At 72.0% G+C, this 56,931-nt stretch carries 50 protein-coding genes and 1 riboswitch (2 of these 51 cut by a window edge); of the genes, 19 read left to right on the forward strand and 31 right to left on the reverse strand.

Annotated elements, in window-relative coordinates; translation table 11 throughout:
* Both ACZ4WH_RS06580 and ACZ4WH_RS06585 read left to right on the forward strand, forming a co-directional pair.
* Positions 1 to 538 carry the 3' portion of a DsbA family protein gene (locus tag ACZ4WH_RS06580; RefSeq protein ID WP_468177251.1) on the forward strand. Its footprint begins 275 nt before the window's first position, so 538 of the gene's 813 nt are visible here — the last part of the coding sequence; its start codon lies off the left edge, out of view; the stop codon is at positions 536 to 538.
* 80 nt (positions 539 to 618) lie between these two features.
* Positions 619 to 2,289, forward strand: coding sequence for an alkaline phosphatase D family protein (locus tag ACZ4WH_RS06585; RefSeq protein WP_468177253.1), 1,671 nt, complete (start codon positions 619 to 621; stop codon positions 2,287 to 2,289).
* A gap of 18 nt (positions 2,290 to 2,307) precedes the next feature.
* Here the strand turns inward: ACZ4WH_RS06585 and ACZ4WH_RS06590 are convergent, their stop codons facing one another.
* Positions 2,308 to 2,880: a dienelactone hydrolase family protein gene (locus ACZ4WH_RS06590; RefSeq protein WP_468177255.1), complete on the reverse strand. Its 573-nt coding sequence runs from the start codon at positions 2,878 to 2,880 to the stop codon at positions 2,308 to 2,310.
* A gap of 125 nt (positions 2,881 to 3,005) precedes the next feature.
* Between ACZ4WH_RS06590 and ACZ4WH_RS06595 the strand changes: the two genes are divergently transcribed.
* Positions 3,006 to 4,112 carry a mechanosensitive ion channel family protein gene (locus ACZ4WH_RS06595; RefSeq protein ID WP_468177257.1) on the forward strand — a complete coding sequence of 369 codons (1,107 nt, stop codon included), beginning with the start codon at positions 3,006 to 3,008 and terminating at the stop codon, positions 4,110 to 4,112.
* A gap of 79 nt (positions 4,113 to 4,191) precedes the next feature.
* On the opposite strand, the gene ACZ4WH_RS06600 is transcribed toward ACZ4WH_RS06595, so the two are convergent.
* The 5 genes from ACZ4WH_RS06600 to ACZ4WH_RS06620 all read right to left on the reverse strand — a co-directional run bounded on the left by ACZ4WH_RS06600 (position 4,192) and on the right by ACZ4WH_RS06620 (position 9,217).
* Complete coding sequence (locus ACZ4WH_RS06600) at positions 4,192 to 5,778, reverse strand: Na+/H+ antiporter (RefSeq protein ID WP_468177259.1); 1,587 nt, start codon at positions 5,776 to 5,778, stop codon at positions 4,192 to 4,194.
* Between the two features lie 103 nt (positions 5,779 to 5,881).
* Positions 5,882 to 6,355: a GNAT family N-acetyltransferase gene (locus ACZ4WH_RS06605; RefSeq protein WP_468177261.1), complete on the reverse strand. Its 474-nt coding sequence runs from the start codon at positions 6,353 to 6,355 to the stop codon at positions 5,882 to 5,884.
* Complete coding sequence (locus ACZ4WH_RS06610) at positions 6,346 to 7,290, reverse strand: RluA family pseudouridine synthase (protein WP_468177263.1); 945 nt, start codon at positions 7,288 to 7,290, stop codon at positions 6,346 to 6,348. The genes ACZ4WH_RS06605 and ACZ4WH_RS06610 overlap by 10 nt, the downstream gene beginning before the upstream one ends.
* A 69-nt stretch (positions 7,291 to 7,359) precedes the next feature.
* Entirely contained in the window at positions 7,360 to 8,010 is a 651-nt protein-coding gene (lspA, locus tag ACZ4WH_RS06615; protein WP_468177265.1) for a signal peptidase II, read from the reverse strand.
* Positions 8,011 to 8,077: 67 nt separating this feature from the next.
* Positions 8,078 to 9,217, reverse strand: coding sequence for a histone H1-like repetitive region-containing protein (locus tag ACZ4WH_RS06620; protein ID WP_468177267.1), 1,140 nt, complete (start codon positions 9,215 to 9,217; stop codon positions 8,078 to 8,080).
* A gap of 606 nt (positions 9,218 to 9,823) precedes the next feature.
* On the opposite strand from ACZ4WH_RS06620, the gene ileS reads away from it, so the two are divergent.
* The gene (gene ileS, locus ACZ4WH_RS06625; protein ID WP_468177269.1) at positions 9,824 to 12,967 is read left to right on the forward strand and encodes an isoleucine--tRNA ligase; all 3,144 of its coding nucleotides are present in this window, start codon (positions 9,824 to 9,826) and stop codon (positions 12,965 to 12,967) included.
* Between the two features lie 213 nt (positions 12,968 to 13,180).
* Here ileS and ACZ4WH_RS06630 read toward each other — a convergent pair whose 3' ends face one another.
* From ACZ4WH_RS06630 to rsmH, 16 genes are all read right to left on the reverse strand, one after another.
* Positions 13,181 to 14,344 carry a DivIVA domain-containing protein gene (locus tag ACZ4WH_RS06630; RefSeq protein WP_468177271.1) on the reverse strand — a complete coding sequence of 388 codons (1,164 nt, stop codon included), beginning with the start codon at positions 14,342 to 14,344 and terminating at the stop codon, positions 13,181 to 13,183.
* Between the two features lie 54 nt (positions 14,345 to 14,398).
* Entirely contained in the window at positions 14,399 to 14,689 is a 291-nt protein-coding gene (locus ACZ4WH_RS06635; protein ID WP_059248823.1) for a YggT family protein, read from the reverse strand.
* Positions 14,690 to 14,749: 60 nt separating this feature from the next.
* Positions 14,750 to 15,391: a cell division protein SepF gene (locus tag ACZ4WH_RS06640; protein ID WP_030642042.1), complete on the reverse strand. Its 642-nt coding sequence runs from the start codon at positions 15,389 to 15,391 to the stop codon at positions 14,750 to 14,752.
* 128 nt (positions 15,392 to 15,519) lie between these two features.
* Positions 15,520 to 16,239: a YggS family pyridoxal phosphate-dependent enzyme gene (locus tag ACZ4WH_RS06645; protein WP_468177274.1), complete on the reverse strand. Its 720-nt coding sequence runs from the start codon at positions 16,237 to 16,239 to the stop codon at positions 15,520 to 15,522.
* Between the two features lie 6 nt (positions 16,240 to 16,245).
* Positions 16,246 to 16,983 carry a peptidoglycan editing factor PgeF gene (pgeF, locus tag ACZ4WH_RS06650; protein ID WP_468177276.1) on the reverse strand — a complete coding sequence of 246 codons (738 nt, stop codon included), beginning with the start codon at positions 16,981 to 16,983 and terminating at the stop codon, positions 16,246 to 16,248.
* Complete coding sequence (gene ftsZ / locus ACZ4WH_RS06655) at positions 16,980 to 18,188, reverse strand: cell division protein FtsZ (protein ID WP_468177278.1); 1,209 nt, start codon at positions 18,186 to 18,188, stop codon at positions 16,980 to 16,982. The genes pgeF and ftsZ overlap by 4 nt, the downstream gene beginning before the upstream one ends.
* Positions 18,189 to 18,467: 279 nt before the next feature.
* On the reverse strand, positions 18,468 to 19,262 hold the full coding sequence (locus tag ACZ4WH_RS06660) for a cell division protein FtsQ/DivIB (RefSeq protein ID WP_468177280.1): 795 nt from the start codon (positions 19,260 to 19,262) through the stop codon (positions 18,468 to 18,470).
* 26 nt (positions 19,263 to 19,288) lie between these two features.
* Positions 19,289 to 20,377, reverse strand: a complete 1,089-nt coding sequence (murG, locus tag ACZ4WH_RS06665; RefSeq protein WP_468177282.1) for an undecaprenyldiphospho-muramoylpentapeptide beta-N-acetylglucosaminyltransferase — start codon at positions 20,375 to 20,377, stop codon at positions 19,289 to 19,291.
* Between the two features lie 6 nt (positions 20,378 to 20,383).
* The gene (gene ftsW / locus ACZ4WH_RS06670; protein ID WP_468177284.1) at positions 20,384 to 21,751 is read right to left on the reverse strand and encodes a putative lipid II flippase FtsW; all 1,368 of its coding nucleotides are present in this window, start codon (positions 21,749 to 21,751) and stop codon (positions 20,384 to 20,386) included.
* 68 nt (positions 21,752 to 21,819) lie between these two features.
* A complete protein-coding gene (gene murD / locus ACZ4WH_RS06675; protein WP_468177286.1) occupies positions 21,820 to 23,262 on the reverse strand; it encodes a UDP-N-acetylmuramoyl-L-alanine--D-glutamate ligase in 1,443 nt (480 codons plus the stop codon).
* Positions 23,244 to 24,314 carry a phospho-N-acetylmuramoyl-pentapeptide-transferase gene (gene mraY / locus ACZ4WH_RS06680; protein ID WP_189304042.1) on the reverse strand — a complete coding sequence of 357 codons (1,071 nt, stop codon included), beginning with the start codon at positions 24,312 to 24,314 and terminating at the stop codon, positions 23,244 to 23,246. The genes murD and mraY overlap by 19 nt, the downstream gene beginning before the upstream one ends.
* Positions 24,314 to 25,729 (reverse strand): UDP-N-acetylmuramoyl-tripeptide--D-alanyl-D-alanine ligase, encoded by a 1,416-nt coding sequence (locus ACZ4WH_RS06685; protein WP_468177288.1) that lies wholly within the window; start codon positions 25,727 to 25,729, stop codon positions 24,314 to 24,316. Before ACZ4WH_RS06685 ends, mraY begins: the two co-directional genes overlap by 1 nt.
* 28 nt (positions 25,730 to 25,757) lie before the next feature.
* Positions 25,758 to 27,413, reverse strand: a complete 1,656-nt coding sequence (locus tag ACZ4WH_RS06690) for a UDP-N-acetylmuramoyl-L-alanyl-D-glutamate--2,6-diaminopimelate ligase (protein WP_468177290.1) — start codon at positions 27,411 to 27,413, stop codon at positions 25,758 to 25,760.
* A gap of 31 nt (positions 27,414 to 27,444) precedes the next feature.
* The gene (locus tag ACZ4WH_RS06695; RefSeq protein ID WP_468177292.1) at positions 27,445 to 29,409 is read right to left on the reverse strand and encodes a peptidoglycan D,D-transpeptidase FtsI family protein; all 1,965 of its coding nucleotides are present in this window, start codon (positions 29,407 to 29,409) and stop codon (positions 27,445 to 27,447) included.
* Positions 29,410 to 29,722: 313 nt separating this feature from the next.
* Positions 29,723 to 30,301, reverse strand: coding sequence for a cell division protein FtsL (gene ftsL, locus ACZ4WH_RS06700; RefSeq protein ID WP_468177294.1), 579 nt, complete (start codon positions 30,299 to 30,301; stop codon positions 29,723 to 29,725).
* A gap of 67 nt (positions 30,302 to 30,368) precedes the next feature.
* The gene (gene rsmH, locus ACZ4WH_RS06705; protein ID WP_468177296.1) at positions 30,369 to 31,325 is read right to left on the reverse strand and encodes a 16S rRNA (cytosine(1402)-N(4))-methyltransferase RsmH; all 957 of its coding nucleotides are present in this window, start codon (positions 31,323 to 31,325) and stop codon (positions 30,369 to 30,371) included.
* 355 nt (positions 31,326 to 31,680) lie between these two features.
* Between rsmH and ACZ4WH_RS06710 the strand changes: the two genes are divergently transcribed.
* The 4 genes from ACZ4WH_RS06710 to ACZ4WH_RS06725 all read left to right on the forward strand — a co-directional run bounded on the left by ACZ4WH_RS06710 (position 31,681) and on the right by ACZ4WH_RS06725 (position 37,325).
* On the forward strand, positions 31,681 to 32,292 hold the full coding sequence (locus ACZ4WH_RS06710; RefSeq protein WP_468177298.1) for a beta-class carbonic anhydrase: 612 nt from the start codon (positions 31,681 to 31,683) through the stop codon (positions 32,290 to 32,292).
* Positions 32,293 to 32,539: 247 nt separating this feature from the next.
* On the forward strand, positions 32,540 to 33,586 hold the full coding sequence (locus tag ACZ4WH_RS06715) for an AAA family ATPase (protein WP_468177300.1): 1,047 nt from the start codon (positions 32,540 to 32,542) through the stop codon (positions 33,584 to 33,586).
* Entirely contained in the window at positions 33,586 to 34,947 is a 1,362-nt protein-coding gene (locus ACZ4WH_RS06720; protein WP_468177302.1) for a DUF58 domain-containing protein, read from the forward strand. Before ACZ4WH_RS06715 ends, ACZ4WH_RS06720 begins: the two co-directional genes overlap by 1 nt.
* Positions 34,944 to 37,325: a transglutaminase TgpA family protein gene (locus tag ACZ4WH_RS06725; RefSeq protein WP_468177304.1), complete on the forward strand. Its 2,382-nt coding sequence runs from the start codon at positions 34,944 to 34,946 to the stop codon at positions 37,323 to 37,325. The genes ACZ4WH_RS06720 and ACZ4WH_RS06725 overlap by 4 nt, the downstream gene beginning before the upstream one ends.
* Positions 37,326 to 37,446: 121 nt before the next feature.
* On the opposite strand, the gene ACZ4WH_RS06730 is transcribed toward ACZ4WH_RS06725, so the two are convergent.
* From ACZ4WH_RS06730 to ACZ4WH_RS06740, 3 genes are all read right to left on the reverse strand, one after another.
* Positions 37,447 to 37,827, reverse strand: a complete 381-nt coding sequence (locus ACZ4WH_RS06730; protein WP_468177306.1) for a DUF3040 domain-containing protein — start codon at positions 37,825 to 37,827, stop codon at positions 37,447 to 37,449.
* A 313-nt stretch (positions 37,828 to 38,140) separates the two neighbouring features.
* The gene (locus tag ACZ4WH_RS06735) at positions 38,141 to 38,968 is read right to left on the reverse strand and encodes a class I SAM-dependent methyltransferase (protein WP_468177308.1); all 828 of its coding nucleotides are present in this window, start codon (positions 38,966 to 38,968) and stop codon (positions 38,141 to 38,143) included.
* A gap of 121 nt (positions 38,969 to 39,089) precedes the next feature.
* Positions 39,090 to 39,734, reverse strand: a complete 645-nt coding sequence (locus ACZ4WH_RS06740) for an SAV_6107 family HEPN domain-containing protein (RefSeq protein WP_468177310.1) — start codon at positions 39,732 to 39,734, stop codon at positions 39,090 to 39,092.
* Positions 39,735 to 39,902: 168 nt separating this feature from the next.
* Between ACZ4WH_RS06740 and ACZ4WH_RS06745 the strand changes: the two genes are divergently transcribed.
* From ACZ4WH_RS06745 to ACZ4WH_RS06765, 5 genes are all read left to right on the forward strand, one after another.
* Positions 39,903 to 40,769, forward strand: a complete 867-nt coding sequence (locus ACZ4WH_RS06745) for an ATP-binding cassette domain-containing protein (protein WP_468177312.1) — start codon at positions 39,903 to 39,905, stop codon at positions 40,767 to 40,769.
* The gene (locus ACZ4WH_RS06750) at positions 40,741 to 42,825 is read left to right on the forward strand and encodes a YhgE/Pip family protein (RefSeq protein WP_468177314.1); all 2,085 of its coding nucleotides are present in this window, start codon (positions 40,741 to 40,743) and stop codon (positions 42,823 to 42,825) included. Before ACZ4WH_RS06745 ends, ACZ4WH_RS06750 begins: the two co-directional genes overlap by 29 nt.
* Before the next feature lie 47 nt (positions 42,826 to 42,872).
* Positions 42,873 to 43,502: a TetR/AcrR family transcriptional regulator gene (locus tag ACZ4WH_RS06755; protein ID WP_468177315.1), complete on the forward strand. Its 630-nt coding sequence runs from the start codon at positions 42,873 to 42,875 to the stop codon at positions 43,500 to 43,502.
* Between the two features lie 495 nt (positions 43,503 to 43,997).
* Positions 43,998 to 44,600, forward strand: coding sequence for a DUF4126 domain-containing protein (locus ACZ4WH_RS06760; protein ID WP_468177317.1), 603 nt, complete (start codon positions 43,998 to 44,000; stop codon positions 44,598 to 44,600).
* A gap of 58 nt (positions 44,601 to 44,658) precedes the next feature.
* Positions 44,659 to 46,164, forward strand: a complete 1,506-nt coding sequence (locus ACZ4WH_RS06765; protein ID WP_468177319.1) for a phytoene desaturase family protein — start codon at positions 44,659 to 44,661, stop codon at positions 46,162 to 46,164.
* 122 nt (positions 46,165 to 46,286) lie between these two features.
* Here the strand turns inward: ACZ4WH_RS06765 and ACZ4WH_RS06770 are convergent, their stop codons facing one another.
* From ACZ4WH_RS06770 to ACZ4WH_RS06795, 6 genes are all read right to left on the reverse strand, one after another.
* Positions 46,287 to 47,210: an SCO2102 family sporulation regulator gene (locus tag ACZ4WH_RS06770; protein ID WP_468177321.1), complete on the reverse strand. Its 924-nt coding sequence runs from the start codon at positions 47,208 to 47,210 to the stop codon at positions 46,287 to 46,289.
* Positions 47,211 to 47,266: 56 nt separating this feature from the next.
* Positions 47,267 to 48,190, reverse strand: a complete 924-nt coding sequence (metF, locus tag ACZ4WH_RS06775) for a methylenetetrahydrofolate reductase [NAD(P)H] (RefSeq protein WP_468177323.1) — start codon at positions 48,188 to 48,190, stop codon at positions 47,267 to 47,269.
* Between the two features lie 96 nt (positions 48,191 to 48,286).
* Positions 48,287 to 48,937 carry a thiamine phosphate synthase gene (thiE, locus tag ACZ4WH_RS06780; protein ID WP_468177325.1) on the reverse strand — a complete coding sequence of 217 codons (651 nt, stop codon included), beginning with the start codon at positions 48,935 to 48,937 and terminating at the stop codon, positions 48,287 to 48,289.
* Between the two features lie 93 nt (positions 48,938 to 49,030).
* Positions 49,031 to 49,396 carry an Rv2175c family DNA-binding protein gene (locus tag ACZ4WH_RS06785; RefSeq protein WP_058080226.1) on the reverse strand — a complete coding sequence of 122 codons (366 nt, stop codon included), beginning with the start codon at positions 49,394 to 49,396 and terminating at the stop codon, positions 49,031 to 49,033.
* A gap of 64 nt (positions 49,397 to 49,460) precedes the next feature.
* Positions 49,461 to 50,693: an NAD(P)/FAD-dependent oxidoreductase gene (locus ACZ4WH_RS06790; RefSeq protein WP_468177327.1), complete on the reverse strand. Its 1,233-nt coding sequence runs from the start codon at positions 50,691 to 50,693 to the stop codon at positions 49,461 to 49,463.
* 32 nt (positions 50,694 to 50,725) lie between these two features.
* Positions 50,726 to 51,076, reverse strand: coding sequence for an avidin-fold protein (locus tag ACZ4WH_RS06795; protein WP_468177329.1), 351 nt, complete (start codon positions 51,074 to 51,076; stop codon positions 50,726 to 50,728).
* 53 nt (positions 51,077 to 51,129) lie between these two features.
* A riboswitch (TPP riboswitch) is annotated at positions 51,130 to 51,241 on the forward strand.
* On the opposite strand from ACZ4WH_RS06795, the gene thiO reads away from it, so the two are divergent.
* The 6 genes from thiO to ACZ4WH_RS06825 form a co-directional block, all read left to right on the forward strand.
* Entirely contained in the window at positions 51,239 to 52,453 is a 1,215-nt protein-coding gene (gene thiO / locus ACZ4WH_RS06800; RefSeq protein ID WP_468177331.1) for a glycine oxidase ThiO, read from the forward strand. Its footprint overlaps the riboswitch before it by 3 nt.
* Positions 52,450 to 52,662 carry a sulfur carrier protein ThiS gene (gene thiS, locus ACZ4WH_RS06805; RefSeq protein ID WP_468177333.1) on the forward strand — a complete coding sequence of 71 codons (213 nt, stop codon included), beginning with the start codon at positions 52,450 to 52,452 and terminating at the stop codon, positions 52,660 to 52,662. Before thiO ends, thiS begins: the two co-directional genes overlap by 4 nt.
* 3 nt (positions 52,663 to 52,665) lie before the next feature.
* Positions 52,666 to 53,460 (forward strand): thiazole synthase, encoded by a 795-nt coding sequence (locus ACZ4WH_RS06810; protein ID WP_468177335.1) that lies wholly within the window; start codon positions 52,666 to 52,668, stop codon positions 53,458 to 53,460.
* 190 nt (positions 53,461 to 53,650) lie between these two features.
* Complete coding sequence (gene pknB / locus ACZ4WH_RS06815) at positions 53,651 to 55,630, forward strand: Stk1 family PASTA domain-containing Ser/Thr kinase (protein ID WP_468177337.1); 1,980 nt, start codon at positions 53,651 to 53,653, stop codon at positions 55,628 to 55,630.
* 83 nt (positions 55,631 to 55,713) lie between these two features.
* The gene (locus ACZ4WH_RS06820; RefSeq protein WP_468177339.1) at positions 55,714 to 56,592 is read left to right on the forward strand and encodes a deoxyribonuclease IV; all 879 of its coding nucleotides are present in this window, start codon (positions 55,714 to 55,716) and stop codon (positions 56,590 to 56,592) included.
* Positions 56,593 to 56,665: 73 nt separating this feature from the next.
* Positions 56,666 to 56,931: the 5' portion of a DUF4396 domain-containing protein gene (locus ACZ4WH_RS06825; protein WP_468177424.1), read on the forward strand. Its footprint extends 241 nt past the window's final position; the window shows 266 of its 507 coding nt (coding positions 1-266); its start codon is at positions 56,666 to 56,668; the stop codon falls past the right edge of the window.

The following is a 56,931-nucleotide window of genomic DNA, read 5'->3' on the forward strand; positions in this document are numbered from 1 at the left end:
CAAGAAGACGCTGGTGATGTACGAGGACCCGCGCTGCCCCGTCTGCGCCGACTTCGAGCAGGTGGTCGGCCCGACCGTCAAGAAGGACCTCGACGCCGGCAAGTTCAGGATCCAGTACGTCGGCGCCACCTTCCTCGACAAGAACCTGACGGGCGAGGGCTCCAAGAACGCGCTCAGCGCCCTGGGGGCCGCGCTCAACGTCAGCCCCGAGGCCTTCCTCGAGTACAAGACCGCGATGTACTCGAAGAAGTGGCACCCCGCGGAGACCACCGACAAGTTCAAGGACGACAGCTACCTGATCAAGATCGCCGACACGGTCCCCGCGCTGAAGGGCAACGCGGCCTTCCAGAAGGCCGTGAAGGACGGCACCTACGACAGGTGGGCGCTTGAGGAGTCGAAGATCTTCGACAAGGACGGCATCTCGGGCACCCCGACCCTGAAGATGGACGGCAAGGCACTGACGGGCTCCGACGGCAAGAACGCGCCCATGACGGTCGCCGAGTTCAACACCGCGCTGGAGGCGGCCCTCAAGGGCTGAGCCGACACTCAGTCAAAGAGCGGGCGAACTTTTGCGAGTTCGCCCGCTCTTGCGCGTACCGATCAGTAACCTGATCGTCCGTGACCAGTCGATACAGATCATCCGAGGCCTCCCAGAACCTCGGTTCGCTTTCGCCCCGCCGCCGTACGGTCGTCAAGGCCGCGGCGGCGACCGCTGTCCTGGCCGGCCCGCTGGCCGCCGCGCTGCCGGCCCGCGCCGCCACGGACACCCCCGCCTTCCTGCACGGTGTCGCCTCCGGCGACCCGCTGCCCGACGGCGTGTTGCTGTGGACCCGGGTGACCCCGACCCCGGAGGCGATACCGGGTTCGGGGCTCGGCCCGGACACCGAGGTCAGCTGGGCCGTCGCCAAGGACAAGGCGTTCACCAGCATCGTCGCCAAGGGCTCCACCACGGCGACGGCCGCCTCCGACCACACCGTGAAGGCCGACATCCGCGGTCTGGAGCCGGCCACCGACTACTGGTTCCGCTTCTCGGCCGGCGGCACCGACTCCCCGGTGGCGCGCACCCGCACCGCGCCGGCGGCGGACGCGGACGTCTCCTCCTTGCGCTTCGGCGTGGTCTCCTGCGCCAACTGGGAGGCCGGCTGGTTCTCCGCTTACCGCCACCTCGCGGCCCGGAACGACCTGGACGCCTGGCTGCATCTCGGCGACTACATCTACGAGTACAAGTCCGGCGAGTACGGGACCCGGGGCACGGTCGTACGCCCGCACGCGCCCGCGGGCGAGATCCTCACCCTCGCCGACTACCGCGTCCGGCACGCCAGGTACAAGACCGACCCCGACCTCCAGGCCCTGCACCTGAAGGCGCCGGTCATCGCGATCTGGGACGACCACGAGTTCGCCGACAACGCCTGGTCGGGCGGCGCGGTCAACCACACCGAGGGCGCCGAGGGCACCTGGTCGGCGCGTCAGGCCGCCGCAAAACAGGCCTACTTCGAGTGGATGCCGGTCCGCCCGGCCGTCGCCGGCACCACCTACCGGCGGCTGCGGTTCGGCAAGCTCGCCGACCTGTCCCTGCTGGACCTGCGCTCCTTCCGCTCCCAGCAGGCGTCCACGGCCAGCGGCTCGGTCGACGACCCGGACCGCACGCTCACCGGACGCGCCCAGCTCGACTGGCTGAAGGCCGGCCTGAAGGCCTCCGACACCAGGTGGCGGCTGGTCGGCAACTCGGTGATGATCTCGCCGTTCTCCTTCGGCTCCCTCTCCGCGGACCTGTTCAAGCCGCTCGCCAAGCTGCTCGGGCTGCCGCAGGAGGGCATCGCCGCCAACACCGACCAGTGGGACGGCTACACCGACGACCGCCGCGAACTGCTGGCCCACCTGCGCTCCAACGCCATCGGCAACACCGTCTTCCTGACCGGTGACATCCACATGGCTTGGGCCAACGACGTGCCGGTGGACGCGGGCACCTACCCGCTGTCGGCGTCGGCGGCCACCGAGTTCGTGGTGACCTCGGTGACCTCCGACAACCTGGACGACATCGTGAAGGTGCCCGAGGGCACGGTCTCCGCGATCGCCGCGCCGGTCATCAGGGCCGCCAACCGGCACGTCCACTGGGTGGACACCGACCGGCACGGCTACGGCGTGCTGGACATCACCGCCGACCGCGCGCAGATGGACTACTACGTCCTGTCCGACCGCACCGACGCGAACGCCACCTCCAGTTGGGTGCGTTCCTACCGCACCCGCAGCGGCACGCAGAAGGTCGAGCGGACCTACGACCCGGTGTGACCGCCCGGACGCGACCGCTCAGCCGAGCGATTCGAGGAAGCCGAGCGCCACCCGCCAGGTGGCCTCGGCGGCCTCCGCGTCGTAGTCCGGCAGTTCGGGGTCGGTGTAGACGTGCCCGGCCCCGGCGTACCGGTAGACCTCCACATCGGCGCCCGCCCGGCCCATCTGTAGATACCAGGCGCTCAGCCAGTCGTCCGTCTCGAACGGGTCCGGCTCGGCCACGTGCAGCTGCACCGGCAGCTCGTCCACGTGCGCGTTCGGCGCGATGTCCGACGTGCCGTGCAGGAGCAGCAGCCCGCGCGCCTTGTCGTCACCGAGGGCCAGGGTCTGGGCGATGGAGGCGCCGAGCGAGAACCCGGCGTACACCAGCCCCCGGTCCGAGTACGGCGCCGCCGCCAGCACGGCCCGCTTGAGCAACTCCTCCTTGCCGATCCGCTCCTTGAACTCCATGCCCTCCTCGACGGTGTCGAACGTACGCCCCTCGAAGAGGTCCGGCGTCCACACCTCGTGGCCCGCCGCGCGCAGCCGGTCCGCGGCCTCGCGCACCGCGGGCCTGAGCCCGTAGGTCGAGTGAAAGAGCATGATGTTCATGAGGCCATGGTGCCAGCCGGGCCCGCCCGAGCCGTACCACGGCCGCACCGGCGGCACCGCCCGTACCCACGAGCGCCCCGAAGTCACATGTTCATGTCCCACCGAAGCCGGTTAGGTTCCGAGGCATGGAGACCGTACTCCGTCCCGTGATCGTGGTCGGCGGTTCCGTGTTCCTGACCGTACTCATCGGCTGGGCCACGGACGTGCTGCTGCGCAAGGCCGACGAACGGCACAGCGAGACCCCACTGTGGGGCCTGCTGCGGCGCGGCCGCGTGCCGTACCAGATGGTGCTGTGCGCGGCCCTGCTCAGAGGCTCCTACGACCAGGCGAAACTGCTCCAGCAGCACCAGACCGGCGTCGGGCGGACGCTGACCCTGGTGCTGATCGGGGCTGCGGCCTGGCTGGTGATCCGGATCGCCGCGGCCATAGTCGAGACCACCTACACCCGCTACGCCCGCGCCCACCACGACCCCGCCCGGGTCCGGCGCGTGCGCACCCAGGTGAGCCTGATCATGCGCGTGGTCGCGGCGATCGTCGGGGTGGTCGCCGTCGCCGCGATGCTGCTGACCTTCCCGGCGATGCGCGCGGCCGGCGCGTCCCTGCTGGCATCCGCCGGCGTCCTCGGCATCGTGGCCGGTGTCGCGGCCCAGTCCACGCTGGCGAACATGTTCGCCGGGCTCCAGATCGCCTTCGGGGACATGGTCCGGCTCGGCGACACCGTCGTCGTGGACGGCGAGTGGGGCACCGTCGAGGAGATCACCCTGACCTTTCTGACGGTACGGACCTGGGACGAGCGCCGGATCACCATGCCGGTGTCGTACTTCACCTCCAAACCCTTCGAGAACTGGTCCCGTGGCACCCCGCAGATGACCGGGATCGTCTACTGGCATCTCGACCACAGCGCGCCGATCGAGGCGATGCGCGAGAAGCTGCGGGACATCCTGCGCGCCTGCCCGGCCTGGGACGGCCGCGCGTGCAACCTCCAGGTGACGGACACCACGCCGAACACCATCCAGGTGCGCGCGCTGGTGACGGCGAAGGACGCCGACGACATCTGGACGGTGCGGGTCACGGTCCGCGAGCAGATGATCAGCTGGCTGTCCGCCGAGCACCCCTACGCGCTGCCCCGGGTGAACACCGCGGAGTCGGTGCTCCCGCCGAGCCGCGTCCCGTCCCCCGACGGCGCCTCCCTGCGCAGGGCCTACGACTTCCCGCGCACCGGCCGGGGCTAGGAGCGACGGGCGGGTGGCGCCGGGAGTTGTTGTTGTCCACGGGGTCGGCGCATGAGTATGACGCGCTTCCGCGCAGCGCTCACCGCAGGCTCCGTACGTCCAGATGCCGAAGCACCCGGTCCACGATCTCCGGGTCCGCTCCCGGCTCGCTCCGCGCCGCCAGCACCTCGTGGCGCGCCGCGCTCAGCATCTCGTTCTGGATGCGCCGCACCCGCTTCAGCCGCTTGGCCCGCTGGTGCTGCGCCTCCCGCCGCTCCTCCTCCCCCACGTCCGGGCTGATCCGGATGCCGATGTCGAAGGCCCGCCGCAGCATCTGCTCGGAGAGCTCCTCGGGCAGCTCCTCCACCTGCTCGATCTCCCGCAACCGCCGCTTCGCCGCCTTCGCGGCCCGCACCGCCAGCTCCTTCTCGAACTCCTTCTCCCGCTCGGAGTCGGCCCGCACCCCTAGCTGCTTCACCAGCCACGGCAGTGTGAGCCCCTGCACCACCAGCGTGGCGACGATCACTCCGAAGGCGATGAAGACGATCTCGTCCCGATCGGGGAACGGCGACCCGGCGTCCGTCTTGAGCGGCACGGCCAGCGCCAGCGCCACCGAGGCCACCCCGCGCATGCCGGACCACCACATCACGACGGTCTCCCGCCAGCTCACCGGGATCTCCTCGTCGTAGTCCCGGCGGGCGTGCAACCGCTTGGTCAGCCAGGTCGCCGGCAGCAGCCACAGCAGCCGTACGACGACCACCACGCCCACCACGGCCGCCGCCCAGCCGAGCATCTCGCCCCACCGCCCCTGGGCCGTGCGGATGGCGTTGTGCAGTTCCAGACCGATGAGTCCGAAGGCGACGCCCGTGACGAGGGTGTCGATGATGTCCCAGAAGGTGTGCCCGGCGAGCCGGGTCATCACGTCGTCGGCGTCGGTGGCGTACTCGGCGAGGAAGAGCGCCGTGGTGAGCACGGCGAGCACGCCCGAGCCGTGCAGCTTCTCCGCGAGCACGTAGGAGGCGTACGGCACCAGCAGGGTCATGCCGATCTGAAGGGTCGGATCGCCGAGCAGGTCCATCAGCTTGTTCGCGCCCCAGCCCAGCACCAGGCCGACGGCCACCGCGACGACGGCGGACAGCACCAGGTCCACACCGGCCCGCCAGGGCGAGAAGGAGCCGCTCACGGCCGCGGCGATCGCCACGTGGTACAGCACGATGGCGGTGACGTCGTTGAAGAGGCCCTCGCCCTCCAGGATCGACACCAGGCGGCGCGGCAGCCCCAGCTGGCCGGCGACGCTGGTCGCGGCGACCGGGTCGGGCGGCGCGATCAGGGCGCCCAGCGCGACGGCGGCGGCGATCGGCAGCCCGGGCACGATGGCGTTGGCGACGAACGCCACGCACACCGTCGTCACGAAGACCAGGGCCACGGCCAGCAGGAAGATCGGGCGGATGTTGGCCGCGAACTGCCGCCAAGAGGTCCGGCGTACGGCGGCGTAGAGCAGCGGTGGCAGCAGCCCGGGCAGGATCAGGTCCGGCGGGATGTCCACGTTGGGGACGAATTCGGCCACCGCCAGGGCCCCGCCGAACAGGGTCATCAGCACCGGCGCCGGCACCCCGAACCGGTCCCCCACCGGGACGCTCACCAGGGCCCCGAGCAGCAGTACGAACAACAGAGCCAGCTGATCCACGGACGGCGCTCCGGGAGTCGACGATCACACGGCAGACCTCAAGCCTGCCATGACGCCCACGACCCGGCCCTGCTCCGACGCCTGTCCGCGCAGGCCCGGGCCGTTACAGAGCCCGGCGCATCGCCCGGTGCGGTATGCCCGCGTCCGGGAACTCCGGGCCGTACGCCTCGTAGCCGAGCCGCTCGTAGAAGCCCAGGGCGTGGGTCTGGGCGTGCAGGTCCACCGCCGTGAGGCCACGCGCGCGTGCCGCGTCCTCGATGGCGCGCACCAGGGCCGCGCCGACGCCGAGTCCACGGGCCGCCCGGGAGACGGCGAGCCGGCCCAGCGAGCCCACCGCCGGGTCCCCGCCGGTCTTCGCGGCCGCCGCCTCGCCGTACAACAGGCGCCCGGTACCCAGCGGCATCCCGTCCTCTCGGACGGCCAGGACATGCACGGCCACGGCGTCGTAGGCGTCGTACTCGATGTCCTCGGCCACGCCCTGCTCGGCCACGAAGACCTCCTTGCGGACCGCGAAGCAGGCCTCGCGGTCGGCGGGGTCCTCGGCGACCCGGACGGTGTAGGCGGGGCTCACGCCCATGTCTCCTCCCGGACCTGGTCGAGGGCCGTCTGGAGGTCCTCGGGGTAGTCGCTCTCGAACTCCACCCAGGAGCCGTCGCCGGGGTGCTCGAAGCCGAGGCGTACGGCGTGCAGCCACTGGCGGGTCAGGCGCAGCCGCTTGGCGAGGGTGGGGTCGGCGCCGTAGGTGAGGTCGCCGACGCACGGGTGGCGGTGGGCGGCCATGTGGACGCGGATCTGGTGGGTGCGGCCCGTCTCCAGCTTGACGTCCAGCAGGGAGGCGGCGCGGAAGGCCTCGATGAGGTCGTAGTGGGTCACCGAGGGCTTGCCGTCGGCGGTGACCGCCCACTTGTAGTCGTGGTTCGGGTGGCGGCCGATCGGGGCGTCGATGGTGCCGCTCGTCGGGTCCGGGTGGCCCTGGATCAGGGTGTGGTAGCGCTTGTCGACCGTGCGCTCCTTGAACTGGCGCTTGAGCGACGTGTACGCCCGCTCCGACTTGGCGACCACCATCAGGCCGGAGGTGCCGACGTCCAGGCGGTGCACGATGCCCTGGCGCTCGGCGGCGCCGGAGGTGGAGATCCGGTATCCGGCGGCGGCGAGGCCGCCGATGACGGTCGGGCCGGACCAGCCCGGCGACGGGTGCGCGGCCACGCCGACGGGCTTGACGATCACGACCACGTCATCGTCGTCGTGCACGATCTCCATGCCCTCGACCGGCTCGGCGACCACCTGCACCGGCGCGGGCGCCTGCGGCATCTCGACCTCCAGCCAGGCGCCGCCGCGCACCCGCTCGGACTTGCCGACCACCGCGCCGTCGACCTGGACCTTGCCGGCCGCGGCCAGCTCCGCCGCCTTCGTGCGGGAGAAGCCGAACATGCGGGAAATGGCGGCGTCGACGCGCTCGCCCTCCAGGCCGTCGGGCACGGGCAGGGTACGGATCTCGGGAATCGTGCTCACCCGTCGAGTATGCCGGACGGGCCGGACGCCTCCGCACGAGCCTGTGGAAAACCCGGGCGGACCCCGGGGTCAGTCCTTGTGGACCGTGCCGTCGGGGTCCAGGCCGCGGAAGGACAGCAGCACGATCAGGATGCCGCCGCACACGATCGCCGAGTCGGCGAGGTTGAACACCGCGAAGCCCTTGGGCGCGATGAAGTCCACCACCTCGCCCTCGAAGACGCCCGGCGCCCGGAAGATCCGGTCGGTGAGGTTGCCGAGCGCGCCGCCGAGCAGGAGCCCGAGCGCCACCGCCCAGGGGAAGCTGTACAGCTTGCGGGCCAGGCGGAAGATCACGACGATCACGGCCGCGGCGATCAGCGTGAAGATCACCGTGAAGGCCGCGCCGAACCCGAAGGCGGCACCCGGGTTGCGGATCGCGTGCAGCTCCAGCAGGTCCCCGACGACCTGGATCGGCGCGTGGCCCTCCAGCCGGGACACGACGAGCATCTTGCTGATCAGGTCGAGGGCGTACGCGAACGCGGCCACCGCGAACAGCACGGCGATCCGGCGCCCGCGGCCGGGCCGCCGCGCCGGGGTCCGCTCCTCGCCCGTGCCGGACGCGCCGGCCTCCCCGGGCGCCCCGACCGCGCCGGTGTCGGCGGGTGCTCCGGCCGCCGCCGTGTGCTCGCCGCCGTCGTCCGGGGTGTCCGGCGTACCGATGATCCGCTCCGCCTCTGCCACGTGAGTCCCTCAACCTAGGTGCCTGACTGGGGACGAGACTACGGCACGCCCTGAGGGCCCCTCACGCTCAGGAGCGGCGTTCCTGCTTCTGCTTGCACTCCACGCACAGCGTGGCCCTCGGGAACGCCTGCATCCGGGCCTTTCCGATGGGGTTGCCGCAGTTCTCGCACAGGCCGTAGGTGCCCGCGTCGAGCCGTTCCAGGGCGCGCTCGGTCTGGATCAGCATCTCGCGCGCGTTCGCGGCCAGCGCCAGTTCATGCTCGCGCGTGATGTTCTTGGTGCCGGTGTCGGCCTGGTCGTCGCCGGCGCCGTCCCCCGAGTCCCGCATCAGGCCGACCAGGGACGCCTCCGACGAGCTGATCTCCTCCCGCAGCCGCTCCAGCTCGGATTGCAGCTCCGCCCGGGCCTCCGCGACCTCTTCCGGGGTCCAGGGATCCTCACCGGGGCGCACCGCCAGTTCGCCGGGCTCCACCGCGGCGAGCCGCGCCTTGGGAACGGCGGTCTGTTCCGCCGTGGCCGTGCCAGGAGTCTTCTTCGCAACCACCGTCGTGGCTCCCGTCTGCTTCGCGGCCCGCGCCGCGCCCGCTTTCTTGGCCGTGCTCTTGTCGGCCGCCTCCCGCGCCGCGCCCTTCTGGGCAGCGGTCTTCTCGGTGACGGCCGTCCTGTCGACGGTCTTCCTGCCGGCCGTCTCCTTGGCGGCCGTCTCCGTGCCGGCCGTCTCCTTGGCGGCCGTCTTCCCCGTGACGGCCGGCTTCTTCGTGGCCGGCTTCTTCGTGGCCGTCTTCTTCGTGGCCGTCTTCTTCCCGGCAGCCGTCTTGTCGGGGGCGACCGCCTTCTTCGTGGCCGCCTGCCTCACTGCGGCCTTCTCCGCCGCCGTCTTCTTGGCCACCGCCTCCTTCACGGCCGTCTCCTTGGCGGCCTGTTTCTTGGCGACCGTCTTCTTGGCCGCCGTCTTGGTCACCGCCGGCTTCCCGGCAGCCGTCTTCACAGCCGCCGGCTTCCTGGCCACCGCTGCCTTCTCGGCAGCCGTCTCCTTCACGGCCGTCTCCTTCGCGGCCGTCTCCTTCGCGGCCGTCTTCCCGCCGGCCGTCTTCGTGGCAGCCGTCTTCGTGGCGGCCGTCCTGCCCGGGGCCGTCTTCTTGGTGGCAGGCCTCGCGCCGGTCTTCCCGGTCGCCGGCTGCTGTACGGCGGTCTTCTTCGCCACCATGGCCGCGGCCCCTTCACATATTGTGATCTTGCACGCGAATCGTGCTGGGACGATAAATCGACTTGAGTCCCGCGGCAACGGGGCACACCGCCCGATTCGCCCGCCCGCACCCCCCGCGCCACGGGCATGCATCCGTTGTGCCCAGCTCCCCGCCGGGTAATCCGCCGGGCCGGACCCGCACGCACCTCGGAGCCCGCTCCCCTCGCCATTCGGGTCATACGGGCCGGTCGCACGGCCTCCGCCCCCGCCGCGCGGAAAACCGGTCCGCCGCTGTCCGCGCGGCGCCGTACACTGGGCGGAGCGAGAAGCGTGGATGGGGACGAGTAGCGGCGTAGGCAGCCCAGAGCGACCCGGGGACGGTGTGAGCCCGGGGGCGAGCGCGACGTGAAGATCACCCCGGAGCCGCCGGAAGAAAGCCGCAGCCGAAGGGCGACGGCGAGTAGAACCGGCTTCGCGACCCCAATGAGGGGGCTCACCGGCGCGTACGGCGTGGCGGGGGGCCAAGGAGGGTGGTACCGCGGGAGCGCGCCGCACACGGCGTAGACAGGAACGAAGGCTCTCGTCCCTCCGACGGAAGGCAGCAAGTCCGTTGGAGGATGCTCGCAGATGACAGCGCCGACGTACCGCCAGGTGCCCGCACAGGTCGACCTGCCCGCTCTTGAGCACGCCGTGCTCGACTTCTGGCGTGACCAGAAGATCTTCGCCAAGAGCCTGGAGCAGTCCGAGGGCCGCCCGGAATGGGTGTTCTACGAGGGCCCGCCCACCGCCAACGGCATGCCCGGCGCCCACCACATCGAGGCGCGCGTCTTCAAGGACGTCTTCCCCCGCTTCCGCACCATGCGCGGCTACCACGTGGCCCGCAAGGCCGGCTGGGACTGCCACGGCCTGCCCGTCGAGCTGGCCGTCGAGAAGGAGCTGGGCTTCTCCGGCAAGCAGGACATCGAGGCGTACGGCATCGCCGAGTTCAACGCCAAGTGCCGCGAGTCCGTGACCCGGCACACCGACGCGTTCGCCGAGCTGACGACCCGCATGGGCTACTGGGTCGACCTGGACGACGCCTACCGGACCATGGACCCCGAGTACGTGGAGTCGGTCTGGTGGTCGCTGAAGCAGATCTTCACCAAGGGGCTCCTCGTCCAGGACTACCGGGTCGCCCCCTGGTGCCCGCGCTGCGGCACCGGCCTGTCCGACCACGAGCTGGCGCAGGGCTACGAGACGGTCGTCGACCCGTCGGTGTACGTCCGTTTCCCGCTCACCTCCGGTCCGCTCGCCGGCCAGGCCGCGCTCCTGGTGTGGACGACGACCCCCTGGACCCTGGTGTCCAACACGGCGGTCGCCGCGCACCCGGAGGTGACCTACGTCGTCGCCACCAACGGCGAGGAGAAGCTCGTCGTCGCCGAGCCGCTCGTCGCCAAGGCGCTCGGCGAGGGCTGGGAGACCACGGGCCAGACCTTCACCGGCGCCGAGATGGAGCGCTGGACGTACCAACGTCCGTTCGAGCTGGTGGAGTTCCCGGCCCCGGCGCACTTCGTCGTGAACGCCGAGTACGTCACCACCGATGACGGTACGGGCCTGGTCCACCAGTCCCCGGCCTTCGGTGAGGACGACCTCAAGGTCTGCCGCTCCTACGGCCTGCCGGTCGTGAACCCGGTCCGCCCGGACGGCACCTTCGAGCAGGACGTCCCGCTGGTCGGCGGCATCTTCTTCAAGAAGGCGGACGAAAAGCTCACCGATGACCTGAACCAGCGCGGCCTCCTCTTCAAGCACCTGCCGTACGAACACAGCTACCCGCACTGCTGGCGCTGCCACACCGCGCTGCTCTACTACGCGCAGCCCTCCTGGTACATCCGCACGACAGCCATCAAGGACCGACTCATCCAGGAGAACGAGAAGACCAACTGGTTCCCGGAGACGGTCAAGCACGGCCGGTACGGCGACTGGCTGGACAACAACATCGACTGGGCCCTGTCCCGCAACCGCTACTGGGGCACCCCGCTGCCGATCTGGCGCTGCGCGGAGGACCACCTCACCTGCGTCGGCTCCCTCACCGAGCTGACCGAGCTGACCGGCACCGACCAGTCCGGCCTCGACCCGCACCGCCCGTACATCGACGAGGTCACCTTCGCCTGCCCGCACGAGGGCTGCGGCGCGACGGCCACGCGCGTGCCGGAGGTCATCGACGCCTGGTACGACTCGGGCTCGATGCCGTTCGCGCAGTGGGGCTACCCGTACAAGAACAAGGAGCTGTTCGAGAGCCGGTACCCGGCGCAGTTCATCTCCGAGGCGATCGACCAGACCCGTGGCTGGTTCTACACGCTGATGGCCGTCGGCACTCTCGTCTTCGACAAGTCGTCGTACGAGAACGTCGTCTGCCTGGGCCACATCCTGGCCGAGGACGGCCGCAAGATGTCCAAGCACCTGGGCAACATCCTCCAGCCGATCCCGCTCATGGACCAGCACGGCGCGGACGCGGTGCGCTGGTTCATGGCGGCCGGCGGCTCCCCGTGGGCCGCGCGCCGGGTCGGCCACGGAACCATCCAGGAGGTCGTCCGCAAGACGCTGCTGACCTACTGGAACACGGTCGCCTTCCAGGCCCTGTACGCCCGTACGTCGAACTGGGCGCCGTCCGCGGCGGACCCGGCGCCGGCCGAGCGCCCGGTGCTGGACCGCTGGCTGCTGTCCGAGCTGCACGCGCTCACCGACCAGGTGACGCAGGCGCTGGAGGCGTACGACACCCAGCGCGCCGGCAAGCTGCTGTCCGCGTTCGTCGACGACCTGTCGAACTGGTACGTCCGCCGCTCCCGCCGTCGCTTCTGGCAGGGCGACAAGGCGGCGCTGCGCACGCTGCACGAGGTGCTGGAGACCGTCACCAAGCTGATGGCGCCGATCACCCCGTTCATCACCGAGCGGGTGTGGCAGGACCTGATCGTTCCGGTCACCCTGGGCGCGCCGGAGTCCGTGCACCTGGCCTCGTGGCCGGAGGCGGACCTGTCGGCGATCGACCCGGAGCTGTCGAGGCAGATGGTCCTGGTCCGCCGGCTGGTGGAGCTGGGCCGCGCCACGCGCGCGGAGTCCGGCGTCAAGACGCGCCAGCCGCTGTCCCGCGCGCTGATCGCGGCGAACGGCTTCGAGGCCCTGGACCCGCAGCTGCACACGCAGATCACGGAGGAGCTGAACGTCGAGGGGCTGGCGTCGCTCAGCGAGGTCGGCGGCAGCCTGGTCGACACGACCGCGAAGGCCAACTTCCGGGCGCTCGGCAAGCGGTTCGGCAAGCGGGTGCAGGACGTGGCGAAGGCGATCGCCGCCGCCGACGCCGCCTCGCTGTCCCTCGCGCTGCGCGAGGGCACGGCCTCCGTGGAGGTCGACGGTGAGACGGTCACCCTCGCCCCGGACGAGGTGATCATCACGGAGACCCCGCGCGAGGGCTGGTCGGTGGCCTCCGACTCCGGTGCCACGGTGGCACTGGACCTGGAGATCACCGAGGAGCTGCGGCAGGCGGGCCTGGCCCGTGACGCGATCCGGCTGATCCAGGAGGCCCGCAAGAACAGCGGGTTGGACGTGGCCGACCGGATCGCTCTGCGCTGGGCGTCGACCGACCCCGCGGTGGTCGCCGCGCTGGCCGAGCATGCGGAGCTGATCGCTGACGAGGTGTTGTCGACCGACTTCCAGCAGGGCGAGGGCGACGACAGCTTCGGTGAGACGTTCACCGACGAGGGGCTGTCGCTCACGTTCCGGCTGCGGAAGGTGTAAGCGCCGAGCGGTTCGCAGAAGGGCCCGGTCTCCATGTTCGGAGGCTGGGCCCTTCTTTCGTAAGTCCCGTGGGACGAGTGCCGTGCGCGGTCCCTCGCGCCCCTGGGTTCCTTCACGCAACCCGCGTAAAAAGGGCGGGCCCCCGGGACCGAAGTCCAAGGGGCCCGCCCTATCAGACGCTGCCGACGCCGTTGTCGTACTGGTGCCCGGTGCTCAGTTGTCGTCCTCGTCGATCAGGAACCCGCGCATCGGCGAGGGAGCCTGGCCCATCGGAGACGGGCCCTGCGGGCGGACCGGGGCCATGGGCTGGGTCATGGCCGGGGTCATCTGCTGCTGGCCGCCGTAGGACGGGGCGGACGGCGAGGGGTTGCCACCCATCGTCTGGTTGCCGCCGTAGGACGGGGCGCTCGCGCCGGCCGGGGCCATGGAGGGCGCCGGGGACGGCGGCAGGGACGCGGTGGCCGGGGTGCGCGGCGGGGCCAGCGAGTCGTCGGCCTGGGTCTCCAGCTGACGCAGCTGCGACTCCAGGTACGACTTCAGGCGCGTGCGGTACTCGCGCTCGAAGCCGCGCAGGTCCTCGACCTTGCGCTCCAGCGTGGCGCGGGCGGACTCCAGGGAGCCCATGGCGACGCGGTGCTTCTCCTGCGCGTCCCGCTCCAGGGCGTCGGCCTTGGCACGGGCGTCACGCTCCAGACCCTCGGCGCGGCTGCGGGCCTCGCCGACGATCTTGTTGGCCTCGGAGCGGGCCTCGGCGATCGCCTGGTCGGCGGTCTGCTGGGCCAGCGAGAGGACACGGGCGGCGCTGTCGCCACCGGGGCCCTGACCGGGGCCACCCATCGGACCGCCCATGGGGCCACCCATGGGACCGCCCATCGGGCCGCCCATCTGCTGCTGCATGGGCGGCTGGCCGCCCATCGGGCCCTGACCCATCGGACCCTGGCCCATCGGGCCGGGACCCTGCGGGCCGCCCTGACCGCCGGGGCCGGCAGGCAGCTGCGGGGCACCGCTCGGCAGCTGGGGCGGACCACCCATGGGGCCGCCCATCTGCTGCTGCGGCGGGCCCGATATGCCGGCGGGCACCGGAGCGCCGGGACCTCGCATGCCCTGCTGCGGGTGCTGCTGCGGGTGCTGCTGCTGGTGCTGCTGGTGCTGCTGCTGGTCCTGCTCCGGGGGCTTGCGCGCGTTCTGCTGGTTCTGCGCGGCGGCGCGGGTGGCCGCGGCCAGCTTGGCGCGCAGGTCCTCGTTCTCGCGGAGCAGACGGGTCAGTTCGGCTTCGACCTCGTCGAGGAAGGCATCGACCTCGTCCTCGTCATAGCCTTCTCGGAGGCGGACGGTCGTGAACTGCTTGTTCCGCACGTCCTCGGGGGTCAACGGCATCTCTTCACCTCAACGTAGTCATCGGCAGTCGGCAAGACCGGATCGTCCCCATCCTCATCTCACGAAGCTCTGCGCGATGGAGATGAGAATGTAGACGATGATCATCAGTACGAAGAAGGACAGGTCGAGCGCCACGCCCCCGAGACGCAGCGGCGGGATGAACCGCCGCAGAAGCTTCAGCGGTGGATCGGTGACAGTGTAGGTGGCCTCCAGTACGACCACCATCGCCTTGCCGGGTTGCCACGAGCGGGCGAACTGGAAGACGTAGTCCATGACCAGCCGGAAGATCAGCACGACGAGGAACACCATCAGCGCGATGTAGATCACCTGCGCGAACACGCTCATGGCCTGTGGTTCCCTCTCCCCTGTCCCGTGCTCTTCCGTGCTTCGATCCGGTCGTACGTCTCAGCTCTGGTTGAAGAACCCGCCCTCTGCGATGCGGGCCTTGTCCTCCGCCGTGACATCGACGTTAGCAGGAGACAACAGGAACACCTTCTGCGTCACCCGCTCGATGCTGCCGTGAAGACCAAACACCAAACCGGCCGCAAAGTCGACAAGTCGCTTGGCGTCTGTGTCGTCCATCTCAGTCAGATTCATGATCACCGGGGTGCCTTCACGGAAGTGTTCCCCGATGGTACGGGCCTCGTTGTAGGTCCGCGGGTGAAGCGTGGTGATCCGGTACGGCTCTCGTTCGGACACGACCTTGGGCATGATCACCGGCGCGTTCTTCTCCAGGGACTGACGTTCTTGTGTGATGGATGCCACGGGCGCGATCCGCGCCGGACGTCCGGATTCCGCGGCGAGCGAAGTCGAACGGGCCACCGGTTCGCGCGGCGCGGGCGGTTGTACGATTCGCACCTCTTCGTCCCTTTGGGACTGATGTGCACCGTGCGACTGGTGCGACGGCTCGTGCCGTCGGTGGTCCCGCTCGGGCTCCGGGTCCAACTCGGGCTCGAAGTCGTCGTCGGGGTCGAATCCGCGGCCGTCGTACCCATCGTCCTCCACGAGGCCGAGGTAGACCGCCATCTTGCGCATCGCGCCGGCCATGCTCTGAGTCCTCCGCTCTGTGGTGGATCGACTGACGACTGCCAAGTGCCCGCGATCCACGTGGTCGTTCTGCCCGCTTTGGCGCGCATTGACCATATTTTCTGCTGTGGTCCGACTTCCTGGCGACGTTACCCGAGCCTAGGGCGGACTCCGAGTACCGCGGTGCCGACGCGCACATGTGTCGCCCCGGCGGCCACGGCCTGTTCGAGGTCCGCGCTCATCCCTGCCGACACCATGGTTGCAGCCGGATGGGCTCGGCGCAGGTCAGTCGACAAATCCATGAGGCGCTCGAACGCCGCCTGTTCGCGCCCGGCGTACTCTCCGGTGAGCGGAGCGACGGTCATCAGTCCGTCGAGCCGCAGCCCGGGCGCACCGGCGACGAGGTCGGCCAACTCTTCGATTCCTTCGGGGGCCACGCCACCGCGGTCGCCCCTGCCGCTCGCGCCGGCGTCGAGCGCGACCTGGATGAGACAGCCCACCTCGCGCTCCGCCCGCACCGCCTCCTTCGACAGCGCGGTGACGAGCCGGGAACGGTCGATGGACTGCACGACACCGGCGTAACCGACCACGGAACGCACCTTGTTGGTCTGCAACTGACCGACAAAGTGCCACGTCAAGGGCAGATCAGCACAGGCCGCGGCCTTCGGGGCCGCGTCCTGGTCGCGGTTCTCGGCGACATGGCGCACACCGAGCTCCGACAGAATCCGCACATCGCTCGCCGGGTAGGTCTTGGTGACCACGATCAGGGTCACCTCCTCCCGCGCGCGCCCGGCCGCCGCGCACGCGGCGGCGATGCGCCCCTCCACCTTCGCCAGGTTCGCGGCGAGTTCGGTCTTACGGTCCGTCATGCCCCATCAGTCCAGCCAGACATAGCCCGCGAGCCGCCCGGTGGTGCGGTCGCGGCGGTACGAGAAGTGGTCGCCCGACTCGAGCGTGCACACCGGCGCCTGCGCCCGGTCGCACACCCCGAGCCGGTCGAGCTGCGCGTGCACCCCGGCGCTCACATCGAGCGCCGGCGTGCCCCAGCTCGTTTCGGCGTGCGCCGCCGGCTCCACGGCGGCCACCTCGGCGCGCATCGCCTCCGGCACCTCGTAGCACCGGCCGCACACGGCCGGTCCGGTGCGGGCGACGATCCGCCGCGCCACGGCACCGAGTTCGACCATGGCCCGTACGGCGGCGGGGACGACCCCCTTGACCATGCCGGGCCGGCCGGCGTGGGCCGCCGCGACGATCCCGGCGACGGGGTCGGCCAGCAGCACCGGCACGCAGTCGGCGGTGAGGACGGCGAGGGCGAGTCCGCGCCGGGCGGTGACGACGGCGTCGACCTCCGGCACCGGACGGGCGACTCCCGTGCCCCACGGCTCGTCCACCACGGCGACGTCGGCGCCGTGCACCTGGTTCATCCAGACGACCTGGGCGGGGTCCAGGCCGAGCGACTTGGCCGCCAGCTCCCGGTTGCCCCGTACCGCCTCGGGCGCGTCGCCGACCGCGCCGCCGAGGTTCAGCTCCTCATACGGAGCGGCGCTCACCCCGCCCCACCGGTCGGTGAAGGCGAAGTGCGCGCCGCTCACGCTCTCGCGCTGTCCTATCACTTGAGGAAGTCCGGGACGTCCAGTTCCTCGGCCGCGCTGTCCGAGTAGGTCCGGGGCGCCGGCGTCACCGGCGGGGCGACCGGGATCTCGGCCACCGGCTCGGGCGCCGGCTCCGGCTCCTCCTTCGGCTTGACGCTGCCCAGCGAGCCGAAGGACGGACGGCTCGGCTCGCTCGGCCGGGCCGGAGCCGGCTCCTCGCGGCGGGCGGGGGCCGGTCCGGAGGCCGTACCGAGGACGTTGTCCCGGCGGGCGGGCGGCTGGCCGCCGTCGAAGCCGGCCGCGATCACGGTGACCCGAACCTCGTCGCCGAGGGCGTCGTCGATGACCGCGCCGAAGATGATGTTGGCTTCGGGGTGGGCGGCCTCGCTGACCAGCTGGGCGGCCTCGTTGATCTCGAAGAGGCCGAGGTCGGAGCCGCCGGAGATGGAGAGCAGCACGCCCCGGGCGCCGTCGATGGACGCCTCCAGCAGCGGCGAGGAGATCGCCATCTCGGCCGCGGCCACCGCGCGGTCGTCGCCGCGGGCCGAGCCGATGCCCATGAGGGCCGAACCGGCCTCGGACATGACCGACTTGACGTCGGCGAAGTCCAGGTTGATCAGGCCGGGGGTGGTGATGAGGTCGGTGATGCCCTGAACACCGGAGAGCAGGACCTGGTCGGCGGACTTGAAGGCGTCCAGGACCGAGACCTGGCGGTCCGAGATGGACAGCAGTCGGTCGTTCGGGATGACGATGAGGGTGTCGACCTCTTCGCGGAGTTCGGCGATGCCGTCCTCGGCCTGGTTCGCGCGGCGCCGTCCCTCGAAGGTGAACGGGCGCGTGACCACGCCGATGGTGAGGGCGCCGAGCGAGCGCGCGATGTTGGCCACGACGGGCGCGCCGCCGGTGCCGGTGCCGCCGCCTTCACCGGCCGTCACGAAGACCATGTCGGCCCCCTTGAGGACCTCCTCGATCTCCTCGCGGTGGTCCTCGGCGGCCTTGCGGCCGACGGCCGGGTTGGCTCCGGCGCCGAGTCCGCGGGTGAGTTCGCGGCCGACGTCGAGCTTGACGTCGGCGTCGCTCATCAACAGCGCCTGTGCGTCGGTGTTGATGGCGATGAACTCGACGCCCTTGAGACCGACCTCGATCATCCGGTTGATGGCATTGACACCACCGCCGCCGACACCGATGACCTTGATGACTGCGAGGTAGTTCTGCGGTGCTGCCACGTCGAAGGCCTCTCGCCTCGAATTACGTTGTCGCCGCCGTGCGGTGCCCCGCGCCGGGACGACGGATGCCGAATGGGACGGTCCGTAGCGCCGACCCGAACCCTAACCCTGAAGTTTAGGGTTACCAGTGTGCCTGTTCCCTGGAGTCTTCTGAACAGGACACTAAGTCGACAAGTGGCGCCCGTTCAACGAACACGCCGAACCTCCCGTTTTTCTTTTCACCCTATGTGATCAGCCGTAGCAGTGCCCAACCAGGGTGCTGGCCTGCGCTGATGTGCGTCAACTCCCCGATGACGCAGGGGCGGTGGGGGCGCTGACGTCGAAGTGCCGCGCACCGGGAGATGCTTTCATGAGAGCCGTGAGGGCCCGTGCCTTCGCGCGGCCCTGTTCGCCGCTGCCCCACGCGACGGTACGGCCGTCCGTCAACTCCAGCGAGATGTCGTCGTAGGAGCGCACGTGGACGGCCCGGGCGGTTTTCGCCACGGCGGCCGGCAGGTCTCCGGCGACCCGGACCGCCTCGCGCACCAGCCGGTCGGCGCCGAAGCGCCGGAAGCTGGCGGCACCCGAACCCGTCCGGGACGCGGACAATTCCAGCATCGGAACGCCATTCGGCGCCTGCGGAACCGTGGCGAACCGGACACCGTCGTCGTCGACTTCGACGAAGTTCGCGCCCTTTCGGACCAACAGAACCGGAGTGCGCTCACTCACTTTCAGACCGATTCCGTGCGGCCAGGAACGAACCACATCTACGGTGTCAATTCGGGGCAATTTCCGGCGAAGTCGGGCTTCAATGACATCCGTGTCGAGGGAAATCATCGGCTTCCCGACGGGCACGGCCGCCGCCTCGCGCACCTGGGCGGGAGTCAGCACGCGCGTGCCCGACACCGAGACGTGCTCGACGCGCAGCCACTTGGAGCCGTACAGGGCCCAGGCGGAACCGGCCCCGAGGAGCACGAGAAGGGCGAACAGGACGACGATCGTACGAAGGCGCCGCCGGTTGAGCCCGCGGGCGGGCGGCGGGCCGGACGACTCCTGCTGGCGTTCACCGCGCTCGGCGGTAGTCGGTCCGGCCACCCTCACTGCCCTTTCGTCATATGGTCCTAACGGCGCGAGGCGATCGCCTCGTACACCATGCCGACGAGCAGGTCGTCGGCGTCCCGGCGGCCGAACTCGCTCGCCGCGCGGGACATCTCGTACAGCCGGTGCGGGTCGGCGAGCACGGGCAGCACGTTCTGCTGCACCCACTCGGGCGTCAGGTCCGCGTCGTCGACGAGCAGTCCGCCGCCCGCCTTGACCACCGGCTGGGCGTTGAGCCGCTGTTCGCCGTTGCCGATGGGCAGCGGAACGTACGCGGCCGGGAGTCCGACGGCGGAGAGTTCGGCGACGGTCATCGCGCCCGCGCGGCAGAGCATCATGTCGGCCGCGGCGTACGCGAGGTCCATCCGGTCCAGGTAACTTACCGGGATGTAGGGGGGCATTCCCGGCATCTGGTGTACCTGCGGCAGTTCGTTCTTCGGGCCGACCGCGTGCAGGATCTGGATACCGGCCTGCTGGAGCCAGGGGGCGACCTGCTGGGTCACCTCGTTCAGCCGCCGGGCGCCCTGCGAGCCGCCGGAGACGAGCAGCGTGGGCAGGTTGGGGTCGAGGCCGAAGCGGTGCCGGGCCTCGGGCCGGACGGCGGCGCGGTCCAGGGTGGCGATGGAGCGGCGCAGCGGGATGCCGATGTAGCGGGCGTCACGCAGCTTGCTGTCCGGGGTGGAGACGGCGACCCGGGCCGCGTACCGCGAGCCGATCTTGTTGGCCAGGCCCGGGCGCGCGTTGGCCTCGTGGATCACGATGGGCACGCCGAGGCGCTTGGCGGCCAGATAGCCGGGCAGGGCGACATAGCCGCCGAAGCCGACCACGCAGTCCGCCTTGGTGCGCTCCAGGATCTGCTCGGCGGCCTTGATCGTCCCGCGCAGCCGGCCCGGGACGGTGATCAGCTCGGGGGTGGGCTTGCGGGGCAGCGGCACCGCCGGGATCAGCGCCAGCTCGTAGCCGCGCTCCGGGACGAGCCGGGTCTCCAGGCCGCGCTCCGTGCCCAGGGCCGTGATCCCCACGGTCGGGTCCTGCCTGCGCAGGGCGTCCGCGAGGGCGAGCGCGGGCTCGATGTGGCCGGCGGTCCCCCCACCGGCGAGTACGACATGCACCGAAATTCACCGCTCTCCGGACGAGCGCGCCGCCGAGGCACGCCGTCGCATCGTGTTCCATCTCCGAGGCCCCCGCTCGGCACCGGGGCCTCCTGCCCGCTTTCTACCAAAGCGAGGTTGCCGCATCGCAAGCGCTGCCCGCGCAGCGGGCTCGTCGCGCGCGAAGGCGATCAGCAGCCCGATGGCGAACATGGTCGGCAGCAGGGCGGACCCTCCGTAGGAGAACAGCGGGAGGGGGACGCCGGCGATCGGCAGCAGGCCGAGCACCGCACCGATGTTGATCACCGCCTGGGCGGTGATCCAGGTGGTCACGCCTCCCGCGGCATACCTCACGAAGGGGTCCTCCGTGCGTCCGGCCACGCGGATACCCGCATAGCCTAGAGCCGCGAACAGGGCGAGCACCGACAGCGTCCCCGCCAGGCCCAGTTCCTCACCGGTGACGGCGAAGATGAAGTCGGTGTGGGCTTCCGGGAGTTGGCCCCATTTTTCCACACTCGCACCGAGTCCGGAGCCGAAGAGTCCGCCGGAGGCCAGGGCGTAGATGCCGTGCACGGCCTGCCAGCAGTCGGCGACCCCGGCCTTGGGCTCGGTGGCGCCGATGCACGCGAGCCGGGCCATCCGGTTGGGGCTCGTCTTGATGAGCGTCACACCGATCAGGCCGGCGACGGACAGGACGCCCGCGAACAGCCGGGTCGGCGCGCCCGCCAGCCAGAGCAGGCCGAAGAGGATCGCCGTGAGGATGATCGCGGTGCCCATGTCGCCCCCGAGCATGATCAGCCCGAGCAGCAGGAAGGTGACCGGGACCAGAGGCACCAGCATGTGCTTCCACTGGGTCAGCAGCTTCCTCTCCTGCTTGCGGGCGATCAGGTCCGCGCCCCACAGCACCAGGGCGAGCTTGCCGAACTCGCTGGGCTGGATCTGGAAGGAGCCGCCGAGGGAGATCCAGTTCTGGTTGCCGTTGACCGCCACTCCTATCCCGGGCACCTGCACCAGGGCCATCAGGAAGACGGCGCCGGCGAGGATCGGGTAGGCCAGCGCCCGGTGCAGCTTCACCGGCATGCGGGAGGCGACGAACAGCAGTGCGCCGCCGATGAGCGCGGCGAGGAACTGCTTGCGGAAGAAGTAGGACCCGGGCAGCGACAGCTGGAGCGCGGTGATCTGGGAGGCCGAGTAGACCATCACCAGGCCCAGCACGGTGATCAGCACACTGCCGCCGACGATCAGGTAGTAGGCGGTGAGCGGCCGGTCCCAGGCGCGCCGCGCGCGCGTGTAGAAGCGTTGTACGGGGTTCTCGCGCGGGGGCCGGGCAACGGCGGAACGCGGGCGCCGGGACGCCCGCTGCACGGGTGGCCGGCCGGTACGGCTACTGGGCATCGGCGCCTCCACTGAACGTCGACCGTCCCACGCGTCCCTCCCAAGATCCGCCCGGCAGGCGGCCGGGGTCAGGCGCCGAGTTCGCGGACCGCCGCCGCGAACGCGTCGCCGCGCTGGTTGTAGTTGGTGAACATGTCCATGGAGGCGCAGGCCGGGGCCAGCAGCACCGTGTCGCCGGGCTGAGCCAGCCGCTTCGCTTCCGTCACCGCCTGGAGCATCGCCCCAGTGTCGGTCCGGTCGAGGTCGACGACGGGTACTTCCGGGGCGTGTCGCGCGAGGGCGTCGCGGATCAGGGCACGGTCGGCGCCGATCAGAACCACGCCGCGAAGTCGCTTTGCCGACTTGGCGACCAGCTCGTCGAAGGCCGCGCCCTTCGCCAGACCGCCCGCAATCCATACGATCGGTTCATATGACGCCAAGGAGGCCTCGGCGGCATGAGTGTTGGTCGCCTTGGAGTCGTCCACGTACGCGACCCCGTCGATGTCGGCGACGTGCGCGATGCGGTGGGCGTCCGGGCGGAAGGCCCGCAGACCGTCCCGTACCGCGCTCGCGGGCACCCCGAAGGCGCGCGCGAGGGCCGCGGCGGCAAGGGCGTTGGCGATGTTGTGCGGGGCGGGCGGGTCGACGTCGGAGACCTCGGCCAGCTCCTGCGCGCTCCGCTGCCGGTTCTCCACGAAGGCGCGGTCGACCAGGATGCCGTCCACGACGCCGAGTTGGGAGGGACCGGGCGTGCCGAGCGTGAACCCGACGGCGCGGCAGCCCTCTTCGACGTCGGCCTCGCGCACGAGGTCCTCGGTGGCCTTGTCGGCGACGTTGTAGACGCAGGCGACCTTGTTGCCCTCGTAGATACGGCCCTTGTCGCGCGCGTACGCCTCCATGGAGCCGTGCCAGTCCAGGTGGTCAGGCGCGAGGTTGAGGACGACCGCCGAGTGCGCCCGCAGGGAGGGCGCCCAGTGGAGCTGGTAGCTGGACAGCTCCACGGCGAGAACGTCGTACCGCTCCTCGCCGAGGACCGCGTCCAGCAGGGAGACGCCGATGTTGCCCACGGCGGCCGTGCGCAGGCCCGCCGCCTTCAGGATGGAGGCGAGCATCTGGACGGTCGTGGTCTTGCCGTTGGTGCCCGTCACGGCCAGCCAGGGGGCCGCGTCGGGGCCGCGCAGCCGCCAGGCCAGCTCCACGTCGCCCCAGACCGGCACGCCGGCCTTCCCGGCGGCGAGGAACAGCGGCTTGTCGGGCTTCCAGCCGGGCGCGGTGACGATCAGCTCGGTGCCCTCCGGCAGGGTCTCGCCGTCGCCGAGGCGCACGGTGATGCCGAGCGCCTCCAGCTCCGCGGCCTGTTCCCGCGCGCGTGCGTCGTCGCCGTCGTTGACGACCGTGACGATCGCCCCGCGCGCGTGCAGCACTTTGGCCGCCGGGACGCCGGAGACGCCGAGCCCGGCGACGGTGACGCGCTTGCCCTGGAAGTCGGAAGGCCCAGAGGGCACCGAGGAGGTCACTTGTCCGCTGCCCATCCCGCGTAGAAGAGGCCCAGTCCGACGATCACACAGATGCCCTGGATGATCCAGAATCGGACCACCACCAGGACCTCGGACCAGCCCTTGAGTTCGAAGTGGTGCTGGAGCGGTGCCATCCGGAAGACCCGCTTGCCGGTGAGCCGGAAGGAGCCGACCTGGATGACGACCGACATGGTGATGAGGACGAACAGGCCGCCCATGATGGCCACCAGCAGCTCCGTGCGGGAGAGGATGGCCAGGCCGGTGAGGACACCGCCGAGGGCGAGCGAACCGGTGTCGCCCATGAAGATCTTCGCCGGCGAGGTGTTCCACCACAGGAAGCCGAGGCAGGCACCCATCAGCGCGGAGGCGACCACCGCGAGGTCGAGCGGGTCGCGCACCTCGTAGCAGGCGCCCGGGTTGGTCAGGGTGCCCGCGTTGGCGCAGGACTCCTGGAACTGCCAGACGCCGATGAAGGTGTAGGCGCCGAAGACGAGGACGGAGGCGCCGGTGGCGAGACCGTCCAGGCCGTCCGTCAGGTTCACGCCGTTCGACATGGCGAGGATCATGAACAGCGCCCAGACCACGAACAGCACCGGGCCGATCGACCAGCCGAAGTCGGTGATGAACGACAGCTTGGTGGAGGCCGGGGTGTTGCCGCGGGCGTCGGAGAACTGCAACGACAGCACGGCGAAGGCGATGCCGACGATCAGCTGGCCGGCCATCTTCGCCTTGGCCCGCAGGCCCAGCGAGCGCCGCTTGACGATCTTGATGTAGTCGTCGAGGAAGCCGACCAGGCCCATGCCGAACATCAGGCCGAGGACCAGCAGACCGGAGTAGGTCGGCGCGTAACCGGTGATGAGCTTGCTCAGGAAGTACGCGGCGATCGTCGCCAGGATGAAGGCGATACCGCCCATGGTCGGCGTACCGCGCTTGCTGGCGTGCTCTCGCGGGCCGTCGTCACGGATGTACTGGCCGTAGCCCTTGCGGGCCAGAAGCTTGATCAGCAGCGGGGTGCCGACCAGCGTCAGGAAGAGGCCAATGACTCCTGAGAACAGGATCTGCTTCATCATCGGGCGGCAACCTCACCCTCGGCACCGGTCTCGACGAGCGCCTGGGCGACGCTCTCCAGACCCACCGAACGGGACGCCTTCACGAGTACGACGTCCCCCGGGCGCAACTCGCTGCGCAACAGGTCGATCGCCGCCTGTGCGTCGGACACGTGCACCGACTCCTCACCCCACGAACCCTCGTTATATGCGCCCAATTGCAGCCAGGAGGCCTCAATCCCCCCGACGGCGACGAGCTTGCTGACGTTGAGCCGGACGGCGAGCCGTCCGACGGCGTCGTGCTCGGCGAGCGCCTCGTCCCCCAGCTCGGCCATCTTGCCGAGCACCGCCCACGTGCGGCGCCCCTTGCCCATGGCCGCGAGCGCCCTGAGGGCGGCCCGCATGGACTCGGGGTTGGCGTTGTAGGCGTCGTTGACGATGGTCACGCCGTCCGGGCGCTCGGTGACCTCCATGCGCCAGCGGGAGAGGGAGCCCGCCTCGGAGAGCGCGGTGGCGATCTCTTCCGCGGACATGCCCAGCTCATGGGCGACGGCGGCCGCGGCGAGCGCGTTCGACACGTGGTGCTCACCGTACAGGCGCATCGTCAGATCACTTGCACCGGAGGGTGTGTGAAGCCTGAAGGAGGGCTGTCCGCTGTCCGTGAGTCGTACGTTCTCGGCCCGTACGTCCGCTTCGGCCGACTCTCCGAAAAGGACCACCTTCGCCTTGGTACGGGAGGCCATGGCCCGCACCAGCGGGTCGTCGGCGTTGAGGATCGCCGTGCCGCCCTCGTCCGCCGCGGGAAGTGCCTCCACGAGTTCGCCCTTGGCCTGGGCGATCTGCTCGCGCCCGCCGAACTCGCCGATGTGGGCGGTGCCGACGTTGAGCACCAGGCCGATCCTCGGCGGGGTGAGGCCGGTGAGGTAGCGGATGTGCCCGATGCCTCGGGCGCCCATCTCCAGCACGAGGAACCGCGTCTCCTCGGTGGCGGACAGGGCGGTCAGCGGCAGCCCGATCTCGTTGTTGAGCGAGCCGGGCGTGAACACCGTCGGCGCCTTGCGCTGGAGCACCTGGGCGATGAGGTCCTTGGTGCTGGTCTTGCCGGCCGAGCCGGTCAGGGCGACGAGGGTCGCGCCGAGCCGGCGTACGACGTGCCGGGCGAGGGCGCCGAGGGCCGTCTGGACGTCCTCGACGACGATCGCGGGGACGCCGACCGGGCGGGACGCCAGCACGGCGACCGCGCCGGCCTCGGTCACCGCCCGGGCGTAGTCGTGGCCGTCCACGCGCTCGCCGACGAAGGCGGCGAACAGGCTGCCGGGCACCACCTCGCGGGAGTCCCGGACGACCGGTCCCGTGACCTGAACGGACGGATCCGGTATGTCGTGCGTCTGCCCGCCGACGACTGCTGCGATCTCGGCGAGGGAGAGGGCGATCACAAGTTCATCCCCTGGGTCTTCTGGATTTTCATCCCTGGGTCTTCTGGATAGCTTCGCGAAGCACCTGGCGGTCGTCGAAGGGACGGACCACGCCGGCGATGTCCTGCCCCTGCTCGTGGCCCTTGCCCGCGACCAGCACGGTGTCGCCGGCCTGGGCGCGGCCCACGGCGGCGGCGATGGCGGCGGCCCGCTCCTCGAAGAGGAGCACCTCGCCGCGCTCGTGCGCGGGCACGGAGGCCGCACCCTGGAGCATGGTCGCCAGGATCGCGAGGGGGTCCTCGGAGCGGGGGTTGTCGGAGGTCAGTACGGCCGTGTCGGCGAGCCGGGCCGCGGCGGCGCCCATCGGGGCCCGCTTGGTCTGGTCGCGGTCGCCGCCGCAGCCGAGGACGACGTGCAGCCGGCCCTTGGTGACCTTGCGCAGCGCCTTGAGCACCGACTCGACGGCGTCGGTCTTGTGGGCGTAGTCGACCACCGCGAGGTAGGGCTGCCCGGCGTCGACGCGCTCCAGGCGGCCCGGGACGCCGGGCACGGCGGCGATGCCGTCGGCGGCGGTCTGCGGGTCGAGGCCGGCCGCGGCGAGGGCGACGACGGCGGCGAGGGTGTTCGCCACGTTGAAGGGGCCCGGCAGCGGCGACTTGGCGTGCACGCGCTCGCCGTTCGGGCCGAGGACGGTGAACGTCGAGTCCATGGGGCCGACGTGGACGTCCTCGGCGCGCCAGTCGGCGTCGGGGTGGCCCTCGGCGGAGAAGGTGACGACCGGCACGGTCGCCTCCTTCGCGAGCCGGCGGCCGTACTCGTCGTCGGCGTTGACCACGCCGAGTTTGCTGCGTTTCGGCGTGAACAGCTGTGCCTTGGCCCGGAAGTAGTCCTCCATGTCGGAGTGGAACTCCATGTGTTCCGGGCTGAGGTTGGTGAAGACGGCGACGTCGAAGACGCAGCCGTCGACCCGGCCGAGGACCAGGGCGTGGCTGGAGACCTCCATGGCGACCGCCTCGACGCCCTCCTCGCGCATGACGGCGAAGAGCGCCTGGAGATCGGTGGCTTCGGGGGTGGTGCGCTCGGACTTGATGCGCTCGTCGCCGATGCGGATCTCGACGGTGCCGATGAGGCCGGTCGCGCGGGCGGTCTTCAGGCCGCCCTCCACCAGGTAGGCGGTGGTGGTCTTGCCGGAGGTGCCGGTGATGCCGATCTGGAGCAGGTCACGGCCCGGGTGGTGGTAGATCGTGGCCGCCAGCTCTCCCATCCGGCCGCGCGGGTCCTCGACCACCAGGACGGGCAGTCCGGACGCGGCGGCGCGCTCGGTGCCCGTGGGGTCGGTGAGCACGGCGACGGCGCCCAGGCTCGCGGCCTGGGTGACGAAGTCGGCGCCGTGCAGCCGGGCGCCCGGGAGGGCGGCGTACAGGTCACCGGGGCGGACGGCGCGCGAGTCGTGGGTGATCCCCGTGACCTCGGCGGCGGCTTCCGGCGCGGTGACACCCAGCTGGCCGGCGAGCTCCGCGAGGGGTGTGGCGGGGAGCGTCGTCGGCCGGGGCAGTCCCGGATATGTCACGGGTTGGCCCTTCTGGGTGGTTTGGGGCTGATCAGCGTGTGGCACGGCGGTGAGCGTACCGGGCGCACCCGCTCCGGAGCGAAGTGAGGGCCGGTGGGCGCCTTGGTTCCCGGGGTCCGGGGTGATCGTTGTCACGAGCTGGTTCCTGGTGTTTCCGTGGTGCGGATCAGGGCTTGTACTCGACGGGCAGGTTGGCGGCCTTCGCCCCGGTCGGCGGGATCTGGAGGGTCTTCAGGGCGAACTCCATCACCTGCTTGTAGATGGGGGCGCAGATCTGGCCGCCGAAGTAGCTGCCCGAGGTGGCGTTCTGGATGGCGCAGTAGACGGTGATCCGAGGGTTGTCGGCGGGGGCGAAGCCGGCGAAGGACGACGTGTAGCCGCGGTAGCGGCCGGTGACCGGATCCACGCGGTTGGCCGTGCCGGTCTTGCCCGCGACCCGGTACCCGGGGATGCGGGCCTTGATGCCGGTGCCCTGCCCGTCGTCGACGACGGACTCCAGCATCTGCGCGAGGCTCTTGGCGGTCTTCTCGCTGACGACCCGTGTCTGCCCGGGCTTCGGCGCCGGGGTGAAGCGGCCGTCGGCGCCCTTGGTGCCGCGTACCAAGGTCGGCTGGACGCGGACGCCGCCGTTGGCGATGGTCGAGTAGACGGAGGCGGCCTGCATCGCGTTGATGGAGAAGCCCTGGCCGAAAGGGACCGTGTACTGCTGCGAGGTGGACCACTTCTGCGGCGGCGCGAGGATGCCCGCGGTCTCGCCGGGGAAGCCGAGCCCGGTGGGGCTGCCGATGCCGAACTTGCGCAGGTACGAGTAGAGGATCTTGTTGGCCTCGGGCTGGGACTTGCCGAGTTCGCCGGTGGCCAGGATGGTGCCGATGTTGCTGGACTTGGCGAGCACGCCGTTGAGGGTGAGGTACCAGGTGGCGTGGTCGATGTCGTCCTGGAAGAGCCGGTCGCCGCGGTGCAGCCGGTTGGGTACGACGACGTGGGTGAGCGGGGTCGCGACGTTCCGCTCCAGCACGGCCGCCATCGACATCACCTTGGCGGTGGAGCCGGGCTCGTAGGCGTCCTGGACGGCCGCGTTGCCCATGGCGTCGCCGTCGGCCTTCGACAGGTCGTTGGGGTCGAAGCCGGGCGAGTTGGCCATGGCCAGGATCTGGCCGGTGCGGGTGTCCTGGACGATGACGTAGCCCCGGTCCGCCTTGGACTTCTTCACCTGCTCGCTGATCGCGTTCTGCGCGGCCCACTGGATGTCGCGGTCGATGGTCAGCTCGACGTCGGAGCCCGGCACGGCGGGTGTCTCGGTGGACCCGGCCGTCGGCACCTGGCGCCCGCCGGCCTGGGCGTAGCGGACCTTGCCGTCCTTCCCGGTCAGCTGCTTGTTCAGCGCCTGCTCGATGCCGCCGCCGCCCTGGCCGTCGGCGTTGACCCAGCCCAGTATCCCGGCGGCCAGGTCGCCGTTGGGGTACACGCGCTGGCTGCTGGGGTCAGCGAAGACGCCGGCCAGCACGTTGACGGTGGTGTGGTCCGTCTCCGCCTTGTTGGTGAGCGCGGTCTTCAGGTCCTTGATCTGCTTCCACACCTGCGGGGTCTGCCGGGCGGCGAGCCGGGTGTAGCGGGCGTTCTTGTTCGCGGGCCGCAGCTTCTTGACGAGCGTGGCCTGGTCCTGGCCGAGGATCGGGGCGAGCAGCGCGGCGGCCTGCTCCGGGCCGTCGGAGATCTTCAGCTCCTTGCGGCCGAACATGGTCGGGTCGGCCGTGATGTCGTACGCGTCCTCGCTGACGGCGAGGGCGACGCCGTTGCGGTCGGTGATCTCGCCGCGCTCGGCGGCCAGCGTGTGCACCACGTACCGGTTCTGCTCGGCCCGCGCCGTGTAGGAGCTGGCGTCGACGGCCTGGACCTGGAGCAGCCGCACCACGAAGGCGAGCAGCACCAGGGTCAGGGCGAGGCTGACCAGGCGCAGCCGGGGCCGGGGGCTGCCGAGCCGGAGGGGGCGCGACACCGGGGGCCGGGCCCCGCCGGGCCGGCGGACCGGCCGGGCACCGGGCCCGGGCTGCCGCCGGACGGCACCCCGCGGCCGGGGAGGCTTGGCGGGCCCGGGCACACGGCGGCGCGGCGGTTCCCTGTCGGACACTTCCGTCACCTGCCGGGGGTAGGGGTGGGCTGGGGGATGGAGAACGGCGTCATCGCACCTGCCGGGGCCGGAGTGCGGGCCGCGCGGCGCCGGACGACCGGACATCGCCGCCTCGCGCGCGGGACCGGCCGTCCCTGGCAGGCGGACCGGCCGCCGCCGTCCCGGTCACCCGAGCGCGGCGCCTTCCGGGCCGGCCGGCATCGGGGCGCGCACAGCGGCGGGCGCGGGGAGCGGTGTCCGCCCGGCACCGGCGGGCCGGAGCACGCGGGCCCGGGCACACGGCGGCGCGGCGGTTCCCTGTCGGACACTTCCGTCACCTGCCGGGGGTAGGGGTGGGCTGGGGCTGGAGGGTGGCGGGCGGCGCGGGGGGCGCGGCTGCCGGGTCGCTCTGGGGCTGGGACGGCGCGGTGGGGGTCGGGGCGGTGGGCGGGGCGGTGGAGAGGGCCGCGTCGGCCGGGGTCATCGGCTCCGAGGCGGGCGGGGTGACGGACTCGGGGGCGGCCGGGGCCGTGAGGGCCGCGGGCTGGGGGGCGGCGACGCCGGGGACGCCCTTGACGGTGCCGTCGGGGCCGAGGAAGGCCGGGTCGCCGCCGGGGACCATGCCGAGTTCGCGGGCGCGGCGCTGGAGGGCGTCGGGGGACGAGTAGGCGTCGATGTCCCGCTGGAGGGCCTGTTGCTCGTCGGTGAGGTTCTTCGTCTGCTTCTGAAGGTCGGCGAGTTTGAACGAGCCTTCGCTGAGCGCGGAGTTCAGCACCAGCAGCCCGATGAGGCCGCCGCCGAGGAGCACGACGACGAGCAGGACGAACGGGGTGCGGGCCGCCTGGGCGCGCCCGGCCGGGAAGAGCCGGGCGAGCCGGGCGGCCCTCCCCTTCAGCGCGGGTTTCCTGCTCACTGCTCCCCCGGTACGTGGCGGACACCGCTCCCCCGGTGCGCGGGGGAGTCCTTCCGACCCGTCTCGCTCACTCGACGTCCTCCCGGATGCGCTCGGCACCCCGCAGTCTGGCCGGTGCGGCCCGGCGGTTCTCGGCGATCTCTTCCTCGGTGGGAAGTTCGGCACCACGGGTGAGCAGCTTGAGCCGCGGCTGGTACCGCTCGGGCACGACGGGCAGCCCGGGCGGCGCGGTGGAGGCGGCCCCGGCCGCGAACACCTGCTTGACGAGCCGGTCTTCGAGCGAGTGGTACGACAGCACGGCGATGCGCCCGCCGACGTCCAGCGCCTTCACGGCGGCCGGGATCGCCCGCTCCAGGACCGACAGTTCGCCGTTGACCTCGATGCGCAGCGCCTGGAAGGTGCGCTTGGCCGGATTGCCCCCGGTGCGCTTGGCGGCCTGCGGCAGGGCGTCACGGATGAGTTCCACGAGCCGCGCGCTGTTGCTGAACGGCTCCTTGTCGCGCTCCCGGACGATCGCGGCGACGATCCGCTTGGCCTGCTTCTCCTCGCCGTAAGCGCGCAGGATGCGCACGAGTTCACCGGCCGGGTAGGTGTTGAGGACCTCGGCGGCGCTGATCCCGGTCGTCTGGTCCATGCGCATGTCCAGCGGCGCGTCCTGCGCGTAGGCGAAGCCGCGGTCGGCCTCGTCCAGCTGCATGGAGGAGACGCCGAGGTCGAACAGCACGCCCCGCACGCGCGCGATGCCGAGCCGGTGCAGCACCTCGGGCAGCTCGTCGTACACGGCGTGGACGAGGGTGGCGCGGTCGCCGTAGGGGGCCAGCCGCTCGCCGGACAGCCGCAGCGCCTCCTTGTCCCGGTCGAGGGCGATCAGCCGCGCCTCGGGGAACCGGCCGAGCAGTGCCTCGCTGTGCCCGCCGAGGCCGAGGGTGCAGTCGACGACCACCGCGCCCGGCTGCTCCAGGGCGGGCGCCAGCAGATCCAGGCACCGCTGGAGCATCACCGGGACGTGTCGACTCTGGCTCAAGGGGGCCTCTCAGGTCCGGCGCAGGATACGCACCGCCGCGGGTCCCCGCCAGCCGTGAAGGGGCGGCCTGCCGGCGCCGGAAGCGTCAGCCGACCGGGAGCGGGAGGAGGCCGAGCCGTACGTACGCGCCGCGCGCGTGGGGAGACGGTCCGGGCGTGTGCCGGGGTCTCCGGGGGGTTCACCAGCAGGAAGAGCCACGCCTCCCGCTTCGCGCCACTTTAGTCCACCCTGTCTCGCGGTCAATCAACCGGCCTGCGCGTCGCGCACCGCGCACGGACCGGGGCGGTCATTCGAACGGATTCATCCGTCCGGCGCGGGTTCGCCCTCCGTGTGGACTAGCTCACAACAAGCCACGATGACGTTTTTTGTCCCCTCTCACAGCAGGCTGGAACGCCACGTGACCAGTAACGTCGTCAACATGACGACTTCCGCAGCAGTGCCCACTGGATCCGAAGACGCCATAACGGCCGGCGACACCGTGACCGACCGCCTCGTGGAGGCCAACCGGCGGTACGCCGAAGCGTTCACGGACCCCGGCATGGACGCCCGCCCCGTTCTCCACGTCGCCGTCGTCGCGTGCATGGACGCCCGCCTCGACCTGCACCAGGCCCTCGGCCTCCAGCTCGGCGACTGCCACACGATCCGCAACGCGGGCGGTGTGGTCACCGACGACGTCATCCGGTCGCTGACCATCAGCCAGCACAAGCTCGGCACCCGCAGCATCGTGCTCATCCACCACACCGGCTGCGGCCTGGAGGCCCTCACCGAGGACTTCCGCACCGAGCTGGAGATGGAGGTCGGCCAACGGCCGTCCTGGGCGGTGGAGTCCTTCCGGGACGTGGACCAGGACGTGCGCCAGTCCATGCAGCGGGTGCGCACCTCGCCCTTCCTGCTGCACACCGACGACGTCCGCGGCTTCGTCTTCGACGTGCGCACCGGTCTGCTGCGCGAGGTCGACCCGGCCTGATCCGGGGCTACCGGCCCACCGCCCGGAACACATCCCGCCGTCCCCGTATCGAAAATGCGGTCGAAAAGTCGTAAGACCGGCATCGAGCGGGCAGTTGTCCACAGGCGAGTGACACGAATCGGTAACGGCAGCAAGAATGCGGGGTGTGACGTCACGCGGAACTTTTCCCGCGTGGTGTCCGTGTTTTGGGGTGGGCCGGTTTCGCACGAGAGCGTCGGCCCGGAAAGAACGGGCCGAGGAGGGCCGGGTGACGACCTATGACGATCGAGCGAGCCTCACTGATCTGACCGCCACGGTGGAGCGGGTGCGCGGTTCGGTGGAGGGCGTGATCGAGGGCAAGCCCGAGGTCGTACGACTCGCGCTGACCGTGCTGCTCGCCGAGGGCCACCTGCTGATCGAGGACGTCCCCGGGGTGGGCAAGACGATGCTCGCCAAGGCGCTGGCGCGGTCCATCGACTGCTCGGTGCGGCGCATCCAGTTCACACCGGACCTGCTGCCCTCGGACATCACGGGCGTGTCGATCTGGGACCAGCAGCGCCGGGACTTCGAGTTCAAGCCGGGCGCCATCTTCGCGCAGATCGTGATCGGCGACGAGATCAACCGCGCCTCGCCCAAGACCCAGTCCGCGCTGCTGGAGTCGATGGAGGAGCGGCAGGTCACCATCGACGGGCAGACGTACGAACTGCCCAGCCCCTTCATGGTGGTGGCCACCCAGAACCCGGTCGAGATGGAGGGCACCTACCCGCTGCCCGAGGCCCAGCGCGACCGCTTCATGGCCCGCGTCTCCGTCGGCTACCCGAGCGTGGAGGCCGAGTTGCAGATGCTCGACATCCACGGCGGCGTCAGCCCGCTGGAGGACCTCCAGCCGGTGGCGCACGCGCACGAGATCGTGAAGCTGATCGAGGCGGTGCGCGGGGTGCACGTCGCCGAGCCGGTCCGGCGCTACGCGGTCGAACTGGTCGCCGCCACCCGCACCCACCCCGACCTCAGACTCGGCGCCTCCCCGCGCGCGACGCTGCACCTGCTGCGCGCGGCCAAGGCGTCCGCGGCCCTCGCCGGCCGGGACTACGCGCTGCCGGACGACGTCCAGGCGCTCGCCGTCGCCGTCCTCGCCCACCGCCTGCTGCCCACCGCCCAGGCCCAGCTGAACCGCCGCACGGCCGAGCAGGTGGTGCTGGAGATCCTCCAGCACACCCCGGTGCCCACGGCCCATGCCCCGCACCCGCAGAACGGCTTCGGCGGTCTGGGCCGGAACGTCCCGGCCTATCCCCAGCAGCCCCCGCGGAGTCTGTGATGAGTTCCTGGGGGGCCGGACCGGCGGAGGCCGACCGCGGGGAGGCGGGCGGGGTCCGTACGGCCCTGGCGGGTCTCACCACCCGGGGCCGCTCCTTCCTCGCGGCCGGCATCGCCGCCGCGATCTGCTCGTTCGTGCTGGGCCTGAGCGAGCTGCTGCGGGTCGGCCTGCTGCTCGCCGTACTGCCCCTGATCTGCGCGACCGTGCTGTACCGCACGCGCTACCGGGTGGCCGCGAACCGCCGCCTCGCCCCCGCGCGCGTCCCCGCCGGCAGCGAGGCGCGGGTGCACCTGCGCATGGACAACGTCTCCCGGCTGCCCACCGGCCTGCTGATGCTCCAGGACCGGGTGCCGTACGTCCTCGGGCCCCGGCCCCGCTTCGTGCTGGACCGGGTGGAGCCGGGCGGCCGCCGCGAGGTGTCCTACCGGGTCCGCTCGGACCTGCGGGGCCGCTATCCGCTCGGCCCGCTCCAGCTGCGGCTCACCGACCCCTTCGGCATGTGCGAGCTGACCCGCTCCTTCTCCACGTACGACACCCTGACGGTCATCCCGCGCGTGGACCCGCTCTCCCCGGTCCGCTTCGGCGGCGAGGCCAAGGGGTACGGCGACGGACGTCAGCGCTCGCTGGCCCTCGCCGGCGAGGACGACGTCATCCCGCGCGGGTACCGCTACGGCGACGATCTGCGCCGGGTGCACTGGCGGTCCACCGCGCGCTACGGCGAGCTGATGGTGCGCCGCGAGGAGCAGCCCCGGCGCTCCCGGTGCACCGTGCTCCTGGACACCCGCGGCGGTGCCTACGAGGGCGCGGGCCCGGACGCGGCCTTCGAGTGGGCCGTCTCCGGTGCCGCCTCCGTGCTGGTGCACATGCTGGAGCGCGGCTTCTCGGTACGGCTGCTGACCGACAGCGGCAGCGCGGTGCCCGGCGAGGGCGCCGACGGGTTCGCGGGCACCGGCCAGGAGACGGCGGACGCGGCCGGGCTGATGATGGACACCCTCGCGGTGGTCGACCACTCCGACGGCACCGGCCTGTCCCGGGCGTACGACGTGCTGCGCGGCGGCAACGAGGGGCTGCTGATCGCCTTCCTCGGCGACCTGGACGAGGAGCAGGCCACGACGGTCGCCAAGATGAGCCGGCGCAGCGGCGGCGCCGTCGCCTTCGTGCTGGACCCCGGCACCTGGACCCGGGAGGCGACCGACGTGCCCCGCCCGGGCGACCGGCACGAGGAGCGGCTGCGGATGCTGCGCGAGGCGGGCTGGACGGCGCTGAGCGTGCCGCGCGGCGCCTCGCTGGACGAACTGTGGCGGCAGGCGGACCGGGAGCGCTCCGGCCTGGCCGCCGTGACCGGGGAGGCACGGGGATGAGCGGGCGGGCACGACTGGCACTGTGCGCGGCGGCGGCCACCCTGATGGCCTCCTGCGCGCTGCTGCCGCTGGTCGCCGAGCCGACCTGGCTGCTGCAACTGGTCCCGCTGGTGGCCGTCCAGACCGGGGTGGGCGCGGCGGCCCGGCGGGTGCCGCTGGGCCGGACGCTGACCGTGGCGGCGCAGGCGCTGGTCACCCTGGTGCTGCTGACCCTGGTCTTCGCCCGGGGGCACGCGCTCCTCGGGCTGATCCCCGGCCCGGACACCTTCCGGTACTTCGCCGACCTGCTCCAGCAGGGCACGGACGACGTCAGCCGGTACGCGATACCGGCGCCGGTCACCGACGGCATCAAGCTCATGCTGATCGGCGGCGCGCTGCTGATCGGGCTGCTGGTGGACACGCTCGCGGTAACGCTCCGCAGCGCGGCCCCGGCCGGGCTGCCGCTGCTCGCGCTGTACTCGGTGGCCGCCGGCCTGTCCGGTGGCGGCGCGGACTGGCTGTGGTTCCTGGTGGCGGCGGCCGGCTATCTGATGCTGCTGCTCGCGGAGGGCCGGGACCGGCTCGCCCAGTGGGGCCGGGTCTTCGGCGGCGCTCCCCGTACCCCGGGCGGTCCGGAGGGCGCCTTGGCGCCGGTGCGCACCGGGCGCCGGATCGGCGCGGTCGCGCTCGGCGTGGCCCTGGTGGTGCCGCTCGCCCTGCCCACGATCAACGGCGGCCTGCTGGACGCCGCCGGCACCGGCGTGGGCGTGGGCAACGGCAACGGGGGCACGATCTCGGCGGTCAACCCGCTGGTGTCGCTGCGCGACAACCTGAACACGAACGACGACCGCCAGGTGCTGACGCTGCGGACGAACACGAACGACATCTCCGGCCTGTATCTGCGGATCGTCTCCCTGGACGACTTCGACGGCACCACCTGGAAGCCGGCCCAGCGGCACATCGTCGGCGTGCCGGACAAGCTGCCCACGCCCATCGGCCTGGGCGAGGACATCAAGCGCGGCAAGGTGACGACGACCGTCACGGCGGCGGGCTGGTACGCCCAGGACTGGCTGCCGATGCCCTACCCGCCGAGCGATGTGAAGATCAGCGGCCGGTGGCGCTACGAGCCCGTCGGGATGACCCTCGTCGGCGACCGCGGCCAGACCACGCGCGGCGAGACCTACCAGGTGACCAGCCTGGACGTGCAGCCGACGGCGGCACAGCTGGCCGCCGCGCCGCAGCCGCCGGCCGCGCTGAGGCGCGAGTACACCGAGGTGCCGTCCTCGCTGCCGAAGGTGGTGGCCCGCACCGCGCGGGAGATCACGGAGGGCGCGAGCAGTCACTACGAGGAGGCCGTCAAGCTCCAGGACTGGTTCGCGGTCAACGGGGGCTTCCAGTACGACACCTCGGTGGAGGTGGGCCGCGGTCCCGGCGCCATAGCGAACTTCCTGAAGAAGAAGCAGGGCTTCTGCGTCCACTTCTCCTTCGCCATGGCCGCGATGGCCCGCACCCTCGGCATCCCCGCCCGCGTCGCGGTGGGCTTCGCGCCCGGCACCCCGCAGGCCGACGGCACGGTCGCGGTGAACCAGAAGGACGCGCACGCCTGGCCCGAGCTGTACTTCGAGGGCGTGGGCTGGACCCGCTTCGAGCCGACCCCCACCCGGGGCACCACGCCCTCGTACACCCAGTCGGACACGCCCGGCAGCTCGCTGCCGGAGGAGGCGCTGCCGTCCAAGGGCGCGTCCTCGGCGCCCTCGGCGGCGGCCTCGCCGAGCGAGAGCTGCGCCGGTGAGCTGCGCAAGCTCCAGGCCTGCGACAGCCCGTCCGCGGCGGCGGTCCCGCAGCACGAGGACGGCGGCGACGACTGGTGGTGGTGGCCGCTGATCGGGCTGGGCGCCCTGCTGGTCCTGGCGGTTCCGCTGTCGCCGCTGCTGTGGCGGGAGCACATGCGCGGGCGGCGGCTGGGCGGGCACGCCCGGACGGCGGGGGGTGCGGCGTCGCACACCCTGGCGGCCTGGCAGGAGCTGACCGACAGCGCCTGGGACCACGGCATCGCGCCGGACGAGTCGCTGACCCCGCGCAAGGCCGCCGACCGGATCGTCCGGCTCGGGCATCTCGATCAGGCGGCCGGGGCCGCCGTGCACCGGGTGGCGGACGCGGTGGAGCAGGTGCTCTACTCGCCCCGGCCGCGCCCGGCGGCGGGGGCGGCGCAGGACGTGCGCCGGGTGATCGAGGGGCTGCGGGCCACGGTGGGCACCGGGACGCGGCTGCGGGCGCTGTTCCTGCCCCGCTCGTCGGTCCGGGTGCTGTGGGCGGCGTCGGCCCGCTGGTCGGCCCTCCGGACCCGGGCCGCGGCGGCCCGCCCGACACTGCGCCGACCGTCCGGACAGCGGGGCTGAGCGCGCGGCGCGGCAACGCGGCTGAGCACGCGTGAGGGGCGGCCACCGGCTGGTGGCCGCCCCTCACGTATGTCTGCTTGCCCGGCTGTCTGCTTGCCCGGCGCCGGAAGGCGCGGAGCGGTCAGTGCCCCTGTTCGTCCCGGCGGCGCTGCCAGCGCTGCTCGATCCGGTCCATCATGGAGCGCTTCGGCCGCGCCTGGCGTGGGGTGCCCGGGGGCTGCTCACCGGGCTTCGGCGCCTTGCGCCAGCCGGTGACGGCGAGCACGGCACATCCCAGCATGACGAGGAAACCCACCACGCTGACCCAGATCAGCTGCGCGACCATTCCGGCCATGAGGAGCGCGATACCCGCGAGGAAGCCTGCGACCGCCTGGTAGACCCGCCGCCGGGTGTACGTCCGCAGCCCACTTCCCTCAAGCGCCGACGCGAACTTGGGGTCTTCGGCGTACAGCGCTCGCTCCATCTGCTCAAGCATTCGCTGCTCGTGCTCAGAGAGCGGCACGGAGTCCTCCTCATCGTGCAGTCGCCGGGGCGACCTGGGGGGTCCCTTCAGGATAGGCAGGGAATCGCCCCCGTGAAACCCGCCCCTCTACGCCAATTGGCCAACCGGAGCCCGTCATGGCCGTCCGACTCGCTGAGGCTTCCATTCCCCGGCGGCCGACCCGTCATGCCGGACGGTGTACCTCGATCATACGGCGCAAACCCCTCGATCGGGGGGCTTGTGGCGTACTCCATCCGCGGTCGAGGCGCTGATCAGCGGCTCGTCCCGGCGGTGCGCCCAGGCGCCAGGTTGCGCTTTTCTGCCGCTGGTGCGCTCAGATCTCGGCGGTACCCGTGGTCTCACCGAGCACATGGAGCTGGGTGGCGACGGAGTGGAACGCGGGCAGCTCGGCCGCCGCGGCCTCCAGCTTCAGCAACGCGTCGAGGGCACCGGGCTCGGTGTCCACGAGGACCCCGGGCACCAGGTCGGCGAAGACCCGCACGCCGTGCACCGCGCCGACCCGCAGGCCCGCGCCCTCGACCAGCGCGGTGAGCTGGTCGGCCGTGAACCGGCGGGGCATCGGGTCGCCGGTGCCCCAGCGGCCGTCGGGGTCCTGGAGCGCCTGCCGGGCCTCGGTGAAGTGGCCGGCCAGGGCGCGGGCGAGCACGGCTCCGCCGAGGCCGGCCGCGAGCAGGCTGAGGACACCCTGGGGACGCAGCGCGGCGACCGCGTTGCGGATGCCCTCGGCCGGGTCGTCCACGTACTCCAGGACGCCATGGCACAGGACGGCGTCGTACCCGCCGCGCTCGACCACGTCGAACAGGCCGTGCGCGTCGCCCTGGACGCCCTTGACCCGGTCGGCGACACCGGCCTCGGCTGCGCGGCGCTCCAGGGCGAACAGGGCGTTGGGGCTGGGGTCGACCACGGTGACGCGGTGGCCGAGGCGGGCGAGGGGCACGGCGAACCTGCCGCTGCCGCCCCCGGTGTCGAGGACGTCCAGCGTGTCCCGGCCCGTGGCCTTGACCCGGCGGTCGAGGGCGTCCTGAAGGACCTCCCAGACCACGGCGGTACGGAGAGAGGCGCGAGGACGGGAGGGGTCGGAGCGCAGCGACGTCGTCTGAGGGTGGTGGTGGGAGACGGGCGGGCGCATCGGGTCCGACACGGCAGTTGACTCCTCGGCGGGGCGGGACTTCAGGCGAAGTCCACCCTATTGCCTCCACGCCGCGCCTGGTCACCGCGACAGCGGACGACCGCGTACGCCTCCCGGGCCGGGTGGTCCGCGGTCAGCCCGCGTCCGGCAGACCACCTCCCGGACCGCCTCCCCTGCGCGGACCGCCCCCGCCCCCACCAGTGTCGCTGCCGGTGTGGGTGCCGGCGCCGATGTGGCCGTCGCCGTCACTGCCACTGTCGCTGTCGCCGTTCAGACGGGGCTGGGGCAGGACCGGCTGGAGGACGAGCATCCGCTCCACGATGCGCAGGAACATCTCCACGTCGCGTATCAGGTCGTCGGCGTCCCGCTGCCCGGCCGCCCCCTGGATGCCCGCCTCGGCGCGGGCGCGGCGCGCGGCGCCGGAGGCGAACAGCGCGCTCCACTCGGTCAGCTCCGGGGCGATCTCGGGCAGCACCTCCCAGGCGCTGCGGATACGGGCCCGGCGGCGCGGGGAGGTCTCGGGGCGGCCCCGGGCGGCGAGCACGGCGGCGGCGGTGCGCAGAGCGGCGAGGTGGGCCGTCGCGTAGCGCTCGTTCGGTGTGTCCAGGACGGTGGCCTCCTCCAGTCCGGCACGGGCCTGGGCGAGCAGGTCGAGGGCGGCGGGCGGGGCCGTGGCCCGGCGGAGCACGGGGTGCACGTCGCTCGCCGGGCCGGTCAGTGAGGGGGCAGGGCCGGTGGCGCGGCGCCGACGGGCGGCGGCTGCGGACGAGTGGGCCATGACGAACCTCCTGTCGTCTGGGTGACGGCACGAATGCCGTATGTGCCCATTGTGAGGTATGCCACTGACAATCCGTTCTGACCTGGGCTTTTGCCTCGATCGTAGGTTCGGGCGTATTTTTGCACTGACCAGTCAGTTCAATTACGGCCGACGCCGGCAGGGGGGCTTGTGGACGACGCACACGGAACGGTCGACGCACACGGAACGGTCGGTGCGGACGGAACCGTCGGCGCGGGCGGCGCGGGCGGCGCCGACGTCAGGGCCGAGGGGCTCGGGCTCAAGGGGCCGCGGGGGTGGGCCTTCCGCGGCGTGACCCTGGACGCGGAGCCCGGCTCGCTGATCGCGATCGAGGGACCGTCCGGCTCCGGCCGCACGTGTCTGCTGCTCGCGCTCACGGGACGGATGAAGCCCACCGAAGGAGTGGCCACCGTCGCCGGGTTCAAACTCCCCCGTCACATGGCGGCCCTGCGCCGCGTCAGCGCGGTGGCCAACGTGACCGGCGTGACCGACCTGGAACCGGCCCTCACCGTCGGGGAGCACCTGCGTGAACGGGCCCTTTTGCAGCGCCGGTTCGGCGACTCCCTGCGCCAGGTGCTGCGCCCCCGCGCCCAGCGGACGTACGAGGCGCGGCTGCGGGTCGACGCGGCCCTGGCCGCCGCCGGACTCGACCTGGAGACGCTCCCGAAGGGCTCCCGGACGGCCGTACGCGACCTGGAACGGCCGCAGGAGCTGCGCCTGTCCCTCGCGCTGGCCCTGCTCGGCCGGCCCCGGCTGCTCGGGGTGGACGACCTCGACATGAAGCTCTCGGACGCCGAACGGGCCGAGACCTGGGACCTGTTGCGGTCCCTCACGCGCGCGGGCACGACGGTCGTGGCCGTGTGCCGCACCGCTCCCGAGGGCTGCGTCACCGTGCCGACCGAGCCGAAGAAGCGGACGGAACCGAAGAAGACCGAGCCGAAGAAGACCGAGCCGAAGAACGCCGAGCCCGAGAAGGAGGACGCCGGTGATGCGCTCACCGAGGCTGGCCGCGCTTGAGCTGAGGCGCTTCGGGCGCGGAAGGCTGCCGCGCGCCGCCCTCGTCGCGCTGCTCGTGCTGCCCCTGCTCTACGGCGCCCTGTACCTGTGGTCCTTCTGGGACCCGTACGGCCGTCTGGACCGCATCCCGGTGGCCCTGGTGAACGACGACAAGGGCGCCACGGCGGGCGGCAAGAAGATCACCGCCGGTGACGACATCGTCGACGGACTGCGCGACAGCCGGACCTTCGAGTGGCACGAGGTCAGCGACGCCGAGGCCCGCGAGGGCGTCGAAAACGGCACCTACTACCTGTCGCTGACCATGCCGGCCGGCTTCAGCAGCCGGATCGCGTCCAGCTCGGGCGACTCCCCGGAGACCGGCGCCCTCCAGGTGCGCACCAACGACGCGAACAACTACATCGTCGGCCAGATCTCCCGCACCGTCTTCAACGAGGTGCGCTCGGCCGCGTCCACCAAGGCCTCCCGGAGCTTCCTGGACAAGATCTTCGTGTCCTTCTCCGACATCCACGACAAGACCGTCACGGCCGCCCAGGGCGCCGACAAGCTGAACAGCGGGATCGGAAAGGCGGAGAAGGGCTCCAAGGACCTCGCGGACGGGCTGAAGGACGCCAAGGGGGGCAGCGGCAAGCTGGCCAAGGGCCTGAAGAAGCTCGACACCGGCTCCGGCGACCTCCAGGAGGGTTCGCGGCAGGTCGCCGACGGCACCCAGGCGCTCGCCGACAAGGTCGACGGCGTCTACGCCGAGGCCGGCCCGTTCCTGAAGCACAACGAGAAGACCATCGGGGACACCGCCCGGCTGGTCTCCGACTCGGCCAAGGCCGTCAAGGACAACCTCGACGTGCTGGTGAAGCTCGCGCCGGGCGCCGCCAAGACCGCGCACGCCTCCTCCGCCGTCCTGGACGAGGTCTACAAGGCGCGCTGCGAGAGCGCGACGATCCCCGACCCGGCCTGCCCCGAACTGAAGCGGGCCAGGACGGCCGCCGCCGAGGTGGCCACCGTCGCCGACGACCTCAACACGCTGATCGCGGACCAGGACGGCGACCTCAAGACGATGCGGGACAACCTCGGCACGCTCCAGAAGCAGGCCGACGCCCTCGCCGCGCGCGCACCGCATCTGTCCGAGGACGTCGAGGACGCCGTCAAGAAGATCGACAAGCTGAACACCGGGGCGCACAAGGTCGCCGCCGGCGCCGAGAAGCTGCACACCGGACTGGGCACCGCCCACACCGGCGCGGTCACCCTGGACAAGGGCATCGGCACCGCGAAGTCGGGCGCCGAGACCCTCAACGGCGGCCTCTACAAGCTGTCCGACGGCTCGGGGAAGCTCGCCGGCGGGCTGCACTCGGGCGCGAAGAAGATCCCGGACTACGACAAGCAGGACCGCGACCGGCGCACCGGCGTGATGGCCGACCCGGTCCAGCTGGCCTCCCACGACCTGCACAAGGCGCCGAACTACGGCACCGGTTTCGCCCCCTACTTCATCCCGCTGTCGCTCTGGGTCGGCGCGATGGTGGCCTACATGCTGATACCGCCGCTCAACCGGCGCGCCCTGGCGGCCGGCGCGTCCGCCTGGCGGATCGCGTTCGCCGGCTGGCTGCCGGTGGTCGCGGTGGGTGTGCTCCAGGTGGCCGCCCTGATGGCCGTGCTGCACTGGGCGGTCGGGCTCCAGATGCTGCGGGCGGCCGGCACGATCGGCTTCCTGTGCCTGGTCACGGCCTGCTTCGCGGCGATCGTTCAGTGGCTGAACGCCCGCTTCGGCGCCGCCGGGCGAATCCTCGTGCTGGCGCTGCTGATGCTCCAGCTGACCTCGGCGGGCGGCACCTACCCCGTCCAGACCAGCCCGGGCTTCTTCAACGCGATCCACCCGTTCCTGCCGATGAGCTACATCGTGGAGGCGCTGCGCCGGCTGATCACGGGTGGCGGGCTCGGCCCGGTGTGGCTGGCGTGCGGTGTGCTCGCCGCGTTCACCGCCGGCGCCCTCGCGCTGACGGCCCTCGCGGCCCGCCGCCGCCAGGTGTGGACCCTGGACCGGCTGCACCCGGAGCTGAGCCTGTGATCCAGGGCGAGCGCCCGCACGCGCGCGTACCTGTGAGAATCGGGGCCATGGAAAGCAGCAGCGCCAGGGCCGGCGGCAGCACGCGCCGCGAGGCCACCCGGCAGAAGCTCTACGAGGCGGCCGTCACGCTCATCGCCGAGCAGGGCTTCTCCGCGACCACGGTGGACGAGATCGCCGAGCGGGCCGGGGTCGCGAAGGGCACGGTCTACTACAACTTCGCGAGCAAGTCCGTTCTCTTCGAGGAGTTGCTGAGGCACGGCGTCGGCCTGCTCACCGCCTCCCTGAAGGAGGCCGCCGAGGGGACGGCACGCGCGGGCGGCAGCAAGGTGGACGCGCTGGACGCGATGATCCGCGCGGGCCTGGTCTTCATCGACCGCTACCCGGCGTTCACCCAGCTGTACGTCGCCGAGCTGTGGCGCACCAACCGGGCTTGGCAGTCCACCCTGATGGTGGTGCGGCAGGAGGCGGTCGCGGTGGTGGAGGGGGTGCTGCGCGAGGGCGTGGCGGCCGGCGAGTTCAGCGACGAGATCGATGTCCAGCTGACGGCGGCGGCGCTGGTCGGCATGGTCCTGGTGGCCGCGCTGGACTGGAAGTCGTTCCAGCCGGAGCGCTCCCTGGACGACGTCCACGCGGCCCTGTCCCGGCTGCTCCAGGGGCGGGTCAGCGGCAGGGTCTGAGCGGTGCAGCCGGCCTGAGAGGAACACACGGTCCGAGAGGCGTACCCCGGGAGGGCGCACACGGTCCGAGAGGCGTACGCGGAAGGCGCCGGTCCGCTGTGGACCGGCGCCTTCCCCTTCCCCCGTGCCGCCACCGGGATTCCCCCGTGCTCCCCCGTTCCTCCCGGTGGTTCCCCCGTTGCTCCCCCGTACTTCCCTCCCGTACTCCCCCGTACGGGCTCCCCCGTCGCGGACCCCCGTGGTGGTCTTCCCCCGAGGCCCCCGTGTCTCGCTTCCGCCGACGGATCGGCGGAAGGAGCGGCCAGGGGCGGGCGCCGTTCCGCCGCCCCGTGTCGGCGGTGCCGGGCCGCGCCCCTCTGCCGTGCCTCCACTCTCCCGTTCGCACAGGTCCCGGCCCATCCGCGCGCGTACTCATCTGGCCGTCTGAGTACGCGTACTCAGCCGTCCGCGCGCGTGCCCACGCCTGTGCTCCGCCGCCTGGCTACGATCGCGTCCGTGTCCGTACTCCCTCTGGTCTTCACGAGCGGCTGGGCCAGCGGCATCAACGCCTACGCGGTGGTGCTGCTGCTCGGTCTCTTCGGCGCGACGGGGGTCGCCGACGACGTCCCGCAGACGTTGCAGCGCCCCGAGGTGCTGATCGTCGCGGGCGTGCTGTTCCTGTGCGAGGCCGTCGCGGACAAGATCCCCTACGTCGACTCGCTGTGGGACTCCGTGCACACGGTGGTCCGTCCGCTCGCCGGTGCCTGGGTCGGGGCGCTGCTCGCCGGGCAGAGCGGCTCGCTCTCCGACGTGGCGGCCGGCCTGATCGGCGGTTCGACGGCGCTGGCCAGCCATGCCGTGAAGGCCGGGACGCGGATGGCGGTCAACACCTCGCCCGAGCCGTTCAGCAACATCGCGCTGAGCCTCGCCGAGGATCTCGGGGTCGGCGGCGTCGTCACGTTCGCGGTCTTCCATCCGGAGGCGGCGGCGATCATCGCGGCCGTCCTGCTGGCCGGCGGGCTGCTGACCCTGCTGTTCCTCGTCTCGCGCATCCGCCGCTTCCTGCGCCGCCGGGCCCAGCGCCGGGAGGAGCGGCGCCTCGCCTCACGGTCCCGCTGACCTGCGTCGGAGCCGCCCGGCGGCCGGGTTGTCAGTGGTGGTCGATAAAGTCGCGGGCATGGCACGGATTGCGGTGATCGGCGCCGGGATGGGCGCGATGGCGGCTGCCGCCCGGCTGGCCGTCGCGGGCCACCGGGTGACGGTGTACGAGCGGACGGAGACGTACGGCGGTGCGGTGCGCCGGTTCGAGCGGGACGGGTTCCGCTTCGACACGGGCCCGGGACTGCTGACGCTGCCCGCCGTGTACCGCGACCTGTTCGTCAAGACCGGCAAGGAACCGCTGGAGGACTGCGTCGAACTGGTCCAGGTCGACCCGTCGTCGCGGCACGTCTTCGCGGACGGCACGGAGGTGTCCCTGCCCAACGCCTCCCGCGCGGGCGTCGTCGCGGCTCTGGACGAGGCGCTGGGCGCGGGGGCGGGCGAGCGCTGGGGCGACTTCCTGGTGCGGGCCCGCGAGGCCTGGGACCGCACCCGCCGGCCGCTGCTGGAGGAGCCGCTGTGGCCCAACTGGCAGGTGCTGGCCGACAAGGAGCCGTATCCGGGCAGCACGTACAAGCGGTTGCTGAGCAGGCGGCGCGTGGTCAAGCTGTTCGAGATCGGCAAGTGGGAACTGCGCGATCCCCGGCTGGCACAGCTGCTGGACGGCTACGCGCTCGCGTACGGCGTCGACCCGGGCATCGCCCCGGCGAGCGCGGCCGTGCTGCCCTACATGGAGCACGCCTTCGGCACCTGGTACGTGCGCGGCGGCGTCCGGGAGCTGGCGCGCGCGGTGTACGAGCGGTGCCGCAAACGGCGGGTCGAGTTCGTGTTCGGCGCCGAGGTCACCCGCATCCTGGAGAAGGACGGCCGCGCGGCCGGGGTGGAGCTGGGCGACGGTACGGTGGCCGAGGCTGACTTCGTGGTCGGCCAGGGACCTTGGAGACTGCGTGGCCTGACGGGCCGGCAGGTGTACGGGGCGGAGGCGGTCCCGCCGGAGCCGGAGGACCGGTATCCGGGCCGGGTGGTCGTGTGCCTGGCGCTGCGCGGGGCGCGGGAGCCCGGCGCGGTGCACCGCACGGTGGTGCACGCGGCCGACGGCGACGGCGATCTGGATCTGTTCCGGCACGGGGTGCTGCCCGACCTGCCGACGACCGTCGTGGACCGGCCGGACGACCCGGCCCTGTGCCCCGACGGGGAGCACGAGAGCGTGGTGCTGACGGCGACGGTGCCGTCGGCGACGGAGTACGACTGGGCGGCGCCCGGTGCCGCCGACACCTTCGCGGACCGGATGGTCGCCGCCGCCGAGCGGGCCGTGCCGGGGCTGCGTGAGCGGGTGCTGTGGCGGGAGGTCCGCACCCCGCTGGACACCGAGCGGGAGACGGGCGCCGTGGGCGGTGCCGTGCCGCCGCCCGCGCTGGCCGCGCCGGAGGGGGTGCTGCACCCGGCCAACTCCACGGCGGTACCGGGCCTGTTCGCGGTCGGCGGCTGGTCCCACCCGGGCGGCGGCCTCCCGCACGCCGGCATGTCGGGCGCGCTGGTGGCCGGACTGATCGTGGAGGGCCCGGAGTTCCGCGGCTCGCGGTGAACGGGCCGCGGTGAACGGCGCGCCCGCGCCGGCCGGGCCCCGCAGTGCACGGGCTCCCGCCGGGCGGGCTCCCAGGCTGCCCGTGAACGGGTGAGCCGGAACCCGGGCCCCGGCCCCGGCCCTCAGAAGCGGTACTGCTCGTCGTACCCGGCGCCGGGCTGCGGCTGCTGCCCGCCCTGCTGGTGCGGGTACGGCTGCTCCTGCGGGAGTTCGCCGCCGTAGGCCTCGTCGGTGCGCTGCTGCGGCACCCACACCCCGCCGGCCGGGGTCTCGCCGTAACCGCCGGTGGCGTACGTGTCCTGCGCGTAGCCCTGCTGCTGCCCGTACTGCTGGCCGTAGCCCTGGTCGTAGGAGCCGTAGGACTGGCTGCCGATGTACGGGTCGGAGTAGTTGGCATAGCCCTGCTGGGCCGCGCTGTCGTAGCCGTATCCCTGCTGGGCGTAACCGGAGTAGTCGTAGGCGTAGCTCTGCTGGTCGCTCTGCTGGGCGGTGTGCGCGTGCGCGGGGTCGCCGTAGACGCCGTAGTTGCCGGTGTCGTCGGGGAGCGGCTGCGGCTCGTAGACGGCGGTGGCCTCGGCGGCGGTGGGTTCGGCCGTGCGGGCGGCGGCCGGGGTGAAGACGTCGTCGCGGTCGTAGTCGTCGTAGTCGCCGTGCGCCTGGCCGTAAGGCCCGTGCTCGGGGTCGTGGTCGTCGGCCGCCCGGCCGAACTCGGCGTCGGGACCCTGCGGGTCCGGCTCGTGCCGGTCCGCCCGGCCGCGGCGCCGCTTGCTGCCGCCCACGGCCTCGGGGCCGGGCCGCTTGACCGCCCAGCCGGAGGCGAAGCCGCGCCGGAACGACAGCGTGACGTAGGTCTGGCCGATCGCGAAGGCGATCGCGCCCAGCCCGATCACGATGACGGACGGCATCAGCACACCCACCACGACGCCGAGGAAGCCGCCGAAGGCGAGGAGACGCCAGCGCAGCCGCGCCTTGTACTGCAGCAGTACCTCGCCCAGCAACCACAGCGCGACGACGCCGAACGCGATGTAGAGGACCGTCCAGCCCATGTACGCCCCTCTCCCAGTAACCGCTACGCAGTGTGTCGTATCGCGGTGCGGCCGGTCTAGGCCTGCGGGGGGTGGTGCAGGCCCAGGTTCTCGTAGATTTCCAGGGTCGCCGTGGAGTTGTTGAGCGTGATGAAGTGCAGTCCGGGCACTCCCTCGGCCAGCAGCCGCGCGCAGAACTCCGTGGCGAACTCGATACCGATGGAGCGTACCGCCGCCGGATCGTCCTTCGCTGTGAGGATCCGCTCTTTCAGGGCGTCCGGGACACGGGCGTTGCTGAGCTTCGGCAACCGTTCCAGCATCTTCACACTGGTGACCGGCAGGACTTCCGGGATGACCGGGGTGTCACAGCCCGCGGTCGCCACGCGGTCGCGCAGGCGCAGATACGACTCCGGCTGGAAGAACATCTGTGTGATGGCGTAGTCGGCGCCCGCACGGCACTTGTCCACGAAGTGGGCGACGTCGGCGTCCCAGTCCGCGGAGCGCGGGTGCATCTCCGGGAACGCGGCGACGCCCACGCAGAAGTCGCCCGACTCCTTGATGAGCCGGACGAGTTCGGCCGCGTAGGTCAGGCCCCGGGGGTGCGGCACCCACTCGCCCATCGGGTCGCCGGGCGGGTCGCCGCGCACGGCGAGCATGTTGCGGATGCCGGCGTCCGCGTACTGGCCGATGATGTTGCGCAGCTCGGCGATGGAGTGGTCGACCGCGGTGAGGTGGGCGACCGGGGTCAGCGTGGTGTCCGCGACGATCTGCTGGGTCTCCTTGACCGTGCCCGCGCGGGTGGAACCGCCGGCGCCGTAGGTCACGGAGACGAAGTCGGGCGCGACCGCCTCGACCCGCCGGAGCGCGCTCCACAGGTTCCGCTCGCCCTTGGGGGTCTTCGGCGCCGAGAACTCGAACGAGTACGTCGTCTTGCCGGTGGCGAGGATGTCGCGCACGGTGCGTGCGCGATCAGTCCTGGTGGATGCGGTTCCGAGGGCCATACCGGCAGGTTAGCCAGGGGTGGACGGTCCCCCAACCGAACGTCGGGAATTTGCCCGATTTGTCGCCTTCCTGTCCAGCAGGTGGACAGAACCGCGCTAGCGGGCGTCCCGCAGCCGCTTCGCGAACTCCGTCGCCGCCGCGCCCGGGTCGTCCGCCTCGGTGATCGCGCGGACCACGACCACCCGGCGGGCACCCGCCTCCAGCACCTGGTCCAGGGTGCCCAGGTCGATGCCTCCGATGGCGAACCAGGGGCGGTCGGTGCCGAGGTCCGCCGCGTACCGGACCAGGTCCAGGCCGGGGGCGTGGCGGCCGGGCTTGGTGGGGGTGGGCCAGCAGGGGCCGGTGCAGAAGTAGTCCACGCCCTCCTGGACGGCGGCAGCGGCGGCCTCCGCCTCGGCGTGCGTGGAGCGGCCGATCAGCACCCGGTCGCCGAGGATCGCCCTGGCCGCGGGCACCGGGAGATCACCCTGGCCGAGGTGGAGCACGTCGGCGCGGGCGGCGTGGGCCACATCGGCCCGGTCGTTGACCGCGAGCAGCCTGCCGTGCCGGGCGCAGGCGTCGGCGAAGACCTCCAGGTGCTCCAGCTCCTCGGCGGCCTCCATGCCCTTGTCGCGCAGCTGCACGATGTCGACACCGCCGGCCAGGACCGCGTCCAGGAACTCGGGCAGGTCGCCCTGGCGCTTGCGGGCGTCCGTGCAGAGGTACAGGCGGGCGTCGGCGAGCGCGGCGCGGGCGGTGTCGGACATGCGTGGGTCCCCCCGTGGTCGGTGTCCCTGACGGCTGTGCGCGGTGGCGTACGGGCGTCCGGCCCGCACGCCACCTGCCTGGTGCGGATCGGCTCAGACGGCGAGCGCCTGGGCGCGGCGCTTCACCTCCGTGCCGCGATTCTCGCTCAGGGCCTGCGCGGGGGTGCCGGGCAGGGTCGGGTCGGGGGTGAAGAGCCACTCGATCATCTCTTCGACCGTGAAGCCGTCGTCCCGCAGGAGCGTCAGGGTCCCGGACAGGCCCTTGACGACCTTGTCCCCGTCGATGAAGGCGGCGGGGACGTGCAGCGCCCGGTTCTCACCACGGCGTACGGCGATGAGCTGGCCCTCCTTGACCAGCTGCCGGACACGCGTCACCTCGACACCGAGCATGTCGGCGATGTCGGGCAGGGTGAGCCAGGCGGGGACGAGAGCATCAATCTTTGCGTCAATCTCGGTCACGTTTCCTAGCCTGCCATCCCCCACTGACAGTCGGAAGCCAGGCAGGTCCAGGCGGGAGGATGTGCTAGTCAGCCGTGGCGTCCTTCAGGGGCCGAGCCGGGTCGGACAGTGCCTCGGGGTCCATCCGCCGGCCCGCCTCGATCAGGCGGCGGCCCTGGGCCAGGTCGCGGGGGCGGCCGACGGCCAGGAGGGCCACCAGGCGGTGCTCGCGGAGCCAGCAGACCGTCCAGGACGGGCCCGCCGGGTCGCCGCGCCGGACCAGGCGGTCGGCCGCGGCGTGGTGGCCGGCGTACTGGACGAAGCGGCCGAACTGCTCGGACCAGAAGTACGGCACCGGGTCGTAGACCGCCGGGTTCTCGCCCAGGATGTTCGCGGCGACCGTGCGCGGGCCCTGGAGGGCGTTGTCCCAGTGGTGGACGAGGAGCCGTTCGCCGTAGCGGGCCGACGGGAAGGAGGCGCAGTCGCCGACGGCGTACACGTTCGGCACGGAGGTGCGCAGGCGGGCGTCGGCGAGGACCTCGCCGTGCGCGCCCAGCTCGATGCCGGAGCCGGCCAGCCAGCCGGTGGCCGGGCGGGCGCCGATGCCGACGACGACGGCGCCCGCGGGCAGCCGGGTGCCGTCGGCGAGCACCACCTCGCCGGGCTCGACGCGCTCCACGCGCGCGTGGGTGCGCAACTCCGCGCCCGCCTCGGCGTACCAGGCGGCCATGGGCGCGGTGACCTCGGCGGGCAGGGCGCCGGCGAGCGGACGGTCGGCGGCCTCCACGACGGTCACCGCGCAGCCGGCCTCGCGGGCGGCGGTGGCGAACTCGGCGCCGATCCAGCCGGCGCCCACGACCACGATGTCGTGCTGCCGGGCGAGCACGGGCCGCAGCCGTTCGGCGTCGTCCAGGGTGCGCAGCAGATGCACACCGGGCACGCCCTCGGTGCCGGGCAGCCGGATCGGCTCGGCGCCGGTGGCGAGGACCAGGACGTCGTACGGCACCGGGCCCGTCTCGGTGTCCAGCTCACGCTCGGCGGGGCGCACGCCGTACACCTCGCAGCCGAGCCGCAGCTCGACCCCGAGGGACTCGAAATCCACCTCGAAGGCGGAGTCCTCGGCCTTGCCGAGCAGGACCGCCTTCGACAGCGGCGGCCGGTCGTACGGCTGGTGCGGTTCGGCGCCGATGATGGTCACATCGCCCCGGAAACCCTGCTCCCGCAGGGCGACCGCGGTCTGCACCCCGGCCATGCCCGCGCCGACGACGACCACGCGCCGCGCCGGTGCGGTGCCCTCTTGCGCTGTCTGCTCGCTCACCCGATCACCATAGACAATTGACGATCTGTCAGTCAGGGGGCGTGCTCGGTGACCTGCTCCACCACGCTCGTGCCGGAGCCGGCCTGGGACTCCCACTTCCAAGTCTCGTCCAGGCGCACCCGGCCGTCCGCCAGCTCGACGACCGTGGACACGCAGTGCCCCGAGGAGGTCGTCCCGTCGGTCTTGAGCTGCACGTACCGGAAGTCCAGCCGGTCACCCTCGCGGGTGCCGACCAGATGGCCGCGCACGACGTCACCGCCCGCGTACTCGGCCCAGATCTCGCCGTCCTTCTCGTGGTACGCGAACCGGGTGCGGGTGCCCACCTGACCTGGGGCTTGGTCCGCCACGGGGGCGAGGATCAGTCCGTCGAGCGACCGGGCCATGGAACGGGGCTCCCTTACGGGTGAGGAGGACGGCGGGCTAGGGTGGCCACCGTACAAGCACTCGCGGGAGCCCGGACGCACCGGGCTGAGAGGGAGGCTGGCGGCCTCCGACCGTACGAACCTGATCCGGGTCATGCCGGCGAAGGGAGGGGCTGGACGCCCATGTCGTCACGTACGTCCGACGTCCTCGTCATCGGGGGCGGAATCATCGGCCTGGTCACGGCCTGGCGCGCGGCGCAGCGCGGGCTCGCCACGGCCGTCGTGGACCCCGAGCCCGGCGGCGGGGCCGCGCAGGTCGCGGCCGGGATGCTCGCCGCGGTCACCGAACTGCACTACGGCGAGGAGACCCTGCTCGCCCTGAACCTGGAGTCGGCCCGCCGCTACCCCGCCTTCGCGGCCGAGCTGACCGAAGTGACCGGCCACGACCTCGGCTACCGCCGCTGCGGCACCCTCGCCGTCGCGCTGGACGCCGACGACCGCGCCGACCTGCGCGACCTGCACGCGCTCCAGCAGCGCTCGGGCCTCGCCTCGGAATGGCTGTCGGGGCGGGAGTGCCGGCGCCTGGAGCCGATGCTCGCGCCCGGGGTGCGGGGCGGGCTGCGGGTCGACGGCGACCACCAGATCGACCCGCGCCGGCTGGCGGCGGCCCTGGTGGCCGCGTGCGAACGGGCCGGTGTGGTGTTCCACCGCGCGTGGGCGGAGCGGCTGGACGTGGTACGGGACCGGGCCACCGGGGTGACCACGGCGGACGGCACCGGGCTGCGCGCCGAGCAGGTGGTGCTGGCGGGCGGCAGCCTCAGCGGGCGTCTCGCGGGCGTCCCTGACGAGCTGCTCCCGCCGGTGCGGCCGGTGAAGGGGCAGGTGCTGCGGCTGACCGTGCCGCGCCGGTACGCGCCGTTCCTGAGCCGGACCGTGCGGGCCGTGGTGCGGGGCAGCCATGTCTATCTGGTGCCCCGGGAGAACGGCGAACTGGTCGTCGGCGCCACCAGCGAGGAGCTGGGCTGGGACACGACGGTCACCGCCGGGGGCGTGTACGAGCTGCTGCGCGACGCGCACGAGCTGGTGCCCGGCATCACGGAGCTGCCGCTCACCGAGACCCGGGCCGGGCTGCGCCCCGGCTCCCCCGACAACGCGCCGCTGCTCGGCCCGTCCGGCCTGGCCGGGCTGCTGCTGGCCACCGGGCACTACCGCAACGGCGTGCTGCTCACGCCGGTCACCGGGGACGTGCTGGCGCACGCCCTGGTCACCGGTGAGCTTCCCGAGGAGGCCCGTCCGTTCACGCCGCGGCGCTTCGGCGGCGCGCCCAGGGAAGACGCCGCGCCCAGGAAAAGCGCCGCGCTCAGGGAGACGATGGAAGAGCTGGAGCAGCCCGCATGAACAGCCCGGTCATGATTTCCGTCAACGGGGAGCGCCGGGAGATCGACCCGGGCACCCCCCTCGACACTCTCGTCCGGACCCTCACCGCCGCCCCGCGCGGGGTGGCCGCCGCCGTCAACGAGACCGTCGTCCCGCGCGCGCAGTGGGCGACGACCGCTCTCGCCGACGGCGATCGGGTCGAAGTCCTCACCGCCGTACAGGGAGGCTGAGCCATGGCCGACGATCCCCTGGTCCTCGGTGACCTGGCCTTCTCCTCGCGGCTGATCATGGGCACGGGCGGGGCGCCCAGCCTGGACGTGCTGGAGCGGGCGCTGGTCGCCTCCGGTACGGAACTCACCACGGTCGCGATGCGCCGGGTGGACCCCTCCGTGCACGGCTCGGTGCTGTCGGTGCTGGAGAAGCTCGGCATCCGGGTGCTGCCGAACACGGCCGGCTGTTTCACCGCCGGCGAGGCCGTGCTGACCGCCCGGCTGGCCCGGGAGGCGTTGGGCACGGACCTGGTCAAGCTGGAGGTCATCGCCGACGAGCGGACGCTGCTGCCGGATCCGGTGGAGCTGCTGGAGGCGGCGGAGACGCTGGTCGACGACGGGTTCACGGTGCTGCCGTACACGAACGACGATCCGGTGCTGGCGCGGAAGCTGGAGGACGTGGGGTGCGCCGCGGTGATGCCGCTGGGGTCGCCGATCGGGTCCGGGCTGGGGATTCGCAACCCCCACAACTTCCAGCTGATCGTGGAGCACGCGCGTGTGCCGGTGATTCTGGACGCGGGGGCCGGTACGGCGTCGGATGTGGCGCTGGCGATGGAGCTGGGGTGTGCGGGGGTGATGCTCGCCTCGGCGGTGACGCGGGCGCAGGAGCCGGAACTGATGGCTTCCGCCATGAAGCTCGCGGTGGAGGGGGGTCGGCTCGCTCGGTTGGCCGGGCGGATTCCGCGGCGGTATCTCGCTGAGGCGTCGTCTCCTGCGGAGGGGCTGGCTCGGTTGGATCCCGAGCGACCGGCGTTCTAGTCCCGTTCGGTCTCCCACCCGCGCACCCGCCCGTTACTGCCTACCGGAAGGCCGGACATTCCCGTGGGGCGTTCTCGCCATCGGCGGCTGCGGGGCGGTGCGTGCATCGCGTCACAGGTCGGCTTCAGTCCCGCCGCGACGCCGGTGGGCGGGGCGGTCGTGTCGGTGCTCCCTCGTAGACTCCCCTCTCGTGGATACGACCCTTCAGGACCCCCTCGTCGGGCAGGTGCTCGACGGCCGGTACCGCGTCGACGCGCGGATCGCGGCCGGTGGGATGGCCACGGTCTACCGGGCCCTGGACACCCGCCTGGACCGCGTTCTCGCGCTGAAGGTGATGCACCCGACGCTCGCGGTCGACGGGACGTTCGTCGAGCGGTTCATCCGGGAGGCGAAGTCCGTCGCCCGGCTCGACCACCCCAACGTGGTGCAGGTCTTCGACCAGGGGACCGACGGGTCGTACGTCTACCTGGCGATGGAGTACATCGCCGGCTGCACCCTGCGGGACGTGCTGCGGGAGCGGGGCGCGGTGCAGCCACGGGCCGCGCTCGACATCCTGGAGCCGGTGCTCGCCGCGCTCGGTGCCGCGCACCGGGCCGGGTTCGTGCACCGCGACATGAAGCCCGAGAACGTGCTGATAGGCGACGACGGCCGGGTCAAGGTCGCCGACTTCGGGCTGGTGCGCTCCGTGGACACGGTGACCAGCACGACGGGTGCCGTGCTCGGGACCGTCTCCTATCTCGCGCCGGAGCAGATCGAGCAGGGCACCACCGACCCGCGCGTCGACGTGTACGCGTGCGGTGTGGTGCTGTACGAGATGCTGACGGGTGCCAAGCCGCACTCCGGGGACTCCCCGGCCCAGGTGCTCTACAAGCACCTCCACGAGGACGTGCCGCCACCCTCCGCGCTCGTGCCCGGGCTGCCGTACGAGCTGGACGAGCTGGTCGCGTCGGCCACCGCGCGCACCCCGGACATCCGGCCGCAGGACGCCGTGGCCCTGCTCGCCCAGGTGCGTGAGGCCCGCCGCGCGCTGACCGACGAGCAGCTGGACGCGCTGCCGCCGCAGGCGCTGACCGCGGAGCACGACAACGCCGACGACCGCACGAGCGTGATCCCGCGCGCGCTCACCTCCCCCACGCTCGGCTTCGCTCGCGCGGAGGGGCGCGCGGGGGGACCCCCATCCCGCCCCCTGCCCGTCCACGAGGACGCGGACGCCCCCGTGGACGGCATCGACCGCACCGCCCGCTTCCAGAGCCCGCCCGTGCCGCCCCGTCGGCGCCCGGCGCGGCCCCCGCGCGCGGTGCTGGCGGTCATCGCGGCCGTGCTGGTGGTGCTCGGCGTGGGCGCCGGTGTCTGGTACATCAACTCCGGCCAGTTCACCAAGGTGCCGCCGCTGCTGGCGAAGACGGAGGCCCAGGCGAAGGAGCGGCTGAAGGCGGCCGGGCTGGACGTCGGGCAGGTCAAGCGCGCGTACAGCGACACGGTCGAGCGCGGCACGGTGATCGGCAGCGACCCGGCGCCCGGCGCGCGCATCCGGGACCACGACTCGGTGACGCTGACCGTGTCGCTGGGACCGGAGACGGTGAACGTGCCGAACGTGGCCGGGCAGTCGCTCGCGAAGGCGCGGGCGCGGCTGAAGGCGGACGGCCTGGAGCCGGGCATGGTCACCCGCGCGTTCAGCGACGACGTCCCCCGGGGCTCGGTGATCGGTACGACACCCGAGGCGGGCACCGAGCGGCACGCGGGCTCGGCGATCGCGCTGATCGTCAGCAAGGGCAGCCCGGTCGACGTGCCGGACGTCACCGGCTACGACCTGGACAGTGCCAGGCAGGAGCTGACGGACGCCGGGCTGAAGGTGAAGGTGGCCGAGGAGCGGATCAACTCCGAGTACGACAAGGGCGAGGTCGCCGCGCAGAGCCCCGGTGAGGGACGCCAGGCCGCCGAGGGCGACACGGTGACGCTGACGCTGTCCAAGGGCCCGGAGATGGTCGAGGTCCCGGACGTGGTCGGCGACAGTGTGGACGACGCCCACCAGGCCCTGGAGGGCGCCGGCTTCGAGGTCGAGGAGGACCGCGGGCTGCTCGGGCTGTTCGGCGACAACGTGAAGAAGCAGTCGGTGGAGGGCGGCGACGAGGCGCCCAAGGGGTCGACGATCACGATCACCATCCGGTGACCGACGATCACGATCACCACCGGTGACCGGTCTCACCGGGGAGCGCGGTCCGGGCGTGGGGGCGGACATGACACCCTGAACGGGTGAGTCCCGTTCAGTCCCCCCTCCCCCGCAACCCCGTCGGCGGCCATGTGCCCGTGGCCGGTGGCCTGCACTCCGTCGGGCTGTCGTACGCCCGCGACCTTAAGGCGGAGACCGTGCAGGTGTTCGTCGCCAACCCGCGCGGCTGGGCCACCCCCGCCGGGAACCCGCGGCAGGACGAGGCCTTCCGCGCGGCCTGCGCCGAGGAGTCGATCCCGGCCTACGTGCACGCGCCGTACCTGATCAACTTCGGCTCGCACACCGAGGCGACCGTGGAGCGGTCGGTGGAGTCGCTGCGGCACTCGCTGCGGCGCGGGCGGGAGATCGGCGCGCTGGGTGTGGTGGTGCACACCGGCAGCGCCACCGGCGGGCGGGCGCGGGAGGTCGCGCTGAAGCAGGTGCGCGCGCACCTGCTGCCGCTGCTGGACGAGCTGACCCACGACGACGACCCGTTCCTGCTGCTGGAGTCGACCGCCGGGCAGGGCGCCTCGCTGTGCTCGCGGACCTGGGACTTCGGGCCGTACTTCGAGGCGCTCGACGCCCATCCCAAGCTGGGCGTGTGCCTGGACACGTGCCACATCTTCGCCGCCGGGCACGATCTGACCGGGCCGAGCGGCATGCACCAGACCGTGGACCTGCTGGTGGAGACCGTCGGCGAGGGCCGGCTGAAGCTGATCCACGCCAACGACTCCAAGGATGTGGTGGGCGCCCACAAGGACCGGCACGAGAACATCGGCGCCGGCCACATCGGGGAGGACCCGTTCCGGGCACTCATGACCCACCCCGCGACCGAGGGCGTACCGCTGATCATCGAGACGCCCGGTGGCAGGGAGGGGCACGCGGCGGACGTGGAGCGGCTGAAGAAACTGCGCGAGAACTGACCGTTGGGGAATACCCCTAGGGGGTATATGGTTCCTGTCGTCGCAGGAGCCATCACCTGACATGGGGGCAGTCATGCAGAACGAGGCGCACGCAGCACGGGAACACCACCACACGCACGACCACGCGCACCACCACGCACCCACCGCCACCTGGGCCATGGCCGCCCAGGCCACCCTGCACTGCCTCACCGGCTGCGCCATCGGCGAGGTGCTCGGCATGGTCGTCGGTACGGCCTTCGGCTGGGGCAACCTGCCGACCATGGTGCTGGCGATCGTCCTGGCCTTCGTCTTCGGCTACTCGCTCACCCTGCGCGGAGTCCTGCGGGCCGGCGTCGACTT

The sequence above is a fragment of the Streptomyces sp. NPDC029138 genome (assembly GCF_055564375.1).

What these genes read in the sequence shown, in the direction of transcription:
- ACZ4WH_RS06630 (WP_468177271.1), bottom strand. Translation starts at nt 14,344, where the DNA reads ATGCCGTTGACCCCCGAGGACGTGCGGAACAAGCAGTTCACGACCGTC.
- ACZ4WH_RS06810 (WP_468177335.1), top strand. Translation starts at nt 52,666, where the DNA reads ATGGCCGACGATCCCCTGGTCCTCGGTGACCTGGCCTTCTCCTCGCGG.
- murD (WP_468177286.1), bottom strand. Translation starts at nt 23,262, where the DNA reads ATGGGCAGCGGACAAGTGACCTCCTCGGTGCCCTCTGGGCCTTCCGAC.
- ACZ4WH_RS06720 (WP_468177302.1), top strand. Translation starts at nt 33,586, where the DNA reads ATGAGTTCCTGGGGGGCCGGACCGGCGGAGGCCGACCGCGGGGAGGCG.
- ACZ4WH_RS06770 (WP_468177321.1), bottom strand. Translation starts at nt 47,210, where the DNA reads ATGGGCTGGACGGTCCTCTACATCGCGTTCGGCGTCGTCGCGCTGTGG.
- ACZ4WH_RS06640 (WP_030642042.1), bottom strand. Translation starts at nt 15,391, where the DNA reads ATGGCCGGCGCGATGCGCAAGATGGCGGTCTACCTCGGCCTCGTGGAG.
- ACZ4WH_RS06740 (WP_468177310.1), bottom strand. Translation starts at nt 39,734, where the DNA reads ATGGCCCACTCGTCCGCAGCCGCCGCCCGTCGGCGCCGCGCCACCGGC.
- ACZ4WH_RS06755 (WP_468177315.1), top strand. Translation starts at nt 42,873, where the DNA reads ATGGAAAGCAGCAGCGCCAGGGCCGGCGGCAGCACGCGCCGCGAGGCC.
- thiE (WP_468177325.1), bottom strand. Translation starts at nt 48,937, where the DNA reads ATGTCCGACACCGCCCGCGCCGCGCTCGCCGACGCCCGCCTGTACCTC.
- ileS (WP_468177269.1), top strand. Translation starts at nt 9,824, where the DNA reads ATGACAGCGCCGACGTACCGCCAGGTGCCCGCACAGGTCGACCTGCCC.
- ACZ4WH_RS06620 (WP_468177267.1), bottom strand. Translation starts at nt 9,217, where the DNA reads ATGGTGGCGAAGAAGACCGCCGTACAGCAGCCGGCGACCGGGAAGACC.
- ACZ4WH_RS06795 (WP_468177329.1), bottom strand. Translation starts at nt 51,076, where the DNA reads ATGGCCCGGTCGCTCGACGGACTGATCCTCGCCCCCGTGGCGGACCAA.
- ACZ4WH_RS06590 (WP_468177255.1), bottom strand. Translation starts at nt 2,880, where the DNA reads ATGAACATCATGCTCTTTCACTCGACCTACGGGCTCAGGCCCGCGGTG.
- ACZ4WH_RS06765 (WP_468177319.1), top strand. Translation starts at nt 44,659, where the DNA reads ATGGCACGGATTGCGGTGATCGGCGCCGGGATGGGCGCGATGGCGGCT.
- ACZ4WH_RS06645 (WP_468177274.1), bottom strand. Translation starts at nt 16,239, where the DNA reads ATGACGGACCGTAAGACCGAACTCGCCGCGAACCTGGCGAAGGTGGAG.
- ACZ4WH_RS06725 (WP_468177304.1), top strand. Translation starts at nt 34,944, where the DNA reads ATGAGCGGGCGGGCACGACTGGCACTGTGCGCGGCGGCGGCCACCCTG.
- thiO (WP_468177331.1), top strand. Translation starts at nt 51,239, where the DNA reads ATGTCGTCACGTACGTCCGACGTCCTCGTCATCGGGGGCGGAATCATC.
- ACZ4WH_RS06595 (WP_468177257.1), top strand. Translation starts at nt 3,006, where the DNA reads ATGGAGACCGTACTCCGTCCCGTGATCGTGGTCGGCGGTTCCGTGTTC.
- ACZ4WH_RS06635 (WP_059248823.1), bottom strand. Translation starts at nt 14,689, where the DNA reads ATGAGCGTGTTCGCGCAGGTGATCTACATCGCGCTGATGGTGTTCCTC.
- ftsW (WP_468177284.1), bottom strand. Translation starts at nt 21,751, where the DNA reads ATGCCCAGTAGCCGTACCGGCCGGCCACCCGTGCAGCGGGCGTCCCGG.
- mraY (WP_189304042.1), bottom strand. Translation starts at nt 24,314, where the DNA reads ATGAAGCAGATCCTGTTCTCAGGAGTCATTGGCCTCTTCCTGACGCTG.
- metF (WP_468177323.1), bottom strand. Translation starts at nt 48,190, where the DNA reads ATGGCCCTCGGAACCGCATCCACCAGGACTGATCGCGCACGCACCGTG.
- thiS (WP_468177333.1), top strand. Translation starts at nt 52,450, where the DNA reads ATGAACAGCCCGGTCATGATTTCCGTCAACGGGGAGCGCCGGGAGATC.
- ACZ4WH_RS06605 (WP_468177261.1), bottom strand. Translation starts at nt 6,355, where the DNA reads ATGGGCGTGAGCCCCGCCTACACCGTCCGGGTCGCCGAGGACCCCGCC.
- ACZ4WH_RS06750 (WP_468177314.1), top strand. Translation starts at nt 40,741, where the DNA reads ATGCGCTCACCGAGGCTGGCCGCGCTTGAGCTGAGGCGCTTCGGGCGC.
- ACZ4WH_RS06710 (WP_468177298.1), top strand. Translation starts at nt 31,681, where the DNA reads ATGACGTTTTTTGTCCCCTCTCACAGCAGGCTGGAACGCCACGTGACC.